47 protein-coding genes and 1 rRNA gene are annotated in these 48,689 nt (G+C 48.2%); 33 read left to right on the forward strand and 15 right to left on the reverse strand.

Going from position 1 to position 48,689, the window contains the following annotated elements:
* The 4 genes from rrf to DUW71_RS17090 all read left to right on the forward strand — a co-directional run.
* Positions 1-95 (forward strand): 5S ribosomal RNA (gene rrf, locus DUW71_RS17075); the annotation flags it as partial.
* Between the two features lie 512 nt (positions 96-607).
* Positions 608-3,115 (forward strand): sulfatase-like hydrolase/transferase, encoded by a 2,508-nt coding sequence (locus tag DUW71_RS17080; protein WP_119396490.1) that lies wholly within the window; start codon positions 608-610, stop codon positions 3,113-3,115.
* A 252-nt stretch (positions 3,116-3,367) separates the two neighbouring features.
* Complete coding sequence (locus tag DUW71_RS17085; protein ID WP_119396491.1) at positions 3,368-3,856, forward strand: hypothetical protein; 489 nt, start codon at positions 3,368-3,370, stop codon at positions 3,854-3,856.
* A gap of 225 nt (positions 3,857-4,081) precedes the next feature.
* Positions 4,082-4,603 (forward strand): hypothetical protein, encoded by a 522-nt coding sequence (locus DUW71_RS17090; protein ID WP_119396492.1) that lies wholly within the window; start codon positions 4,082-4,084, stop codon positions 4,601-4,603.
* A 162-nt stretch (positions 4,604-4,765) separates the two neighbouring features.
* On the opposite strand, the gene DUW71_RS17095 is transcribed toward DUW71_RS17090, so the two are convergent.
* The 6 genes from DUW71_RS17095 to DUW71_RS17120 all read right to left on the reverse strand — a co-directional run bounded on the left by DUW71_RS17095 (position 4,766) and on the right by DUW71_RS17120 (position 13,141).
* Complete coding sequence (locus DUW71_RS17095; protein ID WP_119396493.1) at positions 4,766-6,673, reverse strand: FAD-dependent oxidoreductase; 1,908 nt, start codon at positions 6,671-6,673, stop codon at positions 4,766-4,768.
* 37 nt (positions 6,674-6,710) lie between these two features.
* On the reverse strand, positions 6,711-9,785 hold the full coding sequence (locus DUW71_RS17100) for an error-prone DNA polymerase (protein WP_119396494.1): 3,075 nt from the start codon (positions 9,783-9,785) through the stop codon (positions 6,711-6,713).
* On the reverse strand, positions 9,782-11,173 hold the full coding sequence (locus DUW71_RS17105; RefSeq protein WP_119396495.1) for a Y-family DNA polymerase: 1,392 nt from the start codon (positions 11,171-11,173) through the stop codon (positions 9,782-9,784). Before DUW71_RS17105 ends, DUW71_RS17100 begins: the two co-directional genes overlap by 4 nt.
* Positions 11,166-11,771 carry a translesion DNA synthesis-associated protein ImuA gene (gene imuA / locus DUW71_RS17110; protein WP_119396496.1) on the reverse strand — a complete coding sequence of 202 codons (606 nt, stop codon included), beginning with the start codon at positions 11,769-11,771 and terminating at the stop codon, positions 11,166-11,168. The genes DUW71_RS17105 and imuA overlap by 8 nt, the downstream gene beginning before the upstream one ends.
* Before the next feature lie 107 nt (positions 11,772-11,878).
* Positions 11,879-12,583, reverse strand: coding sequence for a Dol-P-Glc:Glc(2)Man(9)GlcNAc(2)-PP-Dol alpha-1,2-glucosyltransferase (locus DUW71_RS17115; RefSeq protein ID WP_119396497.1), 705 nt, complete (start codon positions 12,581-12,583; stop codon positions 11,879-11,881).
* 6 nt (positions 12,584-12,589) lie between these two features.
* Positions 12,590-13,141: a Dol-P-Glc:Glc(2)Man(9)GlcNAc(2)-PP-Dol alpha-1,2-glucosyltransferase gene (locus DUW71_RS17120; protein ID WP_119396498.1), complete on the reverse strand. Its 552-nt coding sequence runs from the start codon at positions 13,139-13,141 to the stop codon at positions 12,590-12,592.
* A gap of 263 nt (positions 13,142-13,404) precedes the next feature.
* On the opposite strand from DUW71_RS17120, the gene DUW71_RS17125 reads away from it, so the two are divergent.
* From DUW71_RS17125 to DUW71_RS17145, 5 genes are all read left to right on the forward strand, one after another.
* Positions 13,405-13,782, forward strand: coding sequence for a fibronectin type III domain-containing protein (locus DUW71_RS17125; protein WP_119396499.1), 378 nt, complete (start codon positions 13,405-13,407; stop codon positions 13,780-13,782).
* Between the two features lie 47 nt (positions 13,783-13,829).
* Complete coding sequence (locus DUW71_RS17130; RefSeq protein ID WP_119396500.1) at positions 13,830-15,371, forward strand: 2-isopropylmalate synthase; 1,542 nt, start codon at positions 13,830-13,832, stop codon at positions 15,369-15,371.
* A gap of 413 nt (positions 15,372-15,784) precedes the next feature.
* Positions 15,785-17,029, forward strand: a complete 1,245-nt coding sequence (locus DUW71_RS17135) for a mechanosensitive ion channel family protein (RefSeq protein WP_119396501.1) — start codon at positions 15,785-15,787, stop codon at positions 17,027-17,029.
* A gap of 214 nt (positions 17,030-17,243) precedes the next feature.
* Positions 17,244-18,020 (forward strand): hypothetical protein, encoded by a 777-nt coding sequence (locus DUW71_RS17140; protein WP_119396502.1) that lies wholly within the window; start codon positions 17,244-17,246, stop codon positions 18,018-18,020.
* Complete coding sequence (locus DUW71_RS17145) at positions 18,021-18,464, forward strand: GNAT family N-acetyltransferase (protein ID WP_119396503.1); 444 nt, start codon at positions 18,021-18,023, stop codon at positions 18,462-18,464. It abuts the gene before it with no gap.
* Here DUW71_RS17145 and DUW71_RS17150 read toward each other — a convergent pair.
* The gene (locus DUW71_RS17150; protein ID WP_119396504.1) at positions 18,449-18,871 is read right to left on the reverse strand and encodes a MarR family winged helix-turn-helix transcriptional regulator; all 423 of its coding nucleotides are present in this window, start codon (positions 18,869-18,871) and stop codon (positions 18,449-18,451) included. The genes DUW71_RS17145 and DUW71_RS17150 overlap by 16 nt on opposite strands.
* A gap of 90 nt (positions 18,872-18,961) precedes the next feature.
* On the opposite strand from DUW71_RS17150, the gene DUW71_RS17155 reads away from it, so the two are divergent.
* Positions 18,962-19,495: a class I SAM-dependent methyltransferase gene (locus DUW71_RS17155; protein ID WP_119396505.1), complete on the forward strand. Its 534-nt coding sequence runs from the start codon at positions 18,962-18,964 to the stop codon at positions 19,493-19,495.
* Here the strand turns inward: DUW71_RS17155 and DUW71_RS17160 are convergent.
* Complete coding sequence (locus tag DUW71_RS17160) at positions 19,484-21,157, reverse strand: potassium/proton antiporter (protein ID WP_119396506.1); 1,674 nt, start codon at positions 21,155-21,157, stop codon at positions 19,484-19,486. The genes DUW71_RS17155 and DUW71_RS17160 overlap by 12 nt on opposite strands.
* A gap of 100 nt (positions 21,158-21,257) precedes the next feature.
* On the opposite strand from DUW71_RS17160, the gene DUW71_RS17165 reads away from it, so the two are divergent.
* The 3 genes from DUW71_RS17165 to DUW71_RS17175 all read left to right on the forward strand — a co-directional run bounded on the left by DUW71_RS17165 (position 21,258) and on the right by DUW71_RS17175 (position 23,831).
* On the forward strand, positions 21,258-21,935 hold the full coding sequence (locus tag DUW71_RS17165) for an energy-coupling factor ABC transporter permease (protein ID WP_119396507.1): 678 nt from the start codon (positions 21,258-21,260) through the stop codon (positions 21,933-21,935).
* A 75-nt stretch (positions 21,936-22,010) separates the two neighbouring features.
* A complete protein-coding gene (locus DUW71_RS17170) occupies positions 22,011-22,838 on the forward strand; it encodes a CPBP family intramembrane glutamic endopeptidase (protein WP_119396508.1) in 828 nt (275 codons plus the stop codon).
* Between the two features lie 210 nt (positions 22,839-23,048).
* Entirely contained in the window at positions 23,049-23,831 is a 783-nt protein-coding gene (locus tag DUW71_RS17175; RefSeq protein WP_119396509.1) for a siderophore-interacting protein, read from the forward strand.
* A gap of 151 nt (positions 23,832-23,982) precedes the next feature.
* Here the strand turns inward: DUW71_RS17175 and DUW71_RS17180 are convergent, their stop codons facing one another.
* Entirely contained in the window at positions 23,983-24,717 is a 735-nt protein-coding gene (locus DUW71_RS17180; protein WP_119396510.1) for a hypothetical protein, read from the reverse strand.
* 112 nt (positions 24,718-24,829) lie between these two features.
* On the opposite strand from DUW71_RS17180, the gene DUW71_RS17185 reads away from it, so the two are divergent.
* Entirely contained in the window at positions 24,830-25,351 is a 522-nt protein-coding gene (locus DUW71_RS17185) for a GNAT family N-acetyltransferase (RefSeq protein WP_119396511.1), read from the forward strand.
* A 60-nt stretch (positions 25,352-25,411) separates the two neighbouring features.
* Here DUW71_RS17185 and DUW71_RS17190 read toward each other — a convergent pair whose 3' ends face one another.
* On the reverse strand, positions 25,412-25,909 hold the full coding sequence (locus tag DUW71_RS17190; protein ID WP_119396534.1) for an RNA methyltransferase: 498 nt from the start codon (positions 25,907-25,909) through the stop codon (positions 25,412-25,414).
* A gap of 201 nt (positions 25,910-26,110) precedes the next feature.
* Between DUW71_RS17190 and DUW71_RS17195 the strand changes: the two genes are divergently transcribed.
* Both DUW71_RS17195 and DUW71_RS17200 read left to right on the forward strand, forming a co-directional pair.
* Positions 26,111-26,725: a histidine phosphatase family protein gene (locus DUW71_RS17195; protein WP_119396512.1), complete on the forward strand. Its 615-nt coding sequence runs from the start codon at positions 26,111-26,113 to the stop codon at positions 26,723-26,725.
* Positions 26,726-26,805: 80 nt separating this feature from the next.
* Positions 26,806-27,294 carry a hypothetical protein gene (locus DUW71_RS17200; protein ID WP_158584238.1) on the forward strand — a complete coding sequence of 163 codons (489 nt, stop codon included), beginning with the start codon at positions 26,806-26,808 and terminating at the stop codon, positions 27,292-27,294.
* A 111-nt stretch (positions 27,295-27,405) separates the two neighbouring features.
* Here DUW71_RS17200 and DUW71_RS17205 read toward each other — a convergent pair whose 3' ends face one another.
* Positions 27,406-29,337, reverse strand: coding sequence for a S41 family peptidase (locus tag DUW71_RS17205; RefSeq protein WP_119396514.1), 1,932 nt, complete (start codon positions 29,335-29,337; stop codon positions 27,406-27,408).
* Between the two features lie 311 nt (positions 29,338-29,648).
* Here DUW71_RS17205 and DUW71_RS17210 point away from each other — a divergent pair, with 311 nt between their 5' ends.
* From DUW71_RS17210 to DUW71_RS17225, 5 genes are all read left to right on the forward strand, one after another.
* Positions 29,649-29,924 carry a hypothetical protein gene (locus DUW71_RS17210; protein ID WP_119396515.1) on the forward strand — a complete coding sequence of 92 codons (276 nt, stop codon included), beginning with the start codon at positions 29,649-29,651 and terminating at the stop codon, positions 29,922-29,924.
* A gap of 151 nt (positions 29,925-30,075) precedes the next feature.
* On the forward strand, positions 30,076-32,802 hold the full coding sequence (locus tag DUW71_RS17215; RefSeq protein ID WP_158584240.1) for a M16 family metallopeptidase: 2,727 nt from the start codon (positions 30,076-30,078) through the stop codon (positions 32,800-32,802).
* Between the two features lie 117 nt (positions 32,803-32,919).
* The gene (locus DUW71_RS17220; RefSeq protein ID WP_158584242.1) at positions 32,920-33,150 is read left to right on the forward strand and encodes a hypothetical protein; all 231 of its coding nucleotides are present in this window, start codon (positions 32,920-32,922) and stop codon (positions 33,148-33,150) included.
* An 80-nt stretch (positions 33,151-33,230) separates the two neighbouring features.
* Entirely contained in the window at positions 33,231-33,389 is a 159-nt protein-coding gene (locus DUW71_RS17630; RefSeq protein ID WP_158584244.1) for a hypothetical protein, read from the forward strand.
* Between the two features lie 294 nt (positions 33,390-33,683).
* Positions 33,684-34,025: a glutaredoxin gene (locus tag DUW71_RS17225; protein ID WP_119396518.1), complete on the forward strand. Its 342-nt coding sequence runs from the start codon at positions 33,684-33,686 to the stop codon at positions 34,023-34,025.
* 191 nt (positions 34,026-34,216) lie between these two features.
* On the opposite strand, the gene cmoB is transcribed toward DUW71_RS17225, so the two are convergent.
* Positions 34,217-35,221 (reverse strand): tRNA 5-methoxyuridine(34)/uridine 5-oxyacetic acid(34) synthase CmoB, encoded by a 1,005-nt coding sequence (gene cmoB, locus DUW71_RS17230; protein ID WP_119396519.1) that lies wholly within the window; start codon positions 35,219-35,221, stop codon positions 34,217-34,219.
* Position 35,222: 1 nt separating this feature from the next.
* Positions 35,223-35,948, reverse strand: a complete 726-nt coding sequence (gene cmoA / locus DUW71_RS17235; protein ID WP_119396520.1) for a carboxy-S-adenosyl-L-methionine synthase CmoA — start codon at positions 35,946-35,948, stop codon at positions 35,223-35,225.
* A gap of 158 nt (positions 35,949-36,106) precedes the next feature.
* On the opposite strand from cmoA, the gene DUW71_RS17240 reads away from it, so the two are divergent.
* From DUW71_RS17240 to DUW71_RS17250, 3 genes are all read left to right on the forward strand, one after another.
* The gene (locus DUW71_RS17240; protein WP_119396521.1) at positions 36,107-37,588 is read left to right on the forward strand and encodes a methyl-accepting chemotaxis protein; all 1,482 of its coding nucleotides are present in this window, start codon (positions 36,107-36,109) and stop codon (positions 37,586-37,588) included.
* A gap of 85 nt (positions 37,589-37,673) precedes the next feature.
* Entirely contained in the window at positions 37,674-38,321 is a 648-nt protein-coding gene (locus tag DUW71_RS17245) for a Pr6Pr family membrane protein (protein ID WP_119396522.1), read from the forward strand.
* 113 nt (positions 38,322-38,434) lie between these two features.
* A complete protein-coding gene (locus tag DUW71_RS17250) occupies positions 38,435-39,379 on the forward strand; it encodes an ABC transporter substrate-binding protein (protein ID WP_119396523.1) in 945 nt (314 codons plus the stop codon).
* Positions 39,380-39,411: 32 nt separating this feature from the next.
* Here DUW71_RS17250 and DUW71_RS17255 read toward each other — a convergent pair whose 3' ends face one another.
* A complete protein-coding gene (locus tag DUW71_RS17255; RefSeq protein ID WP_119396524.1) occupies positions 39,412-40,104 on the reverse strand; it encodes a hypothetical protein in 693 nt (230 codons plus the stop codon).
* A gap of 148 nt (positions 40,105-40,252) precedes the next feature.
* Here DUW71_RS17255 and DUW71_RS17260 point away from each other — a divergent pair, with 148 nt between their 5' ends.
* From DUW71_RS17260 to DUW71_RS17300, 9 genes are all read left to right on the forward strand, one after another.
* Positions 40,253-40,654 carry a YbaN family protein gene (locus tag DUW71_RS17260; RefSeq protein ID WP_119396525.1) on the forward strand — a complete coding sequence of 134 codons (402 nt, stop codon included), beginning with the start codon at positions 40,253-40,255 and terminating at the stop codon, positions 40,652-40,654.
* A gap of 142 nt (positions 40,655-40,796) precedes the next feature.
* Complete coding sequence (gene prfC / locus DUW71_RS17265; RefSeq protein ID WP_407690501.1) at positions 40,797-42,389, forward strand: peptide chain release factor 3; 1,593 nt, start codon at positions 40,797-40,799, stop codon at positions 42,387-42,389.
* A gap of 95 nt (positions 42,390-42,484) precedes the next feature.
* Positions 42,485-42,913 carry a 50S ribosomal protein L13 gene (gene rplM / locus DUW71_RS17270; RefSeq protein ID WP_119396526.1) on the forward strand — a complete coding sequence of 143 codons (429 nt, stop codon included), beginning with the start codon at positions 42,485-42,487 and terminating at the stop codon, positions 42,911-42,913.
* 13 nt (positions 42,914-42,926) lie between these two features.
* Positions 42,927-43,316 (forward strand): 30S ribosomal protein S9, encoded by a 390-nt coding sequence (gene rpsI, locus DUW71_RS17275; protein WP_119396527.1) that lies wholly within the window; start codon positions 42,927-42,929, stop codon positions 43,314-43,316.
* 201 nt (positions 43,317-43,517) lie between these two features.
* The gene (gene petA, locus DUW71_RS17280; protein WP_119396528.1) at positions 43,518-44,120 is read left to right on the forward strand and encodes a ubiquinol-cytochrome c reductase iron-sulfur subunit; all 603 of its coding nucleotides are present in this window, start codon (positions 43,518-43,520) and stop codon (positions 44,118-44,120) included.
* Positions 44,117-45,367: a cytochrome b gene (locus DUW71_RS17285; RefSeq protein ID WP_119396529.1), complete on the forward strand. Its 1,251-nt coding sequence runs from the start codon at positions 44,117-44,119 to the stop codon at positions 45,365-45,367. The genes petA and DUW71_RS17285 overlap by 4 nt, the downstream gene beginning before the upstream one ends.
* Positions 45,364-46,122 carry a cytochrome c1 gene (locus DUW71_RS17290; RefSeq protein WP_119396530.1) on the forward strand — a complete coding sequence of 253 codons (759 nt, stop codon included), beginning with the start codon at positions 45,364-45,366 and terminating at the stop codon, positions 46,120-46,122. The genes DUW71_RS17285 and DUW71_RS17290 overlap by 4 nt, the downstream gene beginning before the upstream one ends.
* 86 nt (positions 46,123-46,208) lie before the next feature.
* Positions 46,209-46,838 (forward strand): glutathione S-transferase N-terminal domain-containing protein, encoded by a 630-nt coding sequence (locus DUW71_RS17295; protein WP_119396531.1) that lies wholly within the window; start codon positions 46,209-46,211, stop codon positions 46,836-46,838.
* A gap of 1 nt (position 46,839) precedes the next feature.
* Positions 46,840-47,229: a ClpXP protease specificity-enhancing factor gene (locus tag DUW71_RS17300; RefSeq protein ID WP_119396532.1), complete on the forward strand. Its 390-nt coding sequence runs from the start codon at positions 46,840-46,842 to the stop codon at positions 47,227-47,229.
* Positions 47,230-47,446: 217 nt separating this feature from the next.
* Here the strand turns inward: DUW71_RS17300 and DUW71_RS17305 are convergent, their stop codons facing one another.
* The gene (locus DUW71_RS17305) at positions 47,447-48,403 is read right to left on the reverse strand and encodes a manganese-dependent inorganic pyrophosphatase (protein WP_119396533.1); all 957 of its coding nucleotides are present in this window, start codon (positions 48,401-48,403) and stop codon (positions 47,447-47,449) included.
* Positions 48,404-48,689 lie beyond the last annotated feature (286 nt).

Here is a 48,689-nt window from a genome sequence, read left to right on the forward strand (position 1 = left end):
TGGAACCACCTGACCCCATTCCGAACTCAGTAGTGAAACGATGCATCGCCGATGGTAGTGTGGCTTGCCCATGCGAGAGTAGGTCATCGTCAAGCGCCTAATAAAACACCCCGTCCTGCTTTGCAGGGCGGGGTTTTTTATTGCGCCTGAAAATGTCTACGCTCGCATGGATGCATAAGCACAGTAACCCGTAGGTTGTACGGCGCGTCCTTTTGCGCCGGGCAACAGTCATTCCCGCGTAGGCGGGAATCTAGTCACCACATTCAAAACAACAAACTAGACACCCGATAAAAGCACTCGGGTGTGACGCAGAAACTTGTTTCCCAAACCTTTGGTTTGTAAAACCTACACGGAACACGAAATCTCACACCGTAGGTTGCACGGCGCGTCCTTTTGCGCCGGGCAACAGTCATTCCCGCGTAGGCGGGAATCTAGTCACCACATTCAAAACAGTAAACTAGACACACGATAAAAACACTCGCGTGTGACGTGGGTTTCTCCGGCACCACCTGGAAATCGCACTTATGTATCAGCAAAAAGGAGATTGCGTAACATAATTAGGCTACAAAAGTGTTACATTATGTTGATAAGAAGTTAGGGAGTAGTTATGAACATTAAGTCTAGGATCACGCTAAAAGCCGTTTTGTTTTCGGCGATTATGTCGGCAACACCTGTTGTTGCATGTCTAAAGACAGACGCGCCAAGTCATTGGGTATTTTCAACGTTTTTGTTATCGGCATTGGCTTACTTAAAGTTTAGCTTCTACAAAACGAAATGGTTGCGCTACGGTTCGCTTATTACCGTTTCAGTTGTGATTTGGGCATTAAACTTAGCGCTTACTTCTTCCTTTTTTATTCAAAACCAAAGCTTCAATGAGGCTTATTTCTTTCACTTAGATCCTGCAACGCTTACGGCGAACCTAGGTGAGTATGCTCTACTGATTTCTTTGGCGTTGTTGCAGCTTGGCCTACTGGTTGCGCTAATAATAAAAAGACCTCGCATCAAAGGTATTCGGCTAAAGAAGCGAGCCCACGTATCTGCTGGGTTGGTTATGGCAGGGCTCTTTGTGGTATTCGCACCCTTTAATAGTCTCGCGACGTATTTAACATTTGATAATTCGGCTTACGATGAAAGTGGCTCGGTTTTACTTAAGCATAATTCAGATAACCCCTTTGATATTTCCAAGTCGACAGAGACAAAAAACTTAGTGCTTATATATGCCGAGAGTCTAGAACAAGGCTATTTTGATGAAGCTCGCTTCCCTGGGTTGCTTCCAGAGTTAAACAAGTGGCGGGCCAATAGTGTTAACTTCACAGGGCTTGAGCAGGTTTACAATACTAGTTGGACTGTAGCGGGTATTGTTGCATCACAGTGTGGTGTGCCGCTCATTTCTCCGTATCGTAGCCATGATATGAACAGTCTTGCGCCAACTTCTTCTTTTATGTCCGAAGCTGTTTGTTTGACGGATGTCCTTGCCGAGCACGGATACATAAATCAAATGATGATCGGTTCCGATCAACGTTTTGCTGGGAAGAAGTATTTCTTTGCTTCTCATCAGTTTGATCAAGTTGATGATTTTTCTACCCTGTCACATGCGATGCCTAGTGAAGACTACAAGCATGGTTGGGGGTTATATGATGATACTCTGATGGAGCAAGTGAAACTACGCTACGACCAACTGGTCGCGAACTCTGATCAACCATTTGCGTTGCAAACAGTGACCGTGGGGACTCACCCTCCTCATGGTGAGCTAGCGGATGGTTGTGCAAATTATCTAGATGATCCGGGTAAGATGCGCTCCGCGTTGCACTGTACCGATTCACACATTAGTGGTCTTATTCGCCATATTCGCCAGTCACCTGGTTCAGACAATACCATTATAGCCGTGGTTAGCGATCATTTGATGATGTGGGGAGACACGGTAGATACATTAAAACAAGCGCCTCGCCGGTTGTCGTTCTTTATCAACTACCCAGATCAGCGTTCCGATACAATAGATAGCGAGGGCACACACTTCGATATAGCACCAACACTTCTTAATAGTATGGGGTTTGCTACATCAGGTAGCTTTAATTTTGGACACGCCTTAGAAAAGCAGTCTTCAGGACTGATAGCTAGTCTAGGCTTGCCTAGTGAAGCGGTCGAGTCGAAGGTCGTAGAGCAGTTTGTTTCATCGCTTTGGGGTGAGCCATTAAACATAAGCGAGCTACCAATTCAGGTGGATACTGGTGCTGGAACGGTAACCGTTGGTGGTCAGCCTTTAAATTTAAAGGTGACGGGTGTGCTGGGAATGGGGTCACTCATGTTTAGTATTAACCCAGATACCTTGGCAGTAGAAGACTATCAAAGCCTGCCGTACGGCAGTAGTTTGCAGTCTGCCGCGATCACTCAAACTATGCTAGATAATCCGCATAAGACTTACTTTGTTTTAGCACCTGCTCAGTACTTAACTGGATTTGTTCCCCAGCATAACCTAGATGCTAAGGCTGTGTTTTTTGGCCAAGCCGCTGGTAAAACCTTTGTTAGTGAAGCTAATGTTAAGCAGCTGACTTTGGATTCGACAGTCATTAAGAGTGTGTTGCAAGCTGAGCAGTCAGGCGATATTGCCATTGCTCGCACTTACATCGACCGGCCGGTTGAGATTGCATTAAACCGTGTACAAGTGGCGAGTGCGCTGGAAAGCCTGCCTCTGGAATTGTCTGCGCAAGTCTGCCAATACAATGCTGATGATTGTGACTCGGGTTTGCAGTATGGCGAACAGAGCTTGGTACTAGAGCGTGGGCTCTCCGTTATCGCTCTAGGTGAAAGTGCTGAGTTGGTAGCCCATTTTGATTTGTGTCGTAACGAAAACGTATTAGAAAACGCTGAGCGTCTAGATAATTTGATGCAGGGCGAAAAGTCTTATCTGTTTGCCGTACAAGATACATTTCCTTGCAAAGGTGCATCTGATTATCAAGTGCCTCACTTGAATGGCTTGACTGATCATCAAGAAATAGCAAAGTACTTAAATGACCTTGAGTTTCGTGAGTTAAGTCTTGCTATGTATCGCCCTGCACTGGCAGAGTTTGTCTATAACAGCACTCGCGAGCAATCCCTTTCTTGGTCGGCTAAGTAATGGCGAGTGCTGCTTCATACCCTTCTCTAATCGCTCGCTCTGCATCGATTGCCTGAGCGTTGCGGCAGCCCCCTATGGTAATAGACCCAGTGGGGGCTTGATTTGGCTCCAGAAAATGCGTTGGTCACTAAATCGGTAACAATAGTCGTGAGGCATGTGTTGTTATAAATGTTTCCTTATTATGTTTTCCGTGGCACCGTTAGAGGGTCCGAATGTGATCCATTAACTGGCAGCTGCTACTAAGGTTTAATTATGAAGAAATATATATTGTTTTTTTTGGTATTTATCTTTGCTGGGTGTAATAGTGAATATTACTTGACTTCAGAAGATAGTTGTTCATATGAATATATTTCCTCAGGAGCTTTTGGGAATGGTGAAAATGTTTTGGAAGATGGTTGGTTTGTATGTCCCAGAATTGTGTTTCTCAATGGTTATTTGTTTCTGAGGGGTGAGTATTATGTTTATTATAATTATGAAGCTGAATTTCACTTAGAAGAATATAAAGTGGTTGACTCTAAAGGCAGGGTAATAATATTTGAAAATAGCCGTGAGGTACCCCCTACAGTACGTGAAATGGATGAGGCGTGGGGTCGCTACTTCGTTATACAGGGAAAACACTATTTTGATTCTGATTTTATCGAAGAGTCTGAAGTTCCAGATTATTTTGATGCAATTATTTCAGGTTATTATGGTGATGATTTTAAAGAAGTAACTATTCGGAACTATTTTAATTTGTACTAATTATAGGGATGGTTTTAATAGGTGATTAATTGGAGAAAAAATTTGTAATGGAAGTGATTTTATCAGCTGGTTTAACATGAGGTTGGCAAACAGGGTTCTTTTTTACTCTACGCATATGTCGGCCATTGAGTTGCCGATGCGATGCCTTGTTTTCTTTTAGGAGGTTCTGTTAGAGGTCCTGAATGTAAATCAGGTAATTGTTACTAGCTATAAATAGGAAAGTAAATGGATAAGAAAGTTTTTTTGTTTTTTTTGGTTGTTTTTCTTTTTCCTTATTGCAAGGGGGATGTTGAAGTTTTTTTAGAACGTCAAAGTGAACTTGAGAATGTTTCTTATCCATGGGACGAAGTGGATGTTGGTTTTCTGAATGGTTATTCAGAAAATGATTACGTTATTTCTAGTTATATAAAAGTTCTTAGGAAATATGACAGATATGGATTGAACTTGGAAATATTTTATAGGTCGGAGGTTGTTGCCTTTGATGTGTTGGAAGTTTCTTTTTCCGATTCTAATGGCGTGGATTACCGTTTGCATGATCCAGAATATGTTTTTAAGGTTGATGAGGAAATTGGAGGCGGTTGGAAATATTATGCTGCTTCTTTGAAGGATGTGGAATATTATTATAATGATTCTAGTGATGTTCCAGATTATGTTTCAGTTAAAGTTGATCTTGTAGTAAATGGTGAAAATGTTAGATTGGAGGAAGATTATAACGTCTCTTTCGTTCCTGGAGTCCTGCTATGGTGAGATATTAGGGCGAAAGGAGATTGTATTTAATTGCATGGCATTTAAATGGAAAAATTATTTTTTTCAATGGCAGTACTTTTATCAGCTGGTATGACTTTGCTGCGCTAGAAATGGTTAATTAATAATTACAGCTATATCCGAGTCAGTGTGTGGTCCCCTTCTTTAAAGTAGAGTCAACGCGCATTCATACCCTTCTCTAATCGCTCGCTCTGCATCAATTGCCTGAGCGTTGCGGCAGCCCCCTATGGTAATAGACCCAGTGGGGGCTTGATTTGAGTTCTGGCCAATACAACACACTATGGTGTCGGCAGTGAGTGTGGTTTTGTGATCGCCTTGTTTAAACACCACTTTATTCGGTTCGATCAAAATAAATTCGCACCCTTGGCGGTGATCCAGGCCTTGTTTTTTCAGTGAGGCCCAGTGGGCCCAGCCTGTTGTTTTGCCAAGTTTCTTATGTGGGCTCTCGGTGCCGCGCTGCAACAAAGTGACATTAATCTCCGATGGGCTGGGTTTAGCTAGCATTACTTCAGTGCCCTGTATGCCCCAGTGTTGTTTGTACTTATGTGGGCCATAAAGGTATTGGCAAAAGTCGACGGCGATTGGGCCGCCACCTATCACAATGACGCGCTGGCCTAGTTGTTCTCGCGGTTTGGCAAACGCCTGTTGGTAGTTTAATACTTCTGGTTCAGCCTCGGCAGGCCACTTAGGTTGTACGCCTGTTGCCCAGACTACCTTGTCGAATAGACTAGGGTTTTCTAATGTAGCATTAAGCTTGATGGTGACATTGTACTTTGCCAAGTTGTGCTGAAAGTAGCGCAGTAGTTCATGGTAGTCTTCTTTGCCTGGCACCATAGCTGCTAAGCGTAACTGCCCTCCTAGATGATCACACTGTTCATACAAGGTGACTTGATGGCCCATTTTGGCAGCGGTCACCGCACACGACAGCCCAGCCACCCCACCACCTATCACGGCGACCTTCTTTGCTGCTTGATTTGGCAATGGCGTATGGTTCAAATTTGGGTTAACCATGCACCCCACAGGTTTGCCGACAAAGGCACGATCAAGACATGCTTGATTGCAGGCGATACAGGTATTGATCGCTAGTGGATCGTGCTTCGCTTTTATTAACCAGTTGGGGTCGGCCAGGAGTGGGCGTGCGAGGCTGACCATATCAGCATTGGTCGTGGCCAGTACACGGTCGGCATCATCTGGCATAGCAATTCTGTTCGACAGAATCATGGGTACTTTGCTTGTCAGTTGGGCAGCTAAACTGGCGAACCCAGCGCGTGGCACACTGGTGGCGATGGTCGGTACCGGTGACTCGTGCCAGCCTATGCCAAGGTTTACGGCATCAATGCCAGCTTCCTCTAACCACGCAATTAACTGTTGTACCTCTTCTACGCTATTTGCTTTTGGCATTAGGTCGGCGGCGGAAATTCGGTAGATAATCGGCAAGTTACAGGCTGCTTTGATTGCCTTCACCACCTCGATCGGCAGCCTGGCTCGGTTGGCCAGCTGGCCACCCCATTGGTCGGCTCGACTATTTAACAGTGGTGAGATAAACGTTGACAGCAGGTAACCCTCTGACCCCATAATTTCAATGGCATCATAGCCAGCGGCTTCAGCCAGCTTGGCACAGCGTGCGTGGTCTTTAATGATGTCTAGAATGCCATCGTGCGACAGCTCAACGGGTGCGACGGGGTTGATGCGGCTAGGTTCGTTGGTGACGGATACCGGCTGGGAAATTTTCGCGTAGCGGCCAGCATGCAATATTTGTAAGGCGATGCGGCCATCGGCTTGATGTACTGCATTAGTGAGCCCTTTATGCAGGGCTAGGTCGGCATCCGACAGCAATGCTTGTGCACCTGTGTACAAGCGCCCATTGTCACTGGGGCTAATGCCGCCGGTTACAATTAGGCCAACACTAGTACGCGCTTGGTAAAACTCAGTTAATAATGCCAAGGCGTTTGGGTGCTCTTCGAAGTTCGTGTGCATTGCGCCCATCATCACCCGATTCGGCAAGCGTAACGAACCAATTTGTATTGGTTGAAATAATCGTTCGTAGTACACAAGCAGTCCTATTTACCAATGCCTTGCTTCAGTATGGTCAGTGGAAGTCGTGGCTGCTTACTTGAATTTGTAGCAAATTGTCTATGCGCTGTAGTCGCTCAACGATAACATGCGTGACCTGACTGTTTGGGTCTCGGTCTACTCGCCCGTCCACTAACAACATTTTTGCTTGTGTTAATACCGCAAGATATTCGTGGGCCGTGCGCTCCCATACCACTAAATTAGCTACGCCGGTGGCGTCTTCAATGGTCACAAAGGTTACGCCAGCTGCGGTGCCAGGGCGTTGGCGTACGGTGACGAGACCAAACAGCTTCACTGCTTGTTTATGAGCAAAGCTTGGCAATCGGTCTAGTGTTGGTAGTTGAGCTAAGAATTTATGTTCGCTGCGTAAGTAGGATGCTGGGTGGTCGTTAACAGCAATGCCGGTACTTTTTAAGTCTTGCTGAAGCGATTGCAGGCGGTTTTCTTGGGGCAGTTGCGCATCGTGCGTAGACGGTAAGTATTGGTCCAATAGGTCCTGATGCTCACCAATCGCTAGGGTTTGCCAATAATCGCCGTGGCGATGTTGGCCAAGCCCACTTAACGCATTGGCAGCGGCCAAACGTTCGAGTTGGTCACCCATTACAGCGGGTAGTTGATCGATCGACTGCCAGCCTTGTTTAGGACGTTGGCGAAGCAAGGCTTCAATACGCGCTTCATGTAAACCTCGCACTTGCTGCATGCCTAAGCGAATCGCATAACCTCCCGTAGAGCCTTCATCCGCTTCAATGGTCGACTGCCATTGGCTATGATTGATGTGCACTGGGCGCACCTCAACGCCATCATGCTGTGCTGCTTGAATAAGCTGATAGGGCGTATAAAACCCCATTGGTTGGCTATTTAATAAGGCCACGGTGAAAATGGCAGGGTGATGTTGCTTCAGCCAGCAGGATGCCCAAGCCAGTAGCGCAAAACTCGCTGCATGTGACTCGGGAAAGCCGTACTCGCCAAAGCCCTCAATTTGGCGATCAATGCGAGCGATATAGCTTTCATCGTAGCCTTTGGCGGCAAGCTTCTCTTTTAGTTGCTCGCGTAATGGCAGCATATGACCCGTGCGTTTCCAACTTGCCATGCCCTTACGTAGGCGGTTGGCTTCGGCCTCGCTAAAGTCGGCGGCCACCATGGCAAAATGTAACAACTGCTCTTGAAATATAGGGATGCCGAGCGTGCGCTCTAACACAGGTTTTAGTTTTTCTTCTGGGTAATCAACAGGCTCTAGCCCTTGCCGGCGTTTTAAATACGGGTGCACCATATCGCCATGAATTGGGCCTGGGCGAACAATGGCAATTTGTACAACTAAGTCATAAAAGCAGGCCGGTTTGAGCCTTGGCAGCATATTCATTTGCGCGCGGGACTCAATTTGAAACACACCAACGGTATTGGCCTGTTGAATCATTTGCCAGGTCAGCTCACAGTTAGCTGGGATATCCTGCATAACGAAAGGCTTGCCATGAATTTGACCGAGTAAATCGAAGCTTTTTTGTATGGCTCCCAGCATGCCAAGGCCGAGCACATCCACCTTCATTAACCCAATGGATTCAAGATCGTCTTTGTCCCATTCAATCACGGTTCTATCCGGCATTGCGGCGTTCTCGATTGGCACGAGTTCATCTAACGGTTGCTCGCTAATAATAAAACCGCCCACATGCTGGGAAAGGTGGCGTGGAAACCCTAGCAGCTGCACCAGTAGGCTCTTAAAGAGTGCCATGTTTTGCTGTGATAACCCGCCGACGTCGCTGAGCATTTGATCAAGCCAGTCTTTGCCCAAATAGCGCATGCCGTAGCGGCTAATTACTTGTTCTAAACGGTTAAGGTCTAGGTCGAATACCTTGGCTAAATCACGAATAGCACTCTTGCGTCGGTAAGTGATTACTGTCGCGGCAATGGCTGTGTGGCGACGGTTATATTTTCGATAAATGTACTGAATCACCTCTTCACGGCGTTTACTATCGAAGTCAATGTCGATATCGGGCGGCTCTTTCCGGGCACGTGACATAAAACGCTCGACCAGCAGGTTGTTGCGCCTAGGGTCTACTTCGGTAATGTGTAAGCAATAACAAACAATCGAGTTTGCCGCCGATCCGCGCCCTTGGCATAAAATCCCTTGCGAGCGGGCATAACGCACAATGTCATGAACGGTTAAAAAGTACTTTTCATATTCCAGCTCGCTGATCAGAGCCAGTTCTTTTTCAATTAACGCCTGATGCTCACTACGTATGCCCTCGGGAAAACGAATTTTGGCACCTTGCTCCACTAGGTGGCGCAAATAGTCGCCATCGCTCATATTCTTGGGTAGCGCCACGCCAGGGTAGCGATAAGCTCGGCGCACGTCGGTTAAGTCGACCTGGCAGGACTTCGCTAGTGCTGTGGTGGCCTGTAATATGCTCTCTGGGTACAAGGCTGCTAGGGTGCGAGCACTGCGCAGGTGACGCTCGCTGTTAGAAAACAAATAAGGGCGCGCCTCAAACAAGCTACAGCGATGGCGAATGGCTGTTAGGCAGTCCTGCAACGGCTGGCGGCTGCGATGGTGATAGTGCACATCGTTACAGGCCACGAGCGTCGCACCCTGCTGATGGGCAAAGTGCTGCAGTGCTTGTAAATGTGCTTGTTCGCCCGGTGTACGCAGCAAACTAATGCCTAAGTAGCACTCTGGGTGTAGCGCATTGAGCTGTTGCCAGTGCGCTAAGGAAACTGCAGTTGGCCGCCAAATTAGGGCGCAATTGGGTAAGTCGCTAAGCTGGTCGAGCTGCCACGTATAGCTGCCTTTTTCGCCAAGCTGGCGTGCTTTGCTAATAAAGCGGCACAGTTGCTGATAACCGGCAAAGTTTTTGGCTAATAGAATATAGCTTTGTTCTGCGAGTACGAGCTGGCAGCCAATAATAAGGTTTAACTGGGCTTGGGCATCTTGCACGGCTTGCCAAGCTCGAACAATGCCGGCCAGCGAGCACTCGTCGGTAATAGCCAGTGAATGGTAGCCGAGCTTGATTGCTTGATTCACTAGCTCATCTGGGTGTGAGGCGCCCGTTAAAAAGCTATAGTTGGTGCGACACTGTAGTTCAACTAATTCAGTCATCCTACGTACCCCTGTAAAAACCACTCTCCCTGAGCATCACGAAATAACCAACCAAAGCGGCCATCTTGGTGTTGAGCAAAATAATAATCGCGCTTACTGCTTTCTAGTTCCCACCAGCCAGTGTGAATGCGTTGGCTATGGTGTAGTAACTGCCATTGCTCAATATGAGTACTTTGAATGGGCACCAACCAAAAGGCTGTGGCGTGTTGAGTAGGTAGCTGTGCCATGCCATGTTGGGCAACTTGGCAAGCGCGTTCTGGCCTTGGATCCGCTTCGCCGGTGAAGTGTTGCACAGCTTCATTGCCAAGCTTGGCAGACAGCAAATCTAATAGCTGTGCTGGGCGCATGCCACTGGCTTGCTCAAACAAGTCTTCCGTTGCCCGGCTTTGCGCGCTCACCCCTAACGCGGAAAATTCAATGTACAGTGCGGGCTCGTTGAGTTGGCAGCGCTCAAGTTGTAAATCGATTAGGGGTAGCCATTCTTCTGCCTTAATCAGTGATGTGCTGGCATGAATGGTTAGCTGCTGAATGCGCTCGCGCTGGCGATTAAGCAACGTGATGGCAAGGCCTGTTGCGCAAAGCTTTTGGCTAGCTAGCCAGGTTTCTAATGTGTCGAGCAATGGCCGAATGGGAAACTTAATGGCCGCGGCACTTTGTGCTTCTCGGTTGAGTTCTATGCGTTCGCGAAACTGTTTTTTTGGGCTGAACCAAGCCTGCTCGTTGGGCCGAGCATGGCGTAAGTCTTGTAGCCATTGCTGCAGCCATTTACCAAACCGGCGCTGCACCGAACCAGTTGGAAGCGCTAGTAGCTCGCCGAGCCGTTGTAGGCCACTATGTTCCAGTTTATCTAGTGTGCGGGGCGGTAGTTGGCACTGAGTCAGTGGCAGTTGTTGCAACAGTTTCGCTGCTTGTTCACTACTCAATATGGGTGCTTTATTCAGTGGTTGCGTGGGAGCAAGCAGTAGCCCTTGCAGTGGTGTTTGCACGCGTATGCTTTGAAAGCGTAACTGGTACTGCTGCAACCACAAAGCAAACGGCTGCCACATAGGCTTGATATTGCCCCGATAAAGCTGGCGCACATCGTCGATGCGCAAGCTAATGCCTTGTTCATGCACTAACACATTGCCGCATAAGCGGTATCCTAACAAAGCAATGCGCTCTAACCACTGCTGCTGGCTGGTTTGGTGAAATGCCTGTAGTGCAAGCTCTTCTGCCAGCATAAAGGCCGCCGACAGGCTCATGCCTGGCTCAATACCTAGCTGTTCGGCAGCCCTGGTTGCCGCTAGCACTGTGCGGTCGGCTTGGTTAAATAACACTGCAGGTTGCTGCTGCGCATAGCGGCTATCTAGTTGCAGTGCTGGCAGGTGCACATGTAACCACTCAGCCATGCGGCACCTGACGTGGAATGTCGACAATTTGACCTGGCCAGCCTCTAGGGCGTTTTAGCACGTGCAAACGTAATGTATTGCCTTGTGCTTCAAGCTTTAACCGCAAAGGTGCCAGCGACGACTGCTGCTGTTGGTGGCTAGGGCGAAACAGCACAAACAGTGTATTTTGCCCCTGTGCTGCGAGTTGCAGCTTGCGCATGGCTTGTGTATCCAGTTTGTTGTGCCACGCCAGCAAAGCAGTACAGCAGCCAGAGCGCAGCAGTTGCTGGGCTGTCCACAGCCAATCATCGGGTTTTGGGCGCAGTAATAAATGCTGTTCGGCACGCATCCCCTCAGCTTGCCAGCTAGGGATATAAGGTAAGCAAGGCGGCGTTAACCAAGTAATCCAGCCCTGTTGTTGAGCTTGCTGATGGAGTGCCGACTTAAACAGCTGTACCTCACCACTGCCAGGTAAGTTGCTCAATACCTCAATAGTGCAACCAAGAGGCCAGCCGTTGCCTGGTAAGAGTTGATCGAGTTCGGCAAAGCCGCTGGCGGTGCTATGCCAGTGGGCATCGCGCCAATCGCGACCTCGCCATACAAGCGGGTGCTCTAACATACATCACCTATACTGTTTATGCGTACAGTATAGGTGATGTATGTTAGAGGTAAAGTGACAATTCGTGATGATATGTGAAGGGCTGCCATGGCTCAGGCAGCCAAGCACTACAAGAAGAAGCGAATCTCTCCAATGCCAATACAGAAGAAAAGCGTAATTGGGGCGTAATAAGCAATGGTCACGTAGTCAACACGCAAGCTATCCCAGCGCTTCATCAGCATAAACAAGGCAATAAACTCTAAAAAGTAGCGCTGCTCAACTAGCCCATGCGGTAGCAAGGCAATGATGGTTACTGGGTACAGCCAATAAAATGACTTACGGCGCAATGGTGTAACGCATAAGCTCAGGAACGCCCATAACATTGGAATGAAGGCGATGGTTTTGCTAATGAAGTCTTCACGCACCCAAACCAATACACGGTTGCGCAAGAAGAAGTCGTGGTGGTTGTACATGTGATGTGCGTAGAAGGTGGTTATATAAATAACGAACAGCAAACCAGCTAGCACCAGTATTTCAGGGTGGCGCTGAATAAGTCGAATAATCTTAGGTGTGTTCTTCAAGTGCATGGGTAAGAACAAGAAAAACAGCGTTAAAAGCAGAAAGTAAACTTGAGTTGGGTAGAGCCGGGCTAGCTGGTGGGCATCTTTATCACCGACTGCTACGCCGCCGTTGTAAATAACAAAGGCAACAAAGATCAGCGCGCTGGCAATAAATATCCACAAATGCGCTAAGGTTTTCGCTGCTTCTTTCCAACGTTGGTAGTAGAGAGAAGGCAAGAAGCTATTCTGCCCTAGGGCGATGAGTGCAAACAAAAAGGCCTAGATGATATTGGTTTGTCGAACAAATAGTGACGCAAATGCAATCAAGGCCGCAACTTGATAGTGGCGCTTAAGCGTAAAAAAGAAGGACGCCAGCAACAGCATGAGCGAAACCATATCTGTATACAGCACAAAGAAATACGGAAATATGATTGGCGAACTATAAAACAATAGGGAAACCGTGTACCGGTTTGGCTTGCCTAGATCTTTGGCGCAAAGGAAGAAGAAGATCAGGGCTGGTAGCGATAAAAATGCACTAATCACACGAGTCGCAGGAATCGAGTTATCACCAATTACCCAGGCAACCGCAGCCACCATTGCATGGTAGCCAGGCAGCATTGTCAACTTGTCGGACACATCGTCAAAAATGCCTTCCGAAAACTCTTTTATTTGTGGGTAGTGAAAGAACTCATCATGAAAATAGCTATGCTCAGGCATCATTTGCAGCCCAAGGTAAAACGTAACGCCAACAACCAAAACCAGTAAAATGGCGGAAAGTGTGATGTCATCTTTGTGATGCGCGCTCAATCCTTGTTTGAGTGCTTGGGTCATTTTAACGGTCCTTTTGTTATAAATACGTATATCGACCTTAGAATAGGCTTTATGCCCTTTTGTGACAGGAAAAGATTAGCAAACTGTGGCCGGATTCAAAAAAGAGAACGTTCCCTTACTGCATTTAAGCTTCGCAATGAATGACGTAATCACCGTCCCAGGTCAATTAGAACAACAGGTAACAATCTTCTACCTTGGCGACAACGTAAAAATGCTGTACAAACAGTTACATAGAGTTTCAGTCTTCTGTTTAAGGACGCGGTATGAATTTTAAAGTTACACGTATTGCCTTCCTTGCTTGTGTGGTCTTGTTAGGGGCTTGTTCGCCGCAGATTGAAACCATTTCTACTAGCGCTGGCACTTCTGCAGGCAGCAAAACAGTCACCCTCAGCTGGAGCCCACCAACGCAGCGTGAAGACGGCACTAGGCTTGCTGAGTCTGAGATTTACGCCTATGAGTTAAAGTACCGCCGCAAAGGTGAAGCAGAGTTCCAACCATTGCTGATCACAGCGCAAGATGCCAATACTGGCCCAGTTACAAGCTACAGCTTAACCAACTTGCCGCAAGGCGATTACGAGTTCCTACTGGCAACCATCGACCGCGATGGTTTGCGCAGTGACTACGTTCGCCCATCAAATTGAAATCCTGCCCTACACTTAATACAAAACAAACTGTGTAGGGTACTAGGATGTCTGATCAGCTAATCATATTCGATACCACATTGCGCGACGGCGAGCAGAGCCCGGGCGCTTCAATGACGAAAGACGAGAAGGTTCGCATTGGTCTAGCGCTTGAGCGACTAAACGTGGATGTGATTGAAGCAGGTTTCGCCGCCGCCAGCCCAGGTGATTTTGACGCCATTGCCGCCGTGGCCAGTGCGGTAAAAAACAGCCGAATTTGTTCGCTCGCGCGGGCAGTTGAGAGCGATATCGAGCAAGCCGGTGCGGCCATTGCTAGCGCTGAGGCGGGCCGTATACATACCTTTATTGCCACGTCTCCCATTCACATGCAGCACAAACTGCGGATGCAGCCAGATCAGGTGGTTGAGCGGGCTGTACAAGCGGTAAACCAAGCCCGCAACCTTTGTGATGACGTTGAGTTTTCCTGTGAAGATGCCGGGCGCAGCGAAATTGATTTTCTTGCTCGAATCATTGAGGCTGCCATCGACGCTGGCGCTCGCACCATTAATATTCCAGATACTGTTGGGTACGCGATTCCTGATGCCTTTGCCGAGATGATTAGCCAATTGTTGGTGAAAGTACCAAATGCTGACAAAGCGGTTTTTTCGGTTCACTGCCATAACGACCTTGGCTTAGCCGTAGCCAACTCACTGGCTGCCGTGCGCGCTGGTGCTCGGCAAGTTGAGTGCACTATTAATGGGTTAGGCGAGCGGGCCGGCAATGCCGCGCTAGAAGAAATTGTTATGGCGGTGCGCACCCGCCAAGACTTGTTTAAAATTGACAGCCAAATTAACACCCAGCATATAGTGCCAGCTTCGCGGCTAGTGTCATCGATCACGGGTTTTCCCGTACAACCTAACAAAGCCATTGTGGGGGCGAACGCCTTTGCCCATGAATCGGGCATTCACCAAGATGGCGTGCTTAAACATCGCGAAACCTATGAAATTATGGCCGCTGAAGATGTAGGTTGGAGCACTAATAAAATGGTGCTTGGCAAGCACTCAGGTCGTAACGCGTTTAACACTCGCATGGAAGAACTTGGCCATCACTTTGCTAACAAAGACGACCTAGACGAAGCATTTGCCAAGTTTAAAGACCTAGCGGATCGAAAACATGAAATTTTCGACGAAGACTTACAATCACTGATTAGCCAAGTAGAGCTGAGCCCGCAAGAAGAGCGCATCCGCCTATTAGACTTACAAGTTCACTGCAACCTTGGCAAAGATCCTCGCCACGCCAGCGTAGTGCTAGACGTTGACGGTCAGCGGCAAGTAGAAATGGCCGAAGGTGATGGCCCAGTAGACGCCTGCTTTAAAGCCATTGAGGCCATTGTGCAAAGCAAAGCTAGTTTGCTGCTGTATTCCGTTAATGCCCTAACGGGTGGCACCGACTCGCAAGGCGAGGTAACCGTGCGATTAGAAAAAGCAGGTCGCATTGTGAACGGCCAAGGCGCCGACCCAGATATTGTAGTGGCCTCAGCGCTGGCTTATATCAAAGCGGTTAACCTGCTGAACTCTAACGCTAAAGCCAACCCGCAGGAGACAGTGTAGACACCATCTCTCCGTAACATTGCAACACATTTTGTAGGTCTGTAAATCCTCCGCGCAGCGGAAGTTTGCAGACAAGGACGTCTGTAAGGGCAAATCGCAGGAGCATGATTTGCTTGCAGACAAGGACGTCTGTAAGGGCAAATCGCATGGAGCATGATTTGCTTGCAGACAAGGCTGACAGATATCTGCTCGTGGTTGAGTGTCTTCAAAAACGGCTTCGCCGTTATTTAAAGACCTACAAGTTATCGTTTCATCAAAAGGGAAGCAGTTGATCTAATAGCGAAGCAGAATGTTTGAGACATTCAATGCCGTAGAATGGTTGTGTCAGTAACGAATTAAGCCTTTGCCCCTTGTCAGGCGTCGAGTAAAAGCTGATATTAGCCACTCGGTTGCCTGATGTTAGAGTGTAAGTAATGCAAGCTTTTTTCGACCAACTTTTACAAGCGCAGTACCACGACGTAATGTCATCGTTGGCCTTGGTACTCGGTACTGGCGTCATTGCATTGTTGCTGGCGCTCGTCGGCCGTGTGTTAACGCGCCGCCTAACGACGGTTTGGGGTACTAGCTTACATGCCAATATGTTAAGCGTTGGCACCTTGGTATTTTGGTTTGTCTTACTAGCGTTTTCTGTTGCCTGGAGTGACGCCGAGAGTTTAATGCGTTCCTGGGCCGTAGCTGGCCAGTCACTATTGGCAATCTTTATCGTATACAAGCTGGCATACCAGTGGATTCCAGCCAAGAACCTAGCGCGCTTAATTGTATATTCTGTTGTGCCACTCATTTTGCTTAACAGCTTAGGGCTGTTGAGCACCGCGATAGCCACTCTCGATGGCTACGCACTTGACCTTGGCAATATTCACATCACCTTGTTTGATGTGCTGCGTGTGGCCTACTTTGGTGTCATTCTTTTCTGGCTAGGTCGCGAGTCCAACCGAGTTGGCAAAAAGAAAATTCGCCAGCAAAAAAACCTCGACTCCAGCACCAAAGAAATTATTGCCAAGCTATTTGAAGTGGGCATCTTCATTGTTGTTGCACTGCTATTGCTCAATATCTTAGGCATCAACCTAACCACGCTAGCCGTTGTGGGTGGCGCTGTGGGTGTGGGTATTGGTATCGGCTTACAGTCCATTGCCTCAAACTTTATTTCGGGCTTAATTATTCTGCTCGACCGGTCGCTGTCGATTGGCGACTACATTGAGCTAGACGATGGCCGCAGTGGCACCATCACCGAGCTAACGCTGCGTGCCGCCACACTAGAAACCTTTGATGGCAAAGACATTGTGGTGCCCAATGATGTGTTTTTTACCGAAACCTTCACCAACTGGACGCATAAAAACAAAAAACAGCGTTATGCCATTAACTTTAATGTGGCCTACTCAACCGACCTAGATCGACTATTTCCACTAGTTAAAGAGATGCTTGCCGAACACCCAATGGTGATGGCAGGTGATCATCTACCCATAGAAGAGCGGCCAGATATTGAAATTTGTGGCTTTGGTGATAACGGCATCGACTTGTTAATCGAGTTTTGGATGGAAGCCATCGACGATGGCCCCAACCGCGTTGGTGGAGACCTACTGTATTCCCTGTGGAAGCTGATGAAAGAAAACGGCTTCGAATTCCCATTCCCACAACGCGAAGTGCGTTTGCTTAAGTAAATACCATCACTTCGAAGCATTGCGACACATTTTGTAGGTCTGTAAATCCTCCGCGCAGCGGAGGTTTGCAGACAGGACGTCTGTAAGGGCAAATCACAGGGAGCATGATTTGCTTGCAGACAAGACATTTACCACCACATGATAGGCCCTCACGGGCTCGTGCCAAACTGGCTTGAATGCAGTACCATTGCAGTGTTCATTTTTTGGTGCCTTTATGCCTAGCAATTTATACGAACAAGATCGTCGCGCTTACCTGCAAGCTATGGGGGTAGACGTTTGGACGCGCCGTAAGCCTTTGGCGTTGGCGGGTCAAATTCGTTGTTTGTTCCCTGACCCTGCTGATGCGCAGCAAGCGCAAGCCCAACTGCAGCATGCGGCAACGCCTGAGCAAGCTGAAGCAGTGCAAGCACAGGTTGGTAACTCTAGCGAGCAGTCGCTTACTCAAATGGCAGAGGTAAACACTGAAGCGCCAGCTGCTAAGGTGGAAGTGCCCGAAGTGCCGGCACCAGAAGGTTATAGTTATGACGACCGGCCCGCATTTCGTATTTGGTTTTATGCTTTTGGCCCACACTTGTTTATCGACACTGTGCCACTGTTGCTCGACCCGCGTGGGCGCAATGAGCTCAAGCGCTTGGTTATGAACATGTCGATTGCCCTTGGCCATGAAAACCGTATGCCAGAGCTATTTCAAAATCTTGATTGGCCGGTATTCGACCACCCAAGAATTCGCCAAAGCTCAGCCGATGCGCGTGAGTTTATGGAGCAAAAACTAGCCGTGGTGTTTACCAATCATCCCGAGATTGAAAAAGTCTTTGTAATGGGCAGCGAAGCCGCGCGTTATTGTGGTGGTGTTACCGAGTTTGAGCTAGGTAAAGAACTCAGTATTAATGATCGCCCAGCCGCACTCATTGCAGCAGGCAGTGAAATGCTGCAGCTAAAAGAACTAAAGCGCCAGTCTTGGCCAGTTATGCAAAAGCTTAAGGCAAAATAATTGCAGTTCGAACGACTTACCCCTGAATATCTTAACGCCGCAGTCGCTCTAGAGGCGCAACTGCAAATGGGCCCGGTGCCGGAATCACAATTTGTTAAAGCCATGCACAGCCAACAGGCCTGGATGTGTACCGAAGAAGGTGTTTTGCTTGGCTATTTAGTTGGCAGCAGCGTGGTAGATGAAGCCAGCATTCTTTGTGTTGGTGTGGCCTTGAATGCGCGTCGGCGCGGCATTGCCAAGCGTTTGCTGCAAATGGCCGAAGCCCACTGGGCAGAAAAAGACATGGCCAGTATCTTTTTAGAGGTACGGGCCAGTAATCACGCCGCTATTGCGGCCTACGAGCAAGCCGATTATGTGCAAGTTGGCGAACGCCCTAACTATTACCCACTGCCAGGTGGTGGCCGCGAGCCAGCAGTTATTATGGCGTGTCAGCTTAGGATGTAAGCATTAGCAAGTAGCGCTTGTAAGGCTTGTGAGTCGGCGGGTGTTAATACGCTATCTAGCTCGTCTTGCAACGCCTGATCAATTAATTCAATCGACTTTCGATATGCTTCTCGGCCAGCTTCGGTGCTCAAAATATGATGCGCACGCGAATCATATTGGCAGGTCAACCGCTCGATTAGCCCCTTATCCATTAGCTTTTTCAACATCGTACTTGCCGACGAGCGTTGCACGCCCAAGCTTGCCGCAATAGCACTAGCGTGGGTGCGATCATCATGTTGTAGACCAAGGTCGATTGGTTGCTCGGCTCGAATCACCGCCGCAACATACTCTAACTCATTTAGCGTCAGCGGTGCGGCATCTAGGGCTTGGCGAATTCGACTTTGCCAGGTCAACAGGGCTTCGATCATTTAATTTACACTCAGTAAATAAATTTAGTTAGGTAATCTAACATAATTCGGTTATTTTTAGTTAGGAAGGCTAACTAAGTGAGGGCAATCATGCCAAACTGGACGAACGAACACGCAAAACAATACGATGAACTTTGGGGTGACTTACCACTCCTAGCAGAAATTGCTAACTGGCTTCCCCTGCAAGGCAACGAGCGCCTCTTAGATATTGGCTGTGGTTCAGGCGCTGTGCTGGCGGGTATTGCTGAGCGTTATCCACAATGCACGCTGTTTGGCTGTGACCCAATGCCTTACATGGTCGACGCCGCACGCAAGCGTGTGCCGAGTGCCGATATTCAGCAAGCAACAGTTGAGGACTTTCAGCTGGCGCCGTTCGATGTCGCGATAGCAGCCAACACGGTTCGCCATTGGGCGAATGTTGAACGTGGACTTGAACATATTGCCAAGCACGGCGTGCAGACAATCGTGTTAGTAGATGACCTGGCCTTTAACCCATCCCCTAGCGAGTTCTGCCCAGCCATTAGCAGTGCGTTAAGATGGTTTGCCGAGCAAAGCTGGCAGGTAGAAATTCAGTACCAAGAAGCATTTGATGAGAGCGTTATCATAGCGCGCTTAAAACCTTAAACTCGCTTCGAAGCACTGGCCGTCGGCAATTTTGTGTACCACCAAGGTCATTGCACCCAGGTTGACTTCGTCCCCTACCACTGGGCGTTTAAACTGTTGCTCAAACAGTTCGGCTACGGTGGTGGCGGAAAGGTTGCTTACCTCTAACCCATAAACTGCGCCTAGGTCGGCGAGTAGGGTGCTACCTTGTACCTTGAAGTCACCAAAGAACGCCCGCTGGGTTTTGTTGGTTCGCCGGTTATCGTAGGTAAACTGCTCTTGCAGTGCTTCCTCTTGCTCGCCGGGGCAGACTAAATACAACACATCCCCTTTCACAAGCTGGGTGCTTTCATCAACTGCCATATGCTGCTCGCCGCCCTTGGCAAAAAACACAGGTACCACACCGGCAGGCCAGTTATGCTGTTCAACTTCGCCAGCACGCCAGTCGTGACTGATGGTAAAGCCGAGTAGTTGCTTACCGTCGGCAAACTCAGACTGATGTACAGGAGTTTGCAGTGGTGGCAGCACCACTTTAAACAGCTTGCTGGCATGGGGTACAGTCCAGCCTTGAATGATGAGCGATAGTATCACCACGAAAAACGCTGCATCAAAATAGATGTTGGCGTAATCAATGCCTGCCACCAATGGAAAAGTGGCGAGCACAACCGGTACGGCACCACGCAGGCCTACCCACGAAATAAACGCATTTTCGCGCCAGCTAAACTTAAACCACCACAGCGATATCCAAACGGCCAACGGCCTAGCGACAAACATCAAGAGCAGAGAAATTAGCAAGGAAGGCATTGCAAGCGCCCACAGGTCTTGCAAATCAACCAATAACCCAAGCATCAAAAACAGCGCAATTTGCCCCATCCACGCCAAGCTCGTGTGAAACTGTTGCACGCTAAACATATTGCGCTGATTCGCCAGCATCACGCCAGCAATATACACCGCCAAAAAGCCACTGCCGCCCAACCAAGACGTGCCGGAAAACACCACCAATGCTAAGCCCGTTGCGAGCAGGGCGCTAAAGCTTGTGGAAAACGCCAAACGCTTTAGCATTTCGCTGGCGCCTTTGCCACTGGCCCAGCCTATGGCTAAACCTAGGCCCATCTGTTGGGCGAACAATTGAACTTGCTCCAGAAAATTGGCGCTGTCTTGTTGAATCCAGCTTATTACCGCTAGAGTTAAAAACACGGCCATGGGGTCGTTGCTGCCAGACTCAATTTCCAGTGTGGCGCTAATGCGCTCCGACAACCGTTGGCCCGATGAACCCAGGATGCCGAACACCGCCGCGGCATCGGTAGAGGCAATAATAGAGCCGAGTAGCAAGCCATACACTAGGGGTAAATCGAACAGCCAACTGGCCGCTACACCAGTAAACATCGCGGTAATAAATACCCCCAACGTGGCAAGGCTCAGTGCTGGTTTTAACCCCACACGAAAGCGGCTATGGTCGGTATTGATACCGCCATCGAATAGAATAATGGCCAAGCAGAGGCTAGCGACAAACTGAATTTGGCTAAGTGACAGTTCTGGCATCATGCCTTGGCTCGCGATGCCAATGATTAAAAACAGCAACAGAATTGGCGTGCCCAAGCGGCGAGCAAATACATTGGCCAGCACACTTGCGGTTAATAGCGCCCCAACAATTAGAAGCCACTGTAAACTGTCTATCTGCATGAAATCCCTCGATGGCCTTAATACAAGCAAAAGCCGTACAATATCAGCAATAGTTTAGCGGGTTCGCCCGGCAATTGGCATTAAGGTTACGAGAGCACACGTGAACTGGACAGCAAACGAGCTACCCCTATGGCTCACCATTATTACCTCTGTTGCATGGGCTGGAATATTTGTCGCTGCCATTGTGTGGGGCAACTGGCGTGAGTTGTTGGCAAATCATGCCCTGCAACATCGCATGCTAGGTGCTGCCGTATGTTTGTTAATGATTTGGTGGGCACGTGCTGGTGTATCCCCTGGCCTGCACCTGCACTTTATTGGCGTTACCGTGGTCACGCTGATGCTTGGCGGTAGGCGGGCCATTATTGCTATTAGCCTAGCGATGATTGGGCTGGTGTTGACTGGGCGTGAATGGTGGGGCGCAGTTGGCTTGACTGGTTTGCTTTATGGGTTGCTGCCCATTCTGGCCACTAAGATCGCCTTGTGGCTCACCAAAACCTACCTACCCAAACAGCCCTTTGGTTACATTATGATAGGCGGCTTTTTTGGCGCTGCCCTGAGTGTGCTGTTCTTAATGTTTGGCATCACTGTGGTGGTGCTAATTTTAGACTTGTACCGCTGGGATCAGCTAGTTGACCAACTTTGGATGTTGCTTCCTTTAATGGCCATACCCGAGGGCTTTATCAACGGTGTGGTGCTCTCGGGCATTGTGGTGTACTACCCAGATTGGTTGATTAGTTATAATGAAGAAGACTATTACCCAACCGATGATGACAACTAGTTAACCTGTCGTATCTAACAGTTTCTTGCGGGTTTGTACCTTGTAATAATTAGGGTTCACAACAAGGAGTCTGTTATGTCTAATTTGCAAAATACCTATCAAAAACGCAGTGGATGGTGGTGCTTGTTACTGCTACCACTGCATATTGTGCCAATCATCTTTCTTATTGCCGCTGCTGCCCAAGTTGCATTTGTGGGTGGCGATGTTGATAGCTACGAACCCGACTGGCTGCTCGTGTCACTGAGCTTGCCTTGGCTATTCTTTTGGGTCGTGGCGCTAATGTTATACCGCCAGCACGGTAGTATTTATGGGCCAGTGCCTAATGCACAGATCAGTCTTAGTTCAATTGTATTGGGCGTCCTGTTTGTTGGCATGTCGATAGGTATTTATTACTCAGTCTATGAGCTACTGCGGCCATTTATGCCAGAGGGGCTGGCGTCATATACCTTTGACGATACGCAAATCATTTCACCTGATATGCCAGCTTGGATCATTGTTGCCACGCTACTGGGCATTGTAGTGGTAGCACCCTTTGTTGAGGAAATTATCTTCCGCGGTATGGCCTTGTTTGGCATGGCTAAAAAGCTTGGCTTCTGGCCTGCGGCGGTGATTAGCTCATTGTTGTTTGGCTTATTGCATGGCGACATAATCGGTGCGTTTATTTTTGCAATGCTGTTGTGTTACATCACCTGGCAAGCGCAAACTTTGTGGCCGGCCATCATTGCCCATTTTGTTAACAACTTGCTTGCCGGTGTTGGCATGCTGCTAATGATGGGAGAGCCTGTGGAATATGACGTTGTCGAGCCTTGGATCGGCGGCATTATTATGCTGGTATCTTTGGTGGGGGCATTTTGGTTGAGCTACCGCATCACTAAAAAAACCGCCAAGCAAGCAAACGCATAGAGCACGTTATCAGTCGGCATTATCCAGATTAGCCGACATGAGTCTCGGCTACCCATGTTTCCCAAACCTTCGGTTTGTAAAACCTACGATGGTTTTGATTCCACCGTCGATACGGGTTGCCGTAGATTGCACGGCCGGTTCGGCCGTGCATATATTTTCGCAAATGATAATAATTCGTGTTAAATTTTGGCCATTGTGAAGGAGGCTCCAATGGCTCAACCAAAACCACGACTTGTTTATGTAGCACATTCTCAGCGGTTAACCCCGAATATGCATCGTTTGGTATTAGCTGGCCCTGAGCTAGCCGACTACCCAAACGATATCGCCTCGGGCTATATCAAACTTATGTTTAACGAAGCAGGCCAGCCTATTCGTAGCTTGAATGCGAAAGCAGAGGGCACAAAAATTAGCCTGCGCACCTATACCATTCGCGATTACGACCCAAAAGTGCCAAGCATTACCGTCGACTTCGCTATGCACGGTGAAGGGCAAGCCGAGGGCATTGCCAGCCGCTGGGCACGCACTTGCCAAGTAGGGGATGAAATTGTGATTGGCGGCCCTGGCCCTGCCAACATTGTTGACCTAGAAGCCGACTGGTTCTTCTTTGTAGGTGATATGACCTCGTTGCCTGCAATCAGCTGCAACCTCGAGCAGTTACCACCCGACGCCCAAGGCCATGCGGTCATTGAAGTGACCGATGTAAAAGACATTCAGCCATTAGATGTGCCAACAGGCATCAGTATCGACTGGGTCGTTAACGCTACACCTGGGCATCAATCTGAGCTGGTAGAGCGTACTAAAGAAAAAACTTGGTTAGAGGGTGTGCCACAAATTTGGGTGGCCTGCGAATTTAGCAACATGCGCGAGCTTCGCAAACACTTTAAAAGTTTTGGCGCCACCAAACAAAACCTGTATATCAGCAGCTACTGGAAGGCAGGTTTAGTGGAAGAAGCGCACAAGGAAGTTAAACGAGCTGATGCCGAAGCTGCCTAAATAGCAGTAAAAAAACCCTGATTTTTTATCAGGGTTTTTGCCTTTTTCACGGTTTTTTATTCGTAATTTAGCTATTTTTACGACCTTTTATATACAGGTCGAAAGCATCCCAAATTAATACGCGGCAACCCCTGTTACGCCATAAGCTTCACTACTGAAAATACACGCCTAGGCGAAGGCCCCAGCTTAAATATGCATCAAAGTGCCAACCGCTGTCGGCTTTATCCATGGCCTGGGTTCGTGTGTTGTATCCCTCTGGTGCTAGGGGTTCATAGAGCATACTCGCGGTTGGGCGGGTATATAGCTGCAAGCGTAACAAGTTGAATGCATGGGCTTGTATGCCGGTTTCGCCATAAATCGAGAAGCGCTTGGCGACTAGGCAGTGATCGCGGTTGTCGCCTTCTTGAATGCATGAATCGGTAAACGACCCGCCAAACCCTGCAAACCAATAGGGTGTGCTCGCAAGTAGCGCAATGCTGCCGCCAGCAAAGCCAAGGTCGCTCATCGCTGGGTCGTTGACGATCAGAGCGCTTACTCGAATATGCCCAGCGTTGTCTGCGCTGGATTGTGCCTCGTTAAAAGATATCTCGCCATAAGCTTCAAGCAAACTGAACCGCTCGCCAACTCCCTCACCACCCAAGCCAAAGTGTGCAGAGCAGCCTGCGCAGTCTTCCACTGGCTCTGGTGTTCGTTGTTCGGCTTCCAAGGCTACTAACTCGTCCATGCAATCGCTTATTGCGCAGGGCTCACTAATGACCGAATCCTTATAGCGATCAACATAAGCCTGATCTGCTTGTTCGTACTCTTGCTGCTGAGTGACTTCCGATTGATGCATCGTTGTGCAGCCTGCCAGCCATAGCAGGGGTAAAAGTATTAGGTACTTCATAGCCACATCCTTATTCACTTGTCGCCAAGTATACGGGTAAACGGCTGTGAGTCGTTGATGACAGCCAGCTGATTTATACTAGGCACAGCTGTATTCGATTTGGATTAATACAATGTTCACACTCGCTACTAAAAACCTAGTTCTACGCGACTTTCAGCCGGCTGATGTGGCTGCCTATCAGGTATTTACCGGAGAGCGAAAATATCAAAGGTTTTATAGCGAAGAAGACTGTGAACCAGCCAAAGCAGAGATGTTGGTTCATCTATTTAGCGACAGCACCAAGGTTCGGCCTCGCAGCATGTACCAAATGGCTATTACCTTAAAAGATACTGGCGAACTAATGGGTACAGTTGGCGTACGTTTAGAAGACCATCGCCAAGCATCTATGGGCGCGGGTGTAGCTCGAGCATTTCATGGCAAAGGTTATGCCCAAGAAGCAGGCCAAGCCATGCTGGACTTTGCTTTTAATGAGCTTGGTGTACATCGCGTTTATGCTGAAACCATCAGCAAAAACCGCGCGGCGATCATGTTATGCAAGCAGCTCGGTATGGTAGAAGAGGGAAGGTTTGTTGAGCACAAGTTCTTCAAAAACCAGTGGTGGGATACTGTAATTATGGCAACTCGACAGCCGTAACACTATCTGTCATTGCCCAGTCGACTGGGCAATCTAGCCACAGGTTAAAACCAGCATCACTCATTTAACCGTCGCGGTGTTATTACGATCACGGCTGCTGCGGATGAGCTCATCCCCTGCCGTCAGCGTCGCTAATTTAGACGTTCGGTCGTAAAGCAGAACGTTCACCGAAGCCGCTAGATTCAAGCAGCCAATCGTTGGTACATACACCACATGATCGGCTGCATCGACCATTGCCTGATCTAGGCTGCCATCTTCGGCGCCAAACACATATACGGCGTTTTCTGGATGCTCAAACTCTGGCAGAGGCGTTGCACCCTCCACTAAATCCACACACACCAATTGGTAACCTGCAGGCTTAGCGACAATGAAATTTTCCACAGGCGTTAACGGGATCTTATTGGTAGCGTTTTTAGTGTCGGTATGAAACCTGGCCGCCCGTTCATAGCGCTGGCCGGTATACATCACCTGCGTTGCTTGAAAACAACCCGCTGCCCGCATTACTGCCCCCACATTGGTTGGGCTTTTAGGGTTGGTTAACGCAATGATGGCAGGCATGATGTGAATCCAGTTCGTATAAAGCGATAATGGTAACATACGGGTGGTAATCGTAGGTTGCACGACTTGTCGGGCAACAAGATAGGCGTTACTGCTACCAAAACCGGTCACTCCCGCGCAGGCGGGAGCCTAGTTGGAATACTTTGTTTCCCAAACCTTCGGTTTGTAAAACCTACGAGCAACGCTTAGGGAGCACTCTTCATGGCTCGAATACACATCTTTCGCCACGGCCAAACACAATGGAATCTTGAAGGGCGTTTGCAAGGCCAGGCCGACTCACCATTAACTGAACTCGGCCAGCAGCAGGCAATCGAAGCACGCGAGAAAATTGCAGGTATTCAGTTTGATCACTTTATCTGCTCCACCGCCAACCGCACTAAACAAACCATCGATATTTTGCACCCAGAACACACGAACCTTGAGCACAATGCCGGTATTTCCGAAATGCACTTTGGTGACTGGGAAGGCATGAAAATGGCAGACTTAGCCGCGGCACATGAGTTGGATTATAAATATTTATTTCATCAACCTGAGTTTTTCACCAGCCCAAACGGGGAAAATTTCGACGAGCTCACTAGCCGTGGCATTAAAACACTCGCGAGTATCGTGCTCGCCCATAAGGGCAAAGAAGTTTTAGTAGTGAGCCATGCTGCCTGGATTAAAGCCACGCTCACGCGACTGATTGGCAAAAGTATCAGCCATATTTGGGATGAGCCATTCGCCCATAACCTAAGCCACAGTGTGGTGGAGCTGCATCGTGGGCAAATGTTTATCACCCAGTTTTGTGACCAGCCGTGGTCGCAACCCGGCCGATAAAAAACGGAGTGCGCTAACAGCGGGTGCTCGACAGGGTAAGCTGCGCTAAAATTGGCCTACCAACCAAAACAGGCATCAAAATGTTCTCAAAACACGCCATGCGCTGGAACGAACCGCGCGCTGCTAAAGAAATTCGCAACGGTAAGTACGAACCACTACAAAAACGATTATGGGTATCGCCACTTTATTTGTTAGGCGCTATGGTCGCACTCATTGCTTTTTCCGAGTTTCAAAAAGGCACCCTAAGCAACGTATGGCAACCAAGCGTGCTGCTCAGTTTGCTTGGTTTGTATCTCGCCCTGTGGGCACTGGCCGTAGCGGTTTATTCTATTCAATGGTTTTTGCCATTGCGCATAAAAGTAACCGAACACTACTTTCGCATGGAAAAGCTCGGCGCTCGCAAACTGTTTTGGGGCCATATTGAAAGCTTCAAAATCGACCCGCACCAATCCCCAAAAGTACTGAGCCTGAAGCTAAAAGGCCAATCACAGCCATTGTTGGTTTACCTCAACGACAAACTAGATGCGGGCCAGTTAGAAAAGCATTTGAATAAGTACATTAATGGCTAGTGTGCCGTGTTCTGCTAATTGCTTGTATTGAAGGCCGATGTGGTAGTGCTTCGTCTCAACAATGGTTACAAAAAAGGCGCCAAATGGCGCCTTGCATCGCTGGTTTCACCATCACTCGATGATAATGTTACGTTTTAGGTTCCAAACGCGAGCTTCCCACCATTTTTCCCCGATGAGCTCAACTTGATAGCTTTCGCCCGACTGGGCAAAAGTCGTTAGATCAACATCAATATGAGTTTGACCTCGTGTGTTGCGCCGCTCGTCTATAACGACGGCTCCATCTTGGTTAGTCACTCGCACAACAACGTTGTTAGTGTTGTTGATTCCTACCGCTATTTTTGCCTCTGTTGCAGGAATGAGCACAGATGGTTCAATAAATGGCACTGTCACTGACGGTGCATTATCGCTGGCGCGCTTCGCTAGTTCGCCAGTAATACGCTCAACTTGGTTATTGGCTCCGCGCAGGTCATCGAGGGTAAGGCCAACATCGATGTCCGCATAACAGCCTTCATCTTCAATTAACTGGTCCATGAACTTGCCTGTGCGCTGGATTTGGCCCCAAGATACTCGGAAGTCGTAACCTTCAGGAATTGGCAGCGCATACTCAGGCGCAACAAATTCAAGTACATCATATTCCCAAACATTGGCACCACCTGCACCGGTTCTTAGATCTTGGCCAAAAATAATGCCATTGCCAATGTCTTGAATTCCGCAGGTGAACAAGTCTGTCGCAGAGTAGCTCTCTGCATTCATTAAAACGCCGACTGGTTGGTAATAAGCTTGGCCTAGTTCATTTACGTCTTCATCCGTAGTGAAGTTGAATACTCGACTGTACTTGCCGGTGACACCCGTAAGCGAGTTGCCTATATTGGCAGGCCAGCCAGGGAGCGAGCCTATTAACTGAGTAAAGAGGACGTTGCTTGGGCTGTTGAGTACTTTAGCACGTGTGCCACGGGCGTCGTTTGGCCCAAAAAGTTGGCGTAGTTTATCCGATAGATCAATGCTGCCACCGCCGTTTTCTCGAACATCAAAAATTAGGCCGTCGGTATTCGCTAATTCAGTCAGCATAAGGAAGCGGATAATGTCGACCACCACGTCGATATCCAGCTCAGGTGAGAAGCTGGTTAACTTAATTACACCAAAATGGCCATCGTCATTGGTAAATGTGCCGAACGACAAATTACCCTCTGGTATATCAGTCCATAGCTCGACCGGTAGCTCTGAGCCTGATAGCCAGTCTTGGCGAATTTCGTTTTTAAGCTGCTGGCGCGGGTTGTTACTTTCAGCGGTGATTGCTTGTACGCTGTTGACCGTCGCTGGTTCTGGCGAAAGCACAAATGCGTACCATGGCAGAACAATATCGTAAACAGCGCCATCGGCTTTCTTAAGCGTCAGTGTTACGCTGTCGTTCTCTGGTAAGCCGTCTTGAAAAGCGTAAAAGAGCGTCATTTGCTCCAATGCGCGAATAAACCCACCAAATGCGTTGGCGCCTGCACCATCATTGATGAACTGCATTGCAGCCTGCTTAATAGGTACGCCATCATAAGCAACAACCTCGTCACCAATTTCCACCTGTGCCGCTGAGGCGGCAGGTAAAAGCTCTGGACGCAAACTATCCACCGCAACCTGAAAGCGGTTTTCAATATTTTGCACGCGCGTCATTGAAATGGGTAGCACTGCTGCCAGGACGTTGTTGTAGATAGGTGTGTTGAAGTTTAAATGTAAATCGCGCTGGGCATTAAAAATACGCTGCAACTCTGAGTTAAGCGCTTCTGTTGAAAGCTGAGTTACATCGATATTTTGTAATGCTGCGATAGGATCTAGATGATCATCATAAAAAGCAAACTTCTGGTCTAAATTGACATACTGCTTTTCAAACAACCAAATTGCTTGGTCTAACAATTGTTGCTTTTCTATATTGGAGAGTTCAGTGACCGTGTAGCCAATTCGAGCTTCATCTAATGGGACGAAAGTATTGGCATTGGCCGCAATAGTGGCAACGGTTATAGCGCCAGCGATAAGTGTTTTATTAAATAGCTTCATTTTATATTCCTTCCTTTGATTATTGCATCTCCATTTAGATGCTTGGATAGAGTGCACACTTTTTTGTGACAGAACAATTTATTGTTAAGTAATGTTGCGGGTAGTTAATTTTCTGTTAACCGAAAGGAAAAGCGTAAACGAGTTGGTCAGGCAAACGATTACTCGCATAATCGTCGCTCATCGCATCGGCCGATAGGGTGATTGATTTGGGAGAACAAGCAAGCTGAGCAAATAGTAACCATGCTTAGCATTGTATTGCTGTGGCGTTTGATAATATTGGAACTGTACTCTATTCAAAGCAAGGAGGAAGTATGAACAAAAACCTCGGAACGTTTTTAGCGGCTTCGGCTTTTATGTTCACGTTACCAGCTTTTTATTCGCTCACTGCTAGGTGGGTGGGCAGTGAGGAGCTTGTGCAAAAGAAAGATGCAGTAACCGTTCTGTTTGCATCGCTGATAGCATTCGTAATTTTACTTCTACTAGACTTCGTCGTTTCAACGCACTACCTCTTGTTCATGACTGGCGCATATGCAATCTATTTAGCGTTCTTGCTGTTCTATTATCTCTGCGTTAGACGCCGCGATTAACCATTTGGGAGGGTATGGCGGCAAACCCTTCATTACCACCTTGTATGCCTGTTGTTTTCTACAGTTCAGTCTAAATCAACAATTTGTAAGTATCATATTATCGCGCGGCTGCGGGAAGCAGTGCGCCTTACATCTGTGAATGGAGAAAAGAATGCTTAAATTACTTGCTGCAGCGGTTGCCGCTGCGCCAATGTTGGCAGCTGCTCAATCGCCGCTTCAAGCCGATGAGCGCGTAGTGGTTGGTGAGCTAGACAATGGCTTGGACTACTACATCCTGCCATTGCCAGCCAGCGAAGCCCGTCCAACAGTGGAGATGCGTTTGTATGTAAACGCCGGTTCGCTAGACGAAACCGACGAGCAACTTGGTTACGCCCACATTCTGGAGCACATGGCGTTCAATGGCTCAGAGAACTACAGCGAGAACGATGTTGTGCGCTTCTTTGAGCGGGCTGGCATGCAGTTTGGTGGCGACATTAACGCCTACACCACCTTTGGTGAAACGGTTTATCAGTTGTCTATTCCAAGTGACGACCGCGAGCTGGTATCCGAGGCCTATCAAGTGTTAGGTGATTGGGCCTATCGCTTAGATATTTCACCTGAAGAAGTAGAAAAAGAAATTGGCGTGGTGCTTGAAGAGTGGCAAATGCGCGGCACCGACGACTCGGTTGAGGCGCAGTGGCTAGAAGCTAACTTAGAGGGCACTAGCTGGGGCAATCGCCTTCCAATTGGCACGGAAGAATCTATTAAAGGTGTAACAGCCGAGGGGCTGCGCGATTACTACCAAACGCACTATCAGCCAGACCGCATGGCGGTATTGGTTATAGGTGATGTTTACCCTGAGCAAGCCGTGGCACGCATTACTGAAGAATTTGGCGACTTCAAAGATGTAAGCAACGTTGCACCTGCTTTGCCATCCGACAGCCTAGCAACACAAGGGCGCCCTTGGTTTAAGTTCAGCGACCAGAACGTTTCAAGTACCAGCATTGAGTTTGGCCGAATTTCACCAGAACCAAGCTACGCCGACCTGCAAGCTGAGTACGAAGCTAGCCTAACGGCGTTTGTACTAACTAATGCCGTTAATACGCGGTTTGCCGAAATCACCAATGCGTCAGGCTCGCCAGTTAGCAGCCTAGGTTTTGGCAGTGGCCCATATTTAGATGGCTTCATTTCCGACTCGCTTAGTGCGCAAGTAAAACAAGGTCGCTTAGCAGAAGCGGCCGTGCTGCTAGAGCGCGAGCGCATGCGGTTGTTAACGTTTGGCCTAACTCAGGCAGAAATTGATAACTCGCTTGCCGAAGTAACAGCCATGTACGAAAACTATATGAATATGTTGGCCAATGCGCCGGCCAATAGCTTTGTTGAAGGCTTGCTAAGTGCTGCACGTGATGAACGTACTTTAGTGCCGAGCATCGAAAGTGAGCTGGCAGTGTTGCAACAACTGGCCATTAGTGAAGCCGACGCCAAAGCATTCTTAACCAACTCATTAGCAGATGGCGGCTATACCCTGTTCCATCCAAAGGGTGAGCATGCCGAGGTAAATGCCGATCAATACTCGCGCTGGTTAACACAAGCTCGCAGCGAAGCGGTTGAACCATTTGCCGTGCAAGCCGGTTCGGCAGTCGCTGGCATGGCCTTCCCTGGCGATATTCTAGGGGCCGAAGAGCTCGCCCTAGAAAATGGCTACAAGCTAATGCTGGCTAACGGGCAAGAAGCTTGGTTGTTGCAAACCGATATTGAAAACAACAAGGTGCAACTACAGTTGCAACTAGCAGAAGGTCGTTTACAGCTACCGGATAACGTCATTCCTGCCGTAGATATGCTGCCTTACCTAATTAGTCAGCAGCCACGGTTAGGCTTCTCGGCTACCCAGTTGGATTCGGAAACTACCAAGCGCCAAGTGGATTGGGGCTTAGACATCGGCAGTTATAGCGGTTATGCGTATGTTGAGTTCCCAGTAGAAGAAGCGGCATTTGCAACAGAGCTGTTGCTCGACATTATTTACAACCCACTGCCAAATACCGAACGCTTGGCCGACGACATTGCTACGTACCAACAAGACTTCGCGGGTTTTGCTGCCACGGCAGATGGTCAGTATCGTCGCACCTACTCACAAGCCATGTGGGGCGAAACTAACCATGCTTGGGCAAACTTCGAGCTGGTTAACGCAGATACACTAGCGCAAGCCGCGCAGCTGCTGGCAAGTGATGCCAACTTATGGGCATTGGTTGGCGACATCGACGTAGAAAGCGGCGCGCAACTGCTGGCTAATTATGTAGCAGGCGCACCAGTGGTGAGCTTCCCGGCCCTAGCAGCACGCGAGCTAGCAACGCCATTTGGCACTGAGCAGGTAGTAAATGGCTCTACCGAAGAAGGTGCTGTGACCGAGCTTTTCCGCGCTGTGCCATTTGATATCGACACTGTAGTGGCCGACTTAGCAGTCAACATTGTTGATAAACGCATTATTGAAGATGTGCGCGAGTCGCAAAGCCTTATCTACAGTGCTTGGTCTTACTACTTCCAAGAAACTAATGAAGTATTTGGCCAAGACTTGGGTGCCATTGGTTGGACATCTGACCCAGGCCGTACCCAAGTTGTGCGCGATGCAATCAACAACAGCATTGCTGGTCTACTTGCCGAAGGTGTGAGTGAAGAGCAACTAGCAACGGCTAAGAGCCAGTTGATCAATGCCAATAAAGACTACTTCGCTTCCCTAAATGGCAAAATGGCACTGCTAACCAATGCATTCGACAACAAACAGGCACCATTAAGCCAAGCGCAAATGACCGCCGAAGTTGAAGCTGTGACCATCGAAGAGGTGGAAACCTATATCGAGGCATTATTCCAAGGCCCAGCTTACCAGCTAACCTTCCAGCCTTAATTGGCTTACTGCAAAGGCGGCATTTGCCGCCTTTTTTTTCCACTACTGCCAAGTGGTAATGGCAGCTATTTGTATGTTTTGCATACTACTTTTGAGACGTGCAAAGGTAGTAAAACAATGAAAAATATTCGCCCCCGCACAACCCGCCGTTTAAGAGTTGTGTCCCGTCGCTACGCGCCTGTAATTTTATGGCTGAGTTTGGCTGCGCTATTTATTTATGCCGTGGTCTTTGGCAGTTTTCAAAGTTGGTACATTTTGTTCACCGTGGTGCTTTTGGCGATGTTCACGCCAACACTAAGTGATTTCATCACCACCGACGCAAAGAAAAACCTATATCGAGACAAGTAGGTTTTCCAAACCAAAGGTTTGGGAAACAATAAATGCGGCGGTAATTGTGAGCACTATCTTCCTCATGTTAAGGACAACCCATGATTCGCTTTTGGAAAACTATCGCCTGGTTCTGCTTTGGCTTGGCTGTGTTGACGGGCGCACAAATAGCCCTGATGAATTATCAAACGTCACAAGCGTTAGATAACTGCCAGCGTGTAAAAATGGTAACGCTGTGGGACTATAAGTGCTTTGAATAGCCGAAGATATTAGGTCATAAGGACTTGTATGAGGATAATAAGCTTGGTTGCCACATTACTTTTATGTGGTTGCGCCAGTATCGAGCCTGCTCCAGCCCCCGAGGCTGAACTAGCCTAGGATTGGCGAGATGTTCAGAGCGAAGTATTTTTGTTACCAGTTGATACCAGCTCATCTTCTTATCAGTATGCTTTCAATTATTACCGCAAGCAGCTGCGAAAGCTGGACTTGGATAGCGATTACCTAGATAGTTTCGTTCACACCATACAGACTAACTAACCAAGGTAGCCTTGCTCATGACTCGAAAAATATTTGATGTGAATAACATTGCCGAAAGCGCGAAGGCAGAAGTGGGTGGCCGCCCACATCAATGGATTATTGATGAAGTGGAGCAGGCGCTACAGAGCAATGACTATTTAGTTGTAGGGATGAAGCAGAATCCATTTCCCAAGCAGGCGAAAAAGCTGCTGGAAGCCAAAGGGATTGAGTACAAGTATTTGGAATACGGCTCGTATTTTGGCCAATGGCAGGAGCGCTTGGCGCTGAAAATGTACTTTGGCTGGCCAACGTTTCCGATGGTGTTTGTGAAAGGGCAGCTCATTGGTGGTGCAAAAGAGTTGAAGGAGCTTTTGGGCTAGGTTTAAAAAACCGGAGGTTTGGGAAACATTGATCGGCGGTGATGTGTGTTAGCCGAATCAAAGATTCGTCAAACCTACTTCCCGCCTTCGCGGGAATGACTGGCTCGTCGTAGGTTTTCCAAACCAGAGGTTTGGGAAACATTGATTGCGGCGGTACATGTTGCCCGACGCAAAAATACGCGTCGTACAACCTACTCCTGATATCGCTTTAACCGGCCTGCCTCTGGCACCTTGGCAATAATGGTTGCCCGTATTGGTGCTGGGTGGCCTTCAACGGTTCGGTTTCTATCTTTTGGGTCGAGGTAGTCGGCTAACGATTTACCTGGCTTCCATTCGGTTGAGCGCTGCTCATCAAGCGCCGTTTGGTTGGTGTCTACTACGGTAGGGTCTTCAAACCCCATCTTGGTTAGCCAGCTGCATAGCGTCGCTGGCGTTGGTAAGAACCATACGTTATTCATTTTGGCGTAGCGGCCTTCTGGCACTAGGGCTTCGCCTAACTTACCCTCAATCACCATGGTTTCTAACACTAGTGTGCCACCCGGTTTTAGTGTACGGCGCAGCTCTTCTAGGTGGTCGAGTGGTGAGCGGCGGTGGTAGAGCACACCAAGCGAGAAGGTGAGGTCATGCGCTTGGGTGTTGTCTGGGTACTCTTCTAGCGTCATCGGCAGTACCGCAACACTCGGGTCTTGAATGTAATGGTTGGTTAGCAAAAACTGCGCAACTGGCAGTTTGCCTGGGTCGATGCCGGTAACCGTTTGCGCACCAGCAGCTTTCATCCGCCAACAGTGGTAACCATTGGCACAGCCCACATCCAAAATACGCAAGTCTTTAAGGTTTGGCAGGTGGGGGGCAATGCGTTGCCATTTCCAATCCGAGCGCCATTCGGTTTCGATATCGGTGCCAAATATTTCAAACGGGCCTTTACGCCACGGCATTAATGCTTGCAGGTGTGGCAGCATATCGATGGTTTGTGAGCTGCTGATTTGTACCGTGTCTTGGTCGATGTTGTAAGCAACGTCGTCAACTTCAGGTAATTCGGCCAACGCTTTTTTCCAGCGTGGTAAGTTGCCGTCGGTGGTATTTTTTAGCCAGTTTTTATCTAAAACGGTTTCTAGCTCTTCACGATGATGCTTTTTTAGCTGTTTGTGCAGCCGCAAATGGGCCACGTGTGCGGCAAATGGGTTTTCTATAGACATGTTATTTAATCGCAATCATCGAAGTGAAGTTAAAACATTGGAACCAGGTTTCCACTTGGCTAAAGCCAACATCGCGCAAGCGCTGGTGATGCTCGGGTAGGGTTTCGGTCACCAATACATCTTCAATGGACTGGCGCTTCTGGCTGATTTCTAGCTCGCTGTAGCCATTGGCACGTTTAAAGTCGAGTTGATGGCGCTCTAGTAAGTCTTGCTGCGCGGCGTCTGTGAAGGTCACTTTTTCCGATAAAATCAGCGCCGCACCAGGTAGCATGGCATCGTATATTTTTTGCAGCAGTGCTGTGCGGTCGGCCATGGGTACAAACTGCAGTGTGTAGTTCAGTACCGCTACGCTCATTGGCTGAAAATCAACGTTACGAATGTCGTTTTGCTCAAGCGTCACGGTTACCGCTTCTTCGTCGGTGCTATCAATCCAATCGCGCGCGCGGCGCAGCATGGCATCCGATGTATCAATACCAATAATCTCGCAGTTGGGTGCTTTAACATGATGGCGCATCGCTAACGTACTGGCGCCTAGCGAGCAACCTAGGTCGTATATTTTGCTATCCGGTTTGGCGTATTGGCCTGCCAATACCCCTGTAAGAGCGATAACATGGCTATAACCAGGCACCGAACGCTTGATCATGTCTGGGAAAACATGTGCCACCGTTTCGTCAAATTCAAACTTGCCAATATTGGCTTGTGGATGAGCAAAAATATCGTCTTTCATACTGGCCTCGCGCTACTTGCCATAGTTTACCGCACATTCACCCTAGGGTTGTAGCCAGCATAGTGAAATAGCCAAAGCGAGCTGTAATCAACGAACCGTGCAGCAACGAATGCTTGGGCTAATCTTAATCATACGTTTGCTTGTGAAGGTCAAAGGTAATGAACGAATTAACGGTAGCGCAGCGCTGGCAGCGGCGAATCGACAGAGTACACATGGTGGCAGTTGCCGGGTCTACCACTGTCGCTTTGCTAATGGGCTTGTTCACCAGTCAGTTGGGCGTGGCGTTACTGTTTGGCCTATCGATTTGCGCTTTTGCGGCGTTTGGGCGTTTCGCTATTAGGGGTAAATGGGCTTCCTACGTGTTGGTTGCAGCACTGCAAGCAACCGTGATGTTGCATGTGCATTTGATGCAAGGGGGCGCTGCTTACCACTTCGGCTTCTTCGTTGCATTGGCTTTTGCACTCGCTTACCGAAATATTTGGCCAATATTGGTCAGTGCGGAGGTGGTGGCCGTGCATCACATATTGTTCAATTGGTTACAAAGCACAGGATCACCAATTTATGTATTTAGTATGCCTTCGTGGACCATGGTGTTCATTCATGCTGCTTATGTGGTAGTGGAAGCTGCTTTTCTAATTTATATGGCGAGCTTGCTGAAAAGGCAGGCAGATACATCAGATGGCGTGGCAACGGTAGTGGGGCAAGTGACGAAAGGAAAAGCGCTAAACCTATCTGTACGTAGTGATGGCTCTACCAAAATATTGCAACGCTTCAATACCATGATGGAAGAGCTAGAAGCAGCAATTTCAGCTGCCAAGACTTCGGTTTCGGCATCGGCAACACAAGTGCCTCAACTAACCTCCTTATCTAAATCATTACAGGGCTCATCAGAGCAACAAGAACATTTAGTAGGAGAGATTAGTCGTCAAACCGCTGAGCTTTCCGAAATGGTAGAGCGTTTCTCGCAAGCTGGTGGCAATAGTCTTAGTGCGACGGAAAGTGCGGCCAGCTTTAACGATGAGAGCCAAAAGCTATTGAAAAAGTCTGATGCAGCGACTCAAAAGTCGAATCGTGAACTGCAAGTATTAGCCGAGGTGGTGGCGCAGCTAGATGTGCAATGTGATGATATTGCCAAGGTCGTTGAAATTATTCATGGCATTGCGGAGCAAACCAACTTGCTGGCACTTAATGCTGCCATCGAGGCTGCACGTGCTGGCGAGCAGGGTCGAGGCTTTGCTGTCGTCGCAGATGAAGTTCGCAATTTGGCTCAGCGCACGCAAGACTCAACCGGCGAGATTGGTAGCATTGTTGATGAACTACGCCGCAAAAGCACCGAGGCAGTGGATCGTACAACCGAGGTTCAGCAGTCGGTGTCTGCAGCCAGTGACAATAGTGAACAGTTGGTGAGCAATATGTCTGACCTTGCTGTTCAGCTGCAAGCTAGTCATTCGGCAGTGCAAGACATAGTTTCTTCGCTCTCCCAACTTACCGATATTGCTGGTCACTTTAATAATGAAGCGACTCAATTAACGGACTTTGCAACCGAAATGCAGGGGCAACTGTTAGCAATGCAATCTCAACTTGAAGGCTGGTTGCCAAGTATTGAAGCGGCTGACCATGCTTTGCAAAAGTTTGATTAATGCTCTTGCCCCAGTTTTGAATAGAAGAGTTGTTATTTCACACCATTGCGTTAATTTGATGAGCAAGTAACCAAGGATGTTAATTATGCTGATCAGAAGCCTTCGCTTTTGGGCGACTATTTTCGCGGTGCTGGCAACGGCAAATTTGGCTATGAAACACTGGCTAATTATTGCAGCGGTAGTGGCCGAAGGTGAGCCTGTGGGTGCAGAGCTGCTGCGCTTTTATAGCTTTTTCACCCATTGGGCAAACATACTCTGTTGCATATTTTTTATCGGGTTGGCTTTGCCCTCTGGCAAACTTCATAAACTGGCCCGCCTACCTGGGGTTCGCTCAGCCTTAACGGTTTATATGACGGTTGTGGCGATTGTTTACCACGCCTTGCTAGCAGACTTATGGGACCCACAGGGGCTTACTTACGTTGCTGACCTTATGTTCCACACTCTGGTTCCAGCTGCGGTGTTTGCCATTTGGTTGCTTGCTGGTGAAACAGCCCGCATCGCATACAAAACGGTTCTTTGGTTTATTGCCCTGCCATTTATTTATCTTGTCTACTCGCTCGTTCGTGGTGCGTTTAGCAACTACTACCCTTACTTCTTTTTGGATGTGAACGACCTTGGCTACCAAGGTGTGGCAATCAGCTCATTAGCTTTGTTGATCGCCTTTTTGGGCCTAGGCTTCTTGTTTGCTGCACTCGCTAACCTGCGCTACCGAGCGAGGAGGGATGAAGCTTGAAAGTGTTGCCTCTGAGCGACGCAAAACGCCTTGAGTTAAATAACAATCATTTGCAATTAAAGAGATAGTGGTTATCATTCGCCCTCGTTTCAATTTTAAGTACACGAGGGACTATGAAAGTCATTATCGCTTTATTTTCAGTACTGCTAACACTGGCGGTGAGTGCTCAAACTCGCACCATTATTGATGACGCTGGCCGTGAGGTCGTCATTCCTTTGCAAGCCGAGCGTGTTATCTCGCAAAACGACAATCGTTTAACCATCCCGCTAATTGAACTTGGGGTAAGCGTGGTTGGTTCATCGGGTCGAGTAAGCGATGCGGGTGTACCTTTCATGCGCTCAGTTCCAGAACTAACTGGTGTTACGTTTGAAAACTCTGATATTGAGTTTATTGGCACCTATGCAGATTTGGATGTTGAGCTGATCACAACGCTGCAGCCAGATTTAATCGTGACCACGCGTGATGACCAAGTTGCCCTATTAGAAAAAATTGCACCAACTATTGTGTTCCATGCCAATGCCTACAGCATTAAAGAGGGTATGGCCAAGCTTGCCAACTGGGTTGGACGCACTGCTGAGCTACAACGATTAGAAGACAACTATCAGCGCCAACTAGCAAACAGCAAAATGCACATTGCAGAGCTGGGTGATATCCGCACTAACGTGATTTTTTCGTTCCCAGCAGGGGATGCCGTCTACGTATACAAAACACTGGGTGCCACAACGGAAGCCTTAGCTGATTTAGGCATTGCGCAATCCGATACCGTGCAACAGTTTCCAGACCGTCGCACATCAATCGCCGCCGAGGCCATCACAGATATCGACGCTGACTTTGTCATCAACTTTTTTGACAACAAGCCAGAGGCGACTGCCGCGCGTGTGCGTGAAGGGCTAGATAACTTTATGCCGCGTTGGTGCGACGTGTTGCATGCTTGCAAAAACAAGCAGTTCTTGTTCTTTCCATATGCCAGTTATGGTTATGGCTACAACGCGCTTAGTCTTAACTTAGATTTGCTCACCACTCACATTGCTGGTCGTGATTTTACCCCACGACCGTAATAAGCAAATTTTACTATTGTTACTATGCTCGCCTAAATTGTGGCGAATCTTTGATTGACGTAGCGCATCGCATCTTCGGTGCGCAACTTTAAGGGTTCGCCTTTGGTAGGTAGTAATGTAAACGAGTCGTATGGCTTAAGTTGGGTTTGGCTCCAGTTACGAAACCCGCCGAGTGACACCTTGCGTTTGAAGTCATAACTAATGCAAAGCCCTTGGTGTAAACCACTCAGTTTATGCCTGATTCTGCTTGCCCAGTCATCGGCAAGTGTTGGTAGGTTCATCAAGCTTTCACTGGTGACTAAATAGGCTTCATTTTCGTCATCAATATGTACCCAGCACTCGCCTAAGCGGCTGGTTGGCACTGGTTTTATTTTAATCCAATCCGGTAGATAGTCATGCAGCATGCCAATGGCTCCACTTCGAGCTAGTCCTAAGCGGCTAGTGAAAATTTTACTTACCGGATCTGCGCCCCATACGTATGCACTCGGATATGATTGGCGCCAGGCTACCAAGCCAGATAAATAGCCAGCACTTGCTGCTAGTAAATCTAGCTGTTTTGCCGAAACAATAATTTCCTTCGCTGCAGAAAGTGAGTGTTCACTAGGGTTGTAGATTAAGTAATGATCGGCTTTGTAACGGATGATGTAGGTGTTTCGTGGCAGGCTTTCTTGGTCATCAATAGCTTGCCAAATAGACTTACTTAACGCTTGAAAGTGGTTGCTCATCTGCGTCTTCTCCTTGTGATATGCGAACCGCAATCTAAGACTGAGGCCCGTGAAAGACGCAGGCACTTTGCCATGGCGCTGGCGCTTTAGGTGTTCCGCTTTCGTTGTTATGTGAACTACAATGTTAATAGCTAAAAGGGGCGTGTATATGGGCAAACTGAAGCAAGCATTGTATATCGGATTAGGTTGCCTATTTGTGGCAGTTGGCGCGATAGGGGTATTCGTTCCCGTTCTGCCATCAACTGTGTTTTTTATTATTGCCTTCGCTTTTTTTACTCGCTCTTCCAACAAACTGTCTAATTGGCTTTATCATCACCCGGTTTTTGGCACGCACCTAAGGGCGTGGCAACAAGATAGAATTATTCCATTAAAAGCAAAGTGGCTTGCTAGCATTATGATGAGCTTCAGCGTGCTGATTCTGCTGCTTACCGGCGTGCCTATCATCTGGGTAGGCTTGGTTGTGGTGTGTTTGCTGCTTGTAGCAGGCTATATATGGCACTGCCCGCATGCCAAGCGAGCAGTGCCGCAGCCTTTGGATGAGCCGCGCTAGCTTTTACTCTGCTTCGCTAGGCGCTTTTGGTTTTATCAACAGAGGCTAGGTTTGTATAGGCCAACCAATTGATACGTTGTGATCTTTGCTAAACCTTAATAAATCTTAGACAATACGCGGCAAATTTTTTCTCGCCGAGTGAATGTTCATGTCGCAATTTCAACAAGAAGTCGATAAGCGTCGCACCTTTGCGATCATATCGCACCCCGATGCGGGTAAAACCACCATTACCGAAAAGGTACTGTTGTTCGGACAAGCTTTGCAAACCGCTGGTACGGTTAAAGGCCGTGGTAGCAACCAGCATGCTAAGTCTGACTGGATGGCGATGGAAAAAGACCGTGGTATCTCGATTACTACCTCGGTCATGCAGTTCCCATTTCGCGACAAGCTAGTGAACCTATTGGATACCCCAGGTCACGAAGACTTCTCGGAAGATACTTACCGCACACTTACGGCTGTAGACAGTTGTTTGATGGTGATCGACTCTGCCAAAGGTGTGGAGGACCGCACAATCAAACTGATGGAAGTCACACGTCTTCGTGATACGCCGATTATCACCTTTATGAACAAGCTCGACCGTGATATCCGTGATCCAATCGAGTTGATGGACGAAGTAGAAAACGTTCTTAACATCGCTTGTGCGCCGATCACTTGGCCAATTGGTTCGGGTAAGAACTTCAAAGGCGTTTACCACCTGCTGCGCGACAAAATCTATCTGTATGAAACGGGCCAAGGCCACACCATTCAAGAAGAAAAGGTGGTTGATGGCTTAGACAATCCTGAGCTTGATGAGCGCATTGGTGATTTTGCCGATGATCTGCGCATGGAGATTGAACTATTAAAAGGCGCGGCTAACGAATTTGATTCGGAGTTGTTCCTTGATGGCCAGCTTACGCCGGTATTCTTCGGTACGGCATTGGGCAACTTTGGTGTGGACCACATGTTGGATGGTCTGTGCGACTGGGCGCCTAAACCACAATCACGCGAAGGCGATCCGATTGGTGAAGTATCGCCAGAAGATGAAAAATTCTCTGGGTTTGTATTTAAGATTCAAGCCAACATGGACCCTAAGCACCGTGACCGTGTGGCTTTCTTGCGTGTGGTATCGGGCAAATACGAAAAAGGCATGAAGATGCGCCAAGCGCGTATTGGCAAAGATGTTCGAATTAGTGATGCATTGACCTTCTTAGCGGGCGACCGTGCCGCCGTAGAAGAAGCCTATCCTGGCGATATTATTGGTTTGCATAACCATGGCACCATTCAAATTGGTGATACCTTTACCTGGGGTGACGAGTTCCGCTTCACCGGTATTCCAAACTTTGCGCCAGAATTGTTTCGCCGTATTCGCCTAAAAGACCCGCTAAAACAGAAGCAGCTTTTAAAAGGTCTGATTCAGTTATCGGAAGAGGGTGCTGTACAAGTATTCCGTCCACTGCGTAACAACGACCTAATTGTAGGTGCCGTTGGTACCCTGCAGTTTGACGTGGTAGCACAGCGCTTGAAAGACGAGTACAAGGTAGAGGCTATGTATGAGCCGATCTCGGTTTCTACGGCACGCTGGGTCGCTTGTGACGATTCTGTAAAGCTTTCGGCCTTCGAGAAAAAGGCATATGACAATTTAGCACTGGATGGATCGGACAATTTAACCTATATTGCGCCGACTTTGGTGAACCTGAACCTAACCCAGGAACGTCATCCAGAGATTGAATTCCGCAAAACTCGAGAGCACGGTTGATCAATGCTTGTACAAGGGGTGTGAATGCTGTATGCTTCGCGCCCTTAACAACTTGATCTCCCCCGAGCCCCCACAAATAGGTGGAGTCTAGTAAGATGAAAACATTTAGCGCTACACCGCAAACTGTAAAACGTGAATGGTTTGTGGTTGATGCAACTGACAAGACGCTTGGTCGTCTGTCAACTGAAATTGCTCTACGCCTGCGTGGCAAGCATAAAGCTGAGTACACGCCGCACGTAGACACTGGTGACTACATTGTTGTTGTAAATGCCGAAAAAGTTCGTGTAACGGGCAACAAGGCTAAGCAAAAAATGTACTACCGTCATACTGGTTATCCAGGTGGCATCAAAGAAACTAACTTCGAGAAACTGGTTGCTCACAAGCCAGAGATGATTATCGAGAAGTCAGTAAAAGGCATGTTGCCAAAAGGTCCTTTGGGCCGTGCAATGCTGTCTAAGTTGAAGGTTTATGCTGGTGCTGAGCATCCGCATACTGCCCAACAGCCACAAGAACTGAACGTATAAGACGGGAGCCATTATGAGCAACTACAACTACGGTACCGGTCGCCGCAAAACTTCGAAGGCTCGCGTATTTATCAAGCCTGGTAGCGGTGAAATCACTGTTAACAACCGTCCATTGGACGAGTACTTCGGTCGCGAAACGTCTCGCATGATCGTTCGTCAGCCTCTTGAGGTTGCGGATTCTCTAGAGCGCTTCGACATCAAAGTAACTGTTGTTGGTGGTGGTCCAAACGGCCAAGCTGGTGCGATTCGCCACGGTCTAACTCGCGCTCTTATTGAGTTCGATGAGACTTTGCGTCGCCCACTACGTGAAGCTGGCTTCGTTACACGTGATGCACGTATGGTTGAGCGTAAGAAAGTTGGTCTACGCAAAGCACGTCGTCGTCCACAGTTCTCGAAGCGTTAATTTTCCAGTTTCTGGATTACAAAACCCGGCCTTGCTGCCGGGTTTTTTGTTTTCGGGCTATAATGGCGCTAGCCGTGACCCAAAAGTGCGATTAACAGCGTATTCAGCTTGTAAGCTGAGCGCGATTTGCATAGACTTCGGGGTCATTTAAAAGATTGATGTAAATCAGCCGAGTTTTACACGAGTCAGAGGTAATCCATCATGACGCAAGACGGCGTTAATACGGGCCGGCGCCGCTTCTTGGTCGTTGCTACATCCGCTATGGGCGCGGTTGCAGCGGCCGGTGTTGCTGTCCCCTTCGTAAGGTCGTGGAATCCGAGTGAAAAGGCGAAAGCCATCGGTGCACCGGTCAGAATCAATGTCGCAAACGTTGCAGAGGGCGAGCTAGTCACTGGGCAGTGGCGTGGCAAACCTATCTTCATTGTGAAACGTAAAGCCGAAATGATGGCTGCGTTGTCTCAAGATGATTTAAAAGCACGTTTGAAAGATGCCAATTCCGAGGTTGTTTCACAACAACCAGAATGGGCTGCTAATGACGCGCGTGCGCGTGATGGGAGTGACTTAAGTGTGCTGATTGGTATTTGCACACACCTAGGCTGCTCGCCACAGTTCGTACCAGAAGTTGGCCCGCAAGATTACGACCGTAATTGGGTTGGTGGTTACTTCTGTCCATGCCATGGCTCGCGCTTTGACTTGTCGGGTCGTGTGTTTAATGGCTCGCCTGCAGCGACGAACTTAGAAGTGCCGCCTTATTACATCGAAGACAATGTACTCACTGTTGGTGTTGAGGGGCCTGAAGCATGATAAAAAGAGATAATGCTTTCGTTGCATGGATCGATCGACGCCTGCCAATCTCGAACGCGTTCGAGAAGCACATGTCGCAATACTATGCACCGAAAAACCTGAACGCTTGGTACTTTTTCGGGGTGTTGAGCTTGCTGGTATTAGTTAACCAGATCATCACCGGTATCTGGCTAACAATGAACTATGTACCATCTGCCGAAGAAGCTTTCCGCTCGGTAGAGTACATCATGCGTGACGTGGAGCTTGGTTGGTTATTGCGCTATATGCACTCAACCGGTGCCTCAGCATTCTTTGTTGTGGTTTACCTGCATATGTTCCGTGGCATCCTGTATGGCTCGTATCAAAAACCTCGTGAGTTAATCTGGCTATTCGGCATGGCAATCTATCTATTGCTAATGGCTGAAGCGTTCATGGGCTACGTACTACCATGGGGTCAGATGTCATACTGGGGCGCTCAGGTTATTATTAACCTATTCGGTGCGATTCCTGTGATTGGTCCAGACCTAACTCAGTGGATTCGTGGTGACTTCCTAATTTCAGGCATTACGCTTAACCGTTTCTTTGCCTTGCACGTGGTTGCACTACCGTTAATCATTGTTGCGCTGGTTGTTGCACACATCTTAGCGCTACACGAAGTAGGTTCAAACAACCCAGACGGTATCGATATCAAGAAGCACGTAGACGATCAAGGCCGTCCGAAAGATGGTATTCCGTTCTATCCGTACTTCTTGCCAGTGCACGACCTAGTGGGCATCGTTGTTTTCTTGATCGTATTCTCGATCGTGTTGTTCTTCTTCCCAGAGGGCGGTGGTTACTTCTTGGAAGCGCCAAACTTTGAAGAAGCAAACCCATTGAAAACACCTGAACACATTGCGCCGGTTTGGTACTTTGGTGCCTTCTACGCCATTCTTCGTGCGGTTACCTTTGATGTCGGCCCGATCAACTCAACGCTAGGTGGTGTGATTGCAATGGGCGCGGCAATTGCGGTGTTGTTCGTGCTACCGTGGCTGGATCGCTCACCAGTACGTTCATGGCGCTACAAGGGTTGGATGAGTAAAGTCGCAATCGTTTTGTTTGCTATCTCATTTGCTATCCTCACTTGGCTTGGTGGTGAAGCTCAGACGCCTGCGCTGACGATTTTGTCGCAAGTCTGTATGGCCATTTATTTTGCATTCTTCTTGTTGATGCCGTTCTACACCAAGTATGAAAAATGCAAGCCGGTACCGGAGAGGATTCCAAGCAAATGAAAAAGCTATTAACGATATTGTTGGTATCGCTACTGCCGTCATTTGCCATGGCGGCTGGCGGTAGTGCTTATGAGTTAGATCACTACCCTGGTGATATTTCAGATACAGCGTCGCTGCAACGTGGCGCGCAAACTTATATGAACTTTTGTATGGGCTGTCACTCGCTTGAGTACGGTCGCTACAACCGAGTTGCTCGTGATCTCGACATCCCTGAGGATATCTTCCAAGAGCACCTGATGTTTACCGACGCCAAAATCGGTGAGCTGATGACAAACTCTATGGATACCGAATCAGCAAAAGAATGGTTTGGTGCAGCGCCACCAGACTTAACTTTGGTTGCTCGTGTTCGTGGTACCGACTGGCTATATACATATCTACGCAACTTCTATGTTGATGCATCTCGCCCAATGGGTGTGAATAACCGCGTTTTCCCAAACGTTGGTATGCCTCACGTTATGGCTGAGTTGCAAGGTTTATGCGGAAGCATTCCTTTACCTGAGTCGAAAGAAGTGGTAGATAAGCAGTCTGGAAAACTTATTGTTGCCTCTGGCTGTCAAGAGTTTTACGAAACAGGTTCGCAAACACCAGAAGAGTATGACCAAACGGTCGAAGATTTGGTGAACTTCCTGGATTATATGGGTGAGCCAATCCAGCAAACACGTAAAACCATTGGTTTTTATGTGATTGCATTCTTGCTGGTGTTCTTGGTATTCGCCATTTTATTGAACCGCGAGTATTGGAAAGAGCTACATTAATCCCCATATACTCTGTAGGTAAAAATAACAAGGCGCGACAATGGTCGCGCTTTGTTTGTTTCTAATTAGCAAGCGAGGATTCACGAATGGGCGTTGTTGCCAAGCGTTCTTCAATGACTTTTTACTCAGATCCAGCCAGTCACTACAGCCACCGCGTACGCATCGTATTGGCTGAAAAAGGTGTGACAGTTGAGATCAAAGACTGCGACAGCAATGCGATTCCTGCCGAAGTGAGTGAAGTAAACCCATATAGCACTCTGCCTACGCTAATTGACCGCGAGCTAGTGTTGTACCATCCAAACATCATGATGGAATACCTAGACGAGCGTTTCCCGCATCCGCCGTTATTGCCTGTATATCCGGTAAGCCGTGCCGAGTGCCGCCTGTACGTAGAGCGTATTGAAAAAGACTGGTGTAAATTAGTTGATATCATTGAAGCTCGCGGTGATGCCGAAGCCATGGCTAATGCTCGTAAGGAACTATTGGAAGGCTTGGTAAGCATTGCGCCAATCTTTAATGAAAAACCATACTTCATGGCAGAAGAGTTCTCGATTGTTGACTGTGTGCTATCGCCTATCCTGTGGCGCTTAGAGCACCTTGGTATTGAGTTGCCTGAAAAACAGTGCAAGCCATTATTGGCATACATGGAGCGAGTATTTGCCCGTGAGTCATTCCAAGAGAGCTTGTCGGAAGTAGAAAGAGATATGCGAGATTAATATGAAAGCTGCCAAACCTTATATGCTAAGGGCCATTCACGAATGGCTAACCGACAGTGACTGCACGCCTTATTTGCTCGTCAATGCCGATTTACCTTACGTGGATGTGCCACGAGAGCATGTTAAGGACGGTCGCATCGTATTAAACGTATCACTGGGTGCTTGCGCACATTTCTTGATAGATGATCAGGCGGTTAGCTTTTCAGCACGATTTGCCGGCCAACCGCGTGATATCTATGTGCCAATTGGCGCAGTCGAAGCATTGTATGCGCGGGAAAATGGTGAAGGCATGAGCTTTGAAGTAGAAGCGCTAGAAGAAGCGCCCGAATCTCCAGAGCCAGAAAAGCCAGAAGCAAAAGGCAAAGTTAGCCACCTTAAAGTGGTTAAGTAGTTCAGTTTGTCATTCCTGCGAAGGCAGGAATGTAGGTTTTACGAACCGAAGGTTCGGGAAACACAGCGACCTCCGTGTTAGTAAAAAGCCCAATTGATCTCTCAATTGGGCTTTTTTAATAGCTTTGCAAACTTTATTGTTTCCCGACCTAGCGGTCGTAAAACCTACGGGGTTCAGGTGTAGGTTTTACAAAGCGGAGCTTTGGGAAACAGTTAACTTACTTAGAAAGCACTTCTTGAATAACCGGCATCAACTGACTCTTTCGAGAAATTAGGCCAGGTAGAAGCATAAAGTCATCAGCATACTCGGCACCATAGGCCTCCTTAGCCAGTTCGCCTTCCGCATCAGCAAAGATCACAAGGTGAGAAGCTTGGTTTTTCGTATCTACAATTGCGAAGAAGATGAAATCCAAACCTTGTTTGGCTTTTTCGCCTTCCATTTCTTTTAGGAAGTCTGCTTTGCGCTCGATAAGCTGCTCTGGCAACAATGTTTCTGCAACGCCAAAACCAACTTTTTTGCCGTTGATTTCATAGTGCTTAAAGTCGCCTTTTAAAATATCGTAAGTCGACACATCTGCCAGGTCCGACTTTGCTTCCAGCATACGAGTGCCAAACTCAACTACATCTGCAATACCTGCAATCTTGCCAAGTTTTTCAGCGAATACTTTGTCGTGCTCTGTTGTAGTAGGAGATTGGAAAACTACGGTGTCAGACAAAATACCACCAAGCATCGTAATTGCTGTTGCTGGTGATGGTGTTTTGCCTAGCTTTTCAAAGCGGTCGGCTAGAATGGTTGCCGCGCTACCCCAAGGGCGGATGTCGATAGAGATAGGCGAATTAAAAGTAATTGGCTGATCTTGAATTGCGTGGTGGTCAATAATTGCAACGATGTCCTTAGTATCGACATCTTTATGTAGCTGGGTTTTCTGATTGAAGTCGACTAAGCCGATTTTTTGACCTTCCACGACAGAAATCATTGCTGGCTGTTCAATGCCTGCTTCTTTAATAACAAAAGCGGTTTCTTTATTTAGCTCACCAGCACGGCGTGCTTCACCGCCGAATAGTTCGGCTGCTGCAATTGCAGAGCCTATTGTATCCGAGTCTGGGCTTAGATGGCCTAGCCAAACAAGGTTGTCAGTGTTGTTGTTTTCTGGTGTTTCTAAATCAAAAGCCATGTTTTTGCCCTTTCTATTATAGGTAGCACTTAATTGATGGGCGCATTGTTCTAATTTCTAGGCCGTACGTCTATAGCGAAAGCGCAAAAGTGGTTGATAAATAATCAAAAAACTGACTTTTTGGTTAACAAGTAAACGATTTGCTAAGTAATTGATTTAAAATGAAAAAACTTCAAAAAAAGTGTTGACGCATTTGGCTTTGTCTCTATAATGCGCCTCCACACCAGCGGGGCACAGCCAAAACGGCCAGCAACGCTGAGTCAGCCAAGCGGCTGGCGAGGGTTCA

The organism is Salinibius halmophilus (assembly GCF_003577475.1).
GTDB classification, from domain to species: Bacteria; Pseudomonadota; Gammaproteobacteria; order Pseudomonadales; family Natronospirillaceae; genus Salinibius; species Salinibius halmophilus.

Coding starts and splice junctions, on each gene's coding strand:
- DUW71_RS17225 (WP_119396518.1), top strand. CDS start 33,684: ATGACTCGAAAAATATTTGATGTGAATAACATTGCCGAAAGCGCGAAG.
- DUW71_RS17255 (WP_119396524.1), bottom strand. CDS start 40,104: ATGAGCAACCACTTTCAAGCGTTAAGTAAGTCTATTTGGCAAGCTATT.
- cmoA (WP_119396520.1), bottom strand. CDS start 35,948: ATGAAAGACGATATTTTTGCTCATCCACAAGCCAATATTGGCAAGTTT.
- DUW71_RS17120 (WP_119396498.1), bottom strand. CDS start 13,141: ATGACCCAAGCACTCAAACAAGGATTGAGCGCGCATCACAAAGATGAC.
- DUW71_RS17210 (WP_119396515.1), top strand. CDS start 29,649: ATGAACAAAAACCTCGGAACGTTTTTAGCGGCTTCGGCTTTTATGTTC.
- DUW71_RS17245 (WP_119396522.1), top strand. CDS start 37,674: ATGCTGATCAGAAGCCTTCGCTTTTGGGCGACTATTTTCGCGGTGCTG.
- DUW71_RS17135 (WP_119396501.1), top strand. CDS start 15,785: ATGCAAGCTTTTTTCGACCAACTTTTACAAGCGCAGTACCACGACGTA.
- DUW71_RS17200 (WP_158584238.1), top strand. CDS start 26,806: ATGTTCTCAAAACACGCCATGCGCTGGAACGAACCGCGCGCTGCTAAA.
- DUW71_RS17290 (WP_119396530.1), top strand. CDS start 45,364: ATGAAAAAGCTATTAACGATATTGTTGGTATCGCTACTGCCGTCATTT.
- DUW71_RS17195 (WP_119396512.1), top strand. CDS start 26,111: ATGGCTCGAATACACATCTTTCGCCACGGCCAAACACAATGGAATCTT.
- DUW71_RS17175 (WP_119396509.1), top strand. CDS start 23,049: ATGGCTCAACCAAAACCACGACTTGTTTATGTAGCACATTCTCAGCGG.
- imuA (WP_119396496.1), bottom strand. CDS start 11,771: ATGTTAGAGCACCCGCTTGTATGGCGAGGTCGCGATTGGCGCGATGCC.
- DUW71_RS17100 (WP_119396494.1), bottom strand. CDS start 9,785: ATGACTGAATTAGTTGAACTACAGTGTCGCACCAACTATAGCTTTTTA.
- DUW71_RS17105 (WP_119396495.1), bottom strand. CDS start 11,173: ATGGCTGAGTGGTTACATGTGCACCTGCCAGCACTGCAACTAGATAGC.
- petA (WP_119396528.1), top strand. CDS start 43,518: ATGACGCAAGACGGCGTTAATACGGGCCGGCGCCGCTTCTTGGTCGTT.
- rplM (WP_119396526.1), top strand. CDS start 42,485: ATGAAAACATTTAGCGCTACACCGCAAACTGTAAAACGTGAATGGTTT.
- rpsI (WP_119396527.1), top strand. CDS start 42,927: ATGAGCAACTACAACTACGGTACCGGTCGCCGCAAAACTTCGAAGGCT.
- DUW71_RS17295 (WP_119396531.1), top strand. CDS start 46,209: ATGGGCGTTGTTGCCAAGCGTTCTTCAATGACTTTTTACTCAGATCCA.
- DUW71_RS17285 (WP_119396529.1), top strand. CDS start 44,117: ATGATAAAAAGAGATAATGCTTTCGTTGCATGGATCGATCGACGCCTG.
- DUW71_RS17090 (WP_119396492.1), top strand. CDS start 4,082: ATGGATAAGAAAGTTTTTTTGTTTTTTTTGGTTGTTTTTCTTTTTCCT.
- DUW71_RS17130 (WP_119396500.1), top strand. CDS start 13,830: ATGTCTGATCAGCTAATCATATTCGATACCACATTGCGCGACGGCGAG.
- DUW71_RS17140 (WP_119396502.1), top strand. CDS start 17,244: ATGCCTAGCAATTTATACGAACAAGATCGTCGCGCTTACCTGCAAGCT.
- DUW71_RS17250 (WP_119396523.1), top strand. CDS start 38,435: ATGAAAGTCATTATCGCTTTATTTTCAGTACTGCTAACACTGGCGGTG.
- DUW71_RS17220 (WP_158584242.1), top strand. CDS start 32,920: ATGAAAAATATTCGCCCCCGCACAACCCGCCGTTTAAGAGTTGTGTCC.
- DUW71_RS17180 (WP_119396510.1), bottom strand. CDS start 24,717: ATGAAGTACCTAATACTTTTACCCCTGCTATGGCTGGCAGGCTGCACA.
- DUW71_RS17155 (WP_119396505.1), top strand. CDS start 18,962: ATGCCAAACTGGACGAACGAACACGCAAAACAATACGATGAACTTTGG.
- prfC (WP_407690501.1), top strand. CDS start 40,797: ATGTTCATGTCGCAATTTCAACAAGAAGTCGATAAGCGTCGCACCTTT.
- DUW71_RS17630 (WP_158584244.1), top strand. CDS start 33,231: ATGATTCGCTTTTGGAAAACTATCGCCTGGTTCTGCTTTGGCTTGGCT.
- DUW71_RS17150 (WP_119396504.1), bottom strand. CDS start 18,871: ATGATCGAAGCCCTGTTGACCTGGCAAAGTCGAATTCGCCAAGCCCTA.
- DUW71_RS17260 (WP_119396525.1), top strand. CDS start 40,253: ATGGGCAAACTGAAGCAAGCATTGTATATCGGATTAGGTTGCCTATTT.
- DUW71_RS17085 (WP_119396491.1), top strand. CDS start 3,368: ATGAAGAAATATATATTGTTTTTTTTGGTATTTATCTTTGCTGGGTGT.
- DUW71_RS17305 (WP_119396533.1), bottom strand. CDS start 48,403: ATGGCTTTTGATTTAGAAACACCAGAAAACAACAACACTGACAACCTT.
- DUW71_RS17160 (WP_119396506.1), bottom strand. CDS start 21,157: ATGCAGATAGACAGTTTACAGTGGCTTCTAATTGTTGGGGCGCTATTA.
- DUW71_RS17080 (WP_119396490.1), top strand. CDS start 608: ATGAACATTAAGTCTAGGATCACGCTAAAAGCCGTTTTGTTTTCGGCG.
- DUW71_RS17190 (WP_119396534.1), bottom strand. CDS start 25,909: ATGCCTGCCATCATTGCGTTAACCAACCCTAAAAGCCCAACCAATGTG.
- DUW71_RS17170 (WP_119396508.1), top strand. CDS start 22,011: ATGTCTAATTTGCAAAATACCTATCAAAAACGCAGTGGATGGTGGTGC.
- DUW71_RS17205 (WP_119396514.1), bottom strand. CDS start 29,337: ATGAAGCTATTTAATAAAACACTTATCGCTGGCGCTATAACCGTTGCC.
- DUW71_RS17125 (WP_119396499.1), top strand. CDS start 13,405: ATGAATTTTAAAGTTACACGTATTGCCTTCCTTGCTTGTGTGGTCTTG.
- DUW71_RS17300 (WP_119396532.1), top strand. CDS start 46,840: ATGAAAGCTGCCAAACCTTATATGCTAAGGGCCATTCACGAATGGCTA.
- DUW71_RS17185 (WP_119396511.1), top strand. CDS start 24,830: ATGTTCACACTCGCTACTAAAAACCTAGTTCTACGCGACTTTCAGCCG.
- cmoB (WP_119396519.1), bottom strand. CDS start 35,221: ATGTCTATAGAAAACCCATTTGCCGCACACGTGGCCCATTTGCGGCTG.
- DUW71_RS17215 (WP_158584240.1), top strand. CDS start 30,076: ATGCTTAAATTACTTGCTGCAGCGGTTGCCGCTGCGCCAATGTTGGCA.
- DUW71_RS17240 (WP_119396521.1), top strand. CDS start 36,107: ATGAACGAATTAACGGTAGCGCAGCGCTGGCAGCGGCGAATCGACAGA.